The sequence below is a fragment of the Arsenophonus sp. PmNCSU2021_1 genome (assembly GCF_036919435.1).
GTDB lineage: Bacteria > Pseudomonadota > Gammaproteobacteria > Enterobacterales > Enterobacteriaceae > Arsenophonus > Arsenophonus nilaparvatae.
The window spans coordinates 1-57,671 of sequence record NZ_JAZHPL010000009.1 but is presented as its reverse complement, the minus strand read 5'-3'; the positions used below and the strand labels follow the sequence as shown (position 1 = coordinate 57,671).

46 protein-coding genes and 17 pseudogenes (1 of these 63 running past the window's edge) are annotated in these 57,671 nt (G+C 40.6%); 28 read left to right on the top strand and 35 right to left on the bottom strand.

All coding sequences use genetic code 11. The features are described from left to right. Positions 1–96, top strand: a pseudogene (locus V3224_RS19810) (pyruvate formate lyase family protein) (its annotated part extends 489 nt beyond the left edge of the window); the annotation flags it as partial. A gap of 18 nt (positions 97–114) precedes the next feature. Here the strand turns inward: V3224_RS19810 and V3224_RS30195 are convergent. The 3 pseudogenes from V3224_RS30195 to V3224_RS19800 all read right to left on the bottom strand — a co-directional run. Then, a pseudogene (locus tag V3224_RS30195) lies at positions 115–309 on the bottom strand (IS701 family transposase); the annotation flags it as partial. Positions 310–534: 225 nt separating this feature from the next. Then, a pseudogene (locus V3224_RS19805) lies at positions 535–870 on the bottom strand (transposase); the annotation flags it as partial. A 102-nt stretch (positions 871–972) separates the two neighbouring features. After that, positions 973–1,430 (bottom strand): annotated as a pseudogene (locus V3224_RS19800) (hypothetical protein); the annotation flags it as partial. Between the two features lie 74 nt (positions 1,431–1,504). Here V3224_RS19800 and V3224_RS19795 point away from each other — a divergent pair. The 5 genes and pseudogenes from V3224_RS19795 to pflA all read left to right on the top strand — a co-directional run. Beyond that, positions 1,505–2,612, top strand: a pseudogene (locus tag V3224_RS19795) (pyruvate formate lyase family protein); the annotation flags it as partial. A 72-nt stretch (positions 2,613–2,684) separates the two neighbouring features. After that, a pseudogene (locus V3224_RS19790) lies at positions 2,685–3,604 on the top strand (IS256 family transposase); the annotation flags it as partial. A gap of 196 nt (positions 3,605–3,800) precedes the next feature. Further along, positions 3,801–4,081, top strand: a pseudogene (locus V3224_RS19785) (transposase); the annotation flags it as partial. A 36-nt stretch (positions 4,082–4,117) separates the two neighbouring features. After that, positions 4,118–4,711: pseudogene (locus tag V3224_RS19780) on the top strand (glycine radical domain-containing protein); the annotation flags it as partial. A gap of 282 nt (positions 4,712–4,993) precedes the next feature. After that, a complete protein-coding gene (pflA, locus tag V3224_RS19775; RefSeq protein WP_334472368.1) occupies positions 4,994–5,734 on the top strand; it encodes a pyruvate formate lyase 1-activating protein in 741 nt (246 codons plus the stop codon). 990 nt (positions 5,735–6,724) lie between these two features. Here the strand turns inward: pflA and V3224_RS19770 are convergent. The 6 genes and pseudogenes from V3224_RS19770 to lrp all read right to left on the bottom strand — a co-directional run. After that, positions 6,725–8,755, bottom strand: a pseudogene (locus V3224_RS19770) (RHS repeat-associated core domain-containing protein); the annotation flags it as partial. A gap of 366 nt (positions 8,756–9,121) precedes the next feature. Then, positions 9,122–10,414: a serine--tRNA ligase gene (gene serS / locus V3224_RS19765; protein WP_334472367.1), complete on the bottom strand. Its 1,293-nt coding sequence runs from the start codon at positions 10,412–10,414 to the stop codon at positions 9,122–9,124. Between the two features lie 109 nt (positions 10,415–10,523). Further along, positions 10,524–11,867, bottom strand: coding sequence for a replication-associated recombination protein A (locus V3224_RS19760; protein WP_334472756.1), 1,344 nt, complete (start codon positions 11,865–11,867; stop codon positions 10,524–10,526). Position 11,868: 1 nt separating this feature from the next. Then, positions 11,869–12,486: an outer membrane lipoprotein chaperone LolA gene (gene lolA, locus V3224_RS19755; protein WP_334472366.1), complete on the bottom strand. Its 618-nt coding sequence runs from the start codon at positions 12,484–12,486 to the stop codon at positions 11,869–11,871. A gap of 55 nt (positions 12,487–12,541) precedes the next feature. Then, positions 12,542–15,622, bottom strand: coding sequence for a DNA translocase FtsK 4TM domain-containing protein (locus V3224_RS19750; protein WP_334472754.1), 3,081 nt, complete (start codon positions 15,620–15,622; stop codon positions 12,542–12,544). Between the two features lie 120 nt (positions 15,623–15,742). Further along, positions 15,743–16,237: a leucine-responsive transcriptional regulator Lrp gene (lrp, locus tag V3224_RS19745; protein WP_026822393.1), complete on the bottom strand. Its 495-nt coding sequence runs from the start codon at positions 16,235–16,237 to the stop codon at positions 15,743–15,745. Positions 16,238–16,783: 546 nt separating this feature from the next. Here lrp and trxB point away from each other — a divergent pair. From trxB to infA, 5 genes are all read left to right on the top strand, one after another. Beyond that, a complete protein-coding gene (gene trxB / locus V3224_RS19740; protein ID WP_032116320.1) occupies positions 16,784–17,749 on the top strand; it encodes a thioredoxin-disulfide reductase in 966 nt (321 codons plus the stop codon). A gap of 156 nt (positions 17,750–17,905) precedes the next feature. Further along, the gene (cydD, locus tag V3224_RS19735; protein ID WP_334472365.1) at positions 17,906–19,678 is read left to right on the top strand and encodes a heme ABC transporter permease/ATP-binding protein CydD; all 1,773 of its coding nucleotides are present in this window, start codon (positions 17,906–17,908) and stop codon (positions 19,676–19,678) included. 1 nt (position 19,679) lies between these two features. Further along, positions 19,680–21,401, top strand: a complete 1,722-nt coding sequence (gene cydC, locus V3224_RS19730; RefSeq protein WP_334472364.1) for a heme ABC transporter ATP-binding protein/permease CydC — start codon at positions 19,680–19,682, stop codon at positions 21,399–21,401. Between the two features lie 39 nt (positions 21,402–21,440). After that, on the top strand, positions 21,441–22,157 hold the full coding sequence (aat, locus tag V3224_RS19725; RefSeq protein ID WP_334472363.1) for a leucyl/phenylalanyl-tRNA--protein transferase: 717 nt from the start codon (positions 21,441–21,443) through the stop codon (positions 22,155–22,157). 329 nt (positions 22,158–22,486) lie between these two features. Then, complete coding sequence (infA, locus tag V3224_RS19715) at positions 22,487–22,705, top strand: translation initiation factor IF-1 (protein ID WP_334472362.1); 219 nt, start codon at positions 22,487–22,489, stop codon at positions 22,703–22,705. Positions 22,706–22,773: 68 nt separating this feature from the next. Here the strand turns inward: infA and clpA are convergent, their stop codons facing one another. Beyond that, on the bottom strand, positions 22,774–25,059 hold the full coding sequence (gene clpA, locus V3224_RS19710) for an ATP-dependent Clp protease ATP-binding subunit ClpA (protein WP_334472361.1): 2,286 nt from the start codon (positions 25,057–25,059) through the stop codon (positions 22,774–22,776). Positions 25,060–25,094: 35 nt separating this feature from the next. Next, positions 25,095–25,406: an ATP-dependent Clp protease adapter ClpS gene (gene clpS / locus V3224_RS19705; RefSeq protein ID WP_334472360.1), complete on the bottom strand. Its 312-nt coding sequence runs from the start codon at positions 25,404–25,406 to the stop codon at positions 25,095–25,097. Positions 25,407–25,709: 303 nt separating this feature from the next. On the opposite strand from clpS, the gene cspD reads away from it, so the two are divergent. After that, positions 25,710–25,922, top strand: a complete 213-nt coding sequence (gene cspD, locus V3224_RS19700; protein WP_334472359.1) for a cold shock domain-containing protein CspD — start codon at positions 25,710–25,712, stop codon at positions 25,920–25,922. 82 nt (positions 25,923–26,004) lie between these two features. On the opposite strand, the pseudogene macB reads toward cspD, so the two are convergent. The 3 pseudogenes from macB to V3224_RS19685 form a co-directional block, all read right to left on the bottom strand. Continuing rightward, positions 26,005–27,949 (bottom strand): annotated as a pseudogene (macB, locus tag V3224_RS19695) (macrolide ABC transporter ATP-binding protein/permease MacB). Between the two features lie 4 nt (positions 27,950–27,953). Next, positions 27,954–29,074: pseudogene (gene macA / locus V3224_RS19690) on the bottom strand (macrolide transporter subunit MacA). Between the two features lie 114 nt (positions 29,075–29,188). After that, positions 29,189–30,846: pseudogene (locus V3224_RS19685) on the bottom strand (DUF2813 domain-containing protein). Between the two features lie 176 nt (positions 30,847–31,022). Between V3224_RS19685 and V3224_RS19680 the strand changes: the two are divergent. From V3224_RS19680 to artM, 6 genes and pseudogenes are all read left to right on the top strand, one after another. Continuing rightward, positions 31,023–31,922, top strand: coding sequence for a lysine exporter LysO family protein (locus tag V3224_RS19680; protein ID WP_310508966.1), 900 nt, complete (start codon positions 31,023–31,025; stop codon positions 31,920–31,922). A gap of 52 nt (positions 31,923–31,974) precedes the next feature. Then, positions 31,975–33,388: pseudogene (locus V3224_RS19675) on the top strand (DUF2867 domain-containing protein). 150 nt (positions 33,389–33,538) lie between these two features. Next, positions 33,539–34,276: an arginine ABC transporter ATP-binding protein ArtP gene (gene artP, locus V3224_RS19670; RefSeq protein WP_334472358.1), complete on the top strand. Its 738-nt coding sequence runs from the start codon at positions 33,539–33,541 to the stop codon at positions 34,274–34,276. A 10-nt stretch (positions 34,277–34,286) separates the two neighbouring features. Beyond that, complete coding sequence (artJ, locus tag V3224_RS19665; protein WP_334472357.1) at positions 34,287–35,042, top strand: arginine ABC transporter substrate-binding protein; 756 nt, start codon at positions 34,287–34,289, stop codon at positions 35,040–35,042. Beyond that, the gene (artQ, locus tag V3224_RS19660) at positions 35,042–35,782 is read left to right on the top strand and encodes an arginine ABC transporter permease ArtQ (RefSeq protein WP_334472356.1); all 741 of its coding nucleotides are present in this window, start codon (positions 35,042–35,044) and stop codon (positions 35,780–35,782) included. The genes artJ and artQ overlap by 1 nt, the downstream gene beginning before the upstream one ends. After that, positions 35,779–36,444, top strand: a complete 666-nt coding sequence (gene artM, locus V3224_RS19655; RefSeq protein WP_334472355.1) for an arginine ABC transporter permease ArtM — start codon at positions 35,779–35,781, stop codon at positions 36,442–36,444. Before artQ ends, artM begins: the two co-directional genes overlap by 4 nt. Positions 36,445–36,770: 326 nt before the next feature. On the opposite strand, the gene V3224_RS19650 is transcribed toward artM, so the two are convergent. The 5 genes from V3224_RS19650 to V3224_RS19630 all read right to left on the bottom strand — a co-directional run bounded on the left by V3224_RS19650 (position 36,771) and on the right by V3224_RS19630 (position 38,959). Then, positions 36,771–36,986, bottom strand: a complete 216-nt coding sequence (locus V3224_RS19650) for a hypothetical protein (RefSeq protein ID WP_334472354.1) — start codon at positions 36,984–36,986, stop codon at positions 36,771–36,773. 282 nt (positions 36,987–37,268) lie between these two features. Next, positions 37,269–37,448 (bottom strand): hypothetical protein, encoded by a 180-nt coding sequence (locus V3224_RS19645; RefSeq protein WP_334472353.1) that lies wholly within the window; start codon positions 37,446–37,448, stop codon positions 37,269–37,271. A gap of 134 nt (positions 37,449–37,582) precedes the next feature. Beyond that, positions 37,583–37,798, bottom strand: a complete 216-nt coding sequence (locus tag V3224_RS19640) for a hypothetical protein (RefSeq protein WP_334472352.1) — start codon at positions 37,796–37,798, stop codon at positions 37,583–37,585. 229 nt (positions 37,799–38,027) lie between these two features. Further along, positions 38,028–38,522, bottom strand: a complete 495-nt coding sequence (locus V3224_RS19635; protein ID WP_334472351.1) for a YbjN domain-containing protein — start codon at positions 38,520–38,522, stop codon at positions 38,028–38,030. A gap of 131 nt (positions 38,523–38,653) precedes the next feature. Next, positions 38,654–38,959, bottom strand: coding sequence for a DUF1418 family protein (locus V3224_RS19630; protein ID WP_334472350.1), 306 nt, complete (start codon positions 38,957–38,959; stop codon positions 38,654–38,656). A 184-nt stretch (positions 38,960–39,143) separates the two neighbouring features. Between V3224_RS19630 and V3224_RS19625 the strand changes: the two genes are divergently transcribed. Together V3224_RS19625 and V3224_RS19620 are read left to right on the top strand one after the other, a co-directional pair. Continuing rightward, entirely contained in the window at positions 39,144–39,410 is a 267-nt protein-coding gene (locus V3224_RS19625; RefSeq protein WP_334472752.1) for a GrxA family glutaredoxin, read from the top strand. Between the two features lie 537 nt (positions 39,411–39,947). After that, positions 39,948–40,331, top strand: coding sequence for a DUF4354 family protein (locus tag V3224_RS19620; protein WP_334472349.1), 384 nt, complete (start codon positions 39,948–39,950; stop codon positions 40,329–40,331). Between the two features lie 141 nt (positions 40,332–40,472). Here the strand turns inward: V3224_RS19620 and V3224_RS19615 are convergent. Then, positions 40,473–40,762, bottom strand: a pseudogene (locus tag V3224_RS19615) (recombinase family protein); the annotation flags it as partial. A 138-nt stretch (positions 40,763–40,900) separates the two neighbouring features. Between V3224_RS19615 and V3224_RS19610 the strand changes: the two are divergent. From V3224_RS19610 to V3224_RS19580, 7 genes and pseudogenes are all read left to right on the top strand, one after another. Further along, positions 40,901–41,875, top strand: a complete 975-nt coding sequence (locus V3224_RS19610) for an IS701 family transposase (protein ID WP_334472348.1) — start codon at positions 40,901–40,903, stop codon at positions 41,873–41,875. Between the two features lie 60 nt (positions 41,876–41,935). Beyond that, positions 41,936–42,544 (top strand): undecaprenyl-diphosphate phosphatase, encoded by a 609-nt coding sequence (gene ybjG, locus V3224_RS19605; protein ID WP_334472347.1) that lies wholly within the window; start codon positions 41,936–41,938, stop codon positions 42,542–42,544. A 947-nt stretch (positions 42,545–43,491) separates the two neighbouring features. Beyond that, positions 43,492–44,802 carry a serine/threonine transporter gene (locus V3224_RS19600; protein WP_334472346.1) on the top strand — a complete coding sequence of 437 codons (1,311 nt, stop codon included), beginning with the start codon at positions 43,492–43,494 and terminating at the stop codon, positions 44,800–44,802. A gap of 75 nt (positions 44,803–44,877) precedes the next feature. Beyond that, positions 44,878–45,198: pseudogene (locus V3224_RS19595) on the top strand (IS701 family transposase); the annotation flags it as partial. A 68-nt stretch (positions 45,199–45,266) separates the two neighbouring features. Beyond that, positions 45,267–46,241 (top strand): IS701 family transposase, encoded by a 975-nt coding sequence (locus tag V3224_RS19590; RefSeq protein WP_334472344.1) that lies wholly within the window; start codon positions 45,267–45,269, stop codon positions 46,239–46,241. Positions 46,242–46,402: 161 nt separating this feature from the next. Next, positions 46,403–47,774: pseudogene (locus tag V3224_RS19585) on the top strand (L-serine ammonia-lyase). Between the two features lie 726 nt (positions 47,775–48,500). After that, positions 48,501–48,656: a hypothetical protein gene (locus V3224_RS19580; protein WP_334467759.1), complete on the top strand. Its 156-nt coding sequence runs from the start codon at positions 48,501–48,503 to the stop codon at positions 48,654–48,656. 7 nt (positions 48,657–48,663) lie between these two features. Here the strand turns inward: V3224_RS19580 and V3224_RS19575 are convergent, their stop codons facing one another. The 15 genes from V3224_RS19575 to V3224_RS19505 all read right to left on the bottom strand — a co-directional run bounded on the left by V3224_RS19575 (position 48,664) and on the right by V3224_RS19505 (position 57,206). Continuing rightward, positions 48,664–49,305, bottom strand: a complete 642-nt coding sequence (locus tag V3224_RS19575; protein WP_334468105.1) for a hypothetical protein — start codon at positions 49,303–49,305, stop codon at positions 48,664–48,666. Positions 49,306–49,411: 106 nt separating this feature from the next. Continuing rightward, entirely contained in the window at positions 49,412–49,786 is a 375-nt protein-coding gene (locus V3224_RS19570) for a Mor transcription activator family protein (RefSeq protein WP_334467755.1), read from the bottom strand. Then, complete coding sequence (locus V3224_RS19565; RefSeq protein ID WP_334467753.1) at positions 49,780–50,202, bottom strand: gp16 family protein; 423 nt, start codon at positions 50,200–50,202, stop codon at positions 49,780–49,782. Before V3224_RS19565 ends, V3224_RS19570 begins: the two co-directional genes overlap by 7 nt. 137 nt (positions 50,203–50,339) lie before the next feature. After that, positions 50,340–50,519 carry a hypothetical protein gene (locus V3224_RS19560; protein ID WP_334467751.1) on the bottom strand — a complete coding sequence of 60 codons (180 nt, stop codon included), beginning with the start codon at positions 50,517–50,519 and terminating at the stop codon, positions 50,340–50,342. A 16-nt stretch (positions 50,520–50,535) separates the two neighbouring features. After that, positions 50,536–51,165, bottom strand: coding sequence for a LysE family translocator (locus tag V3224_RS19555; protein ID WP_334467749.1), 630 nt, complete (start codon positions 51,163–51,165; stop codon positions 50,536–50,538). Next, entirely contained in the window at positions 51,162–51,404 is a 243-nt protein-coding gene (locus V3224_RS19550; protein ID WP_334467747.1) for a hypothetical protein, read from the bottom strand. The genes V3224_RS19555 and V3224_RS19550 overlap by 4 nt, the downstream gene beginning before the upstream one ends. Next, positions 51,401–51,571: a hypothetical protein gene (locus V3224_RS19545; protein WP_334467745.1), complete on the bottom strand. Its 171-nt coding sequence runs from the start codon at positions 51,569–51,571 to the stop codon at positions 51,401–51,403. Before V3224_RS19545 ends, V3224_RS19550 begins: the two co-directional genes overlap by 4 nt. Next, the gene (locus V3224_RS19540) at positions 51,568–52,098 is read right to left on the bottom strand and encodes a host-nuclease inhibitor Gam family protein (RefSeq protein ID WP_334467744.1); all 531 of its coding nucleotides are present in this window, start codon (positions 52,096–52,098) and stop codon (positions 51,568–51,570) included. Before V3224_RS19540 ends, V3224_RS19545 begins: the two co-directional genes overlap by 4 nt. 32 nt (positions 52,099–52,130) lie before the next feature. Then, the gene (locus tag V3224_RS19535; RefSeq protein WP_334467742.1) at positions 52,131–52,361 is read right to left on the bottom strand and encodes a hypothetical protein; all 231 of its coding nucleotides are present in this window, start codon (positions 52,359–52,361) and stop codon (positions 52,131–52,133) included. A gap of 2 nt (positions 52,362–52,363) precedes the next feature. After that, positions 52,364–52,666, bottom strand: coding sequence for a hypothetical protein (locus V3224_RS19530; protein ID WP_334467740.1), 303 nt, complete (start codon positions 52,664–52,666; stop codon positions 52,364–52,366). 11 nt (positions 52,667–52,677) lie between these two features. Beyond that, positions 52,678–53,832, bottom strand: coding sequence for an AAA family ATPase (locus V3224_RS19525; protein ID WP_334467739.1), 1,155 nt, complete (start codon positions 53,830–53,832; stop codon positions 52,678–52,680). 12 nt (positions 53,833–53,844) lie between these two features. Continuing rightward, positions 53,845–55,632 (bottom strand): integrase catalytic domain-containing protein, encoded by a 1,788-nt coding sequence (locus tag V3224_RS19520; RefSeq protein ID WP_334467737.1) that lies wholly within the window; start codon positions 55,630–55,632, stop codon positions 53,845–53,847. Beyond that, a complete protein-coding gene (locus V3224_RS19515; RefSeq protein WP_334469234.1) occupies positions 55,629–56,582 on the bottom strand; it encodes a DUF3102 domain-containing protein in 954 nt (317 codons plus the stop codon). Before V3224_RS19515 ends, V3224_RS19520 begins: the two co-directional genes overlap by 4 nt. Positions 56,583–56,594: 12 nt before the next feature. After that, the gene (locus V3224_RS19510; protein ID WP_334469232.1) at positions 56,595–56,915 is read right to left on the bottom strand and encodes an IclR family transcriptional regulator; all 321 of its coding nucleotides are present in this window, start codon (positions 56,913–56,915) and stop codon (positions 56,595–56,597) included. A gap of 57 nt (positions 56,916–56,972) precedes the next feature. Then, entirely contained in the window at positions 56,973–57,206 is a 234-nt protein-coding gene (locus tag V3224_RS19505; protein WP_026821883.1) for a hypothetical protein, read from the bottom strand. A 139-nt stretch (positions 57,207–57,345) separates the two neighbouring features. On the opposite strand from V3224_RS19505, the pseudogene V3224_RS19500 reads away from it, so the two are divergent. Then, positions 57,346–57,671: pseudogene (locus tag V3224_RS19500) on the top strand (hypothetical protein); the annotation flags it as partial.

Genomic DNA, 57,671 nt, shown 5'->3' with positions numbered 1-57,671 from the left:
GGTATTTTGACTGGACTGCCAGATGCCTATGGTCGTGGCCGTATAATCGGTGACTATCGTCGGGTAGCACTTTACGGTATTGATTTTTTACGTGATCACGAGTTTCGCACAAAACTAATTTGGGTACGCTAATAAAACACGGATTTGCTCAGTAATAGCACTTTTGATTACGTCCCAATTTTGTTGATAAAGGGTTATTTTTTCAGATATACGACGTTTATGTTGTTCAAACCACGCAGAAATAGCGAGAAAAATATGATTTCTTTGCGCTCGGCTCGTGCGAGCCTGACAGCGTTCAATACCACATAGATTTGAGGTATTGACGGGTGGGATTCTCTTTGTTTCACGAGTTTCGCACCAATAAAAAAACGCTCTATTTTTAAGTTTAATTCAGCATAATATATAAATAGACAAAACCTTATAAATTAAAAATAACTTATTGTAATTTAAGTAAATTTATACGTCTTAGCAAGTTACAGATTAATTATTGTTCTGAAGCCATTTCTAGAATTTTATATGCCCGTGCGAAACTCGTGTGTTTGTTACTATGTAATCAATACGGCCGTTTTTGGCTGTAAATTTGAAAACGGTTACCCAACCATATCCTCGCAAGTGTATTGACGTTCCTTCTTCTGAGATGTCTAACTTGTTCAGTTGTTTGTTATGGTTAACAATCCTATTTTTCCTCAGCGTGGTTACCCAGATCCAACCATGAGAGCGAATTGATTTCAGGTTATCCAGGCTAGAATACCAAGCATCCATCACTACCGCTTCTGGCATGATCCCTCTTTTTTTAGCAAGAGTGAGCATTTCGGAAAAGTGCGTGTTTTTTGTTTTTCCATCAGAATCTTTATCATAAATACGATAATTGACACGAGTTTCGCACCAATAAAAAAACGCTCTATTTTTAAGTTTAATTCAGCATAATATGTAAATAGATAAAACCTTATAAATTAAATATAACTTATTGTAAATTAAGTGAATTTATGCATTTCAGTAACTTGCAGATTAATCATTACTTTCAAGCCATTTCTAGAATTTTATAGGCCTGTGCGAAACTCGTGATTGATAGGAATTGATTCAACCTTCGTCAGATCATGCCAAAGCAAATTAACTAAACCTATGCCAGCAATAACATCATGTTCATTACCTGAATATTGATAATGGACCATCTCTATTTTTTTACTACGTGTTTTGGCAATCAATGTATTATCGGCAATTAGTACGCAAGGGCTTTTTTTGTCTATAGAAGGTTCAACTAATCGCCATAGGTCTTTAGGTCTAAAACATCTACTTTTTAGCCATCGGCTAACAGTGTCATGAGATAAAGGCGATGGGCTTACTTCTGATAACGCTAAACCAGAGTATCTTAAACTGCTTACTTGTAAGAATGTTTTATAGATATCTTTAATACATGGATAACCCGACAAAATATGAACACCCTGATTTTTTCTTGTTTTTAAATTTATACTTCTTTTTTGGAGATTGCGAAACTCGTGGTGATGACAAACTAGCTCAGTTCAACTCTCTGCAAAGTAAGCTAGAGCAGGGTGAAGAACTGGAAATGACCATTCAGTTACGTGAAGAGATTGCCGAGCAACACCGTGCCTTAGGTCAAATGAAAGAGATGGCGGCAAAATATGGCTATGATATTTCAGGCCCGGCAACCAATGCGAAAGAAGCGGTTCAATGGACCTATTTTGCCTATCTGGCGGCGGTTAAATCGCAAAATGGCGCCGCTATGTCTTTTGGCCGTGTTTCTACTTTCCTAGATATTTATATTGAACGCGATCTAAAAGCTGGTCTCTTAACCGAGCAACAAGCACAGGAACTTATCGACCACTTAGTCATGAAACTGCGTATGGTGCGTTTTCCTGCGTACCCCTGAATATGACGAGCTATTCTCCGGCGATCCTATTTGGGCAACCGAGTCACTGGCTGGTATGAGCGTCGATGGACGTACCTTAGTGTCGAAAAATACTTATCGTTTCCTCAATACGCTATATACGATGGGCCCTTCTCCGGAACCCAATATGACAATTCTTTGGTCAGAAAAGCTGCCACTGAATTTCAAAAAATTTGCCGCCAAAGTGTCTATTGATACTTCATCAATTCAGTATGAAAACGATGATTTGATGCGGCCAGACTTTGACAATGATGACTATGCGATTGCCTGCTGTGTCAGTCCGATGATCGTCGGTAAACAGATGCAATTTTTCGGCGCGCGCGCAAACTTAGCCAAAACATTGCTATATACCATTAATGGTGGTATCGATGAAAAATCTAAATTGCAAGTTGGGCCTAAAATGCCTGCCATTACCGATGATGTACTCAATTTTGATGTAGTAATGGACAGAATGGATCACTTCATGGATTGGCTAGCCACGCAATATGTAACTGCGTTGAATGTCATTCACTATATGCATGATAAATATAGCTACGAAGCAGCCCTGATGGCACTACATGATCGCGATGTTTATCGTACCATGGCCTGTGGTATTGCGGGTCTTTCCGTTGCCGCTGACTCATTATCAGCGATTAAATATGCCAAAGTTTCGCCTGTTCGTGATGAAGATGGTATTGCGATTGATTTTAATATTACCGGTGAATATGAGCCTGTACATAAATTTGTGTAATTGCCTGATTTTGATATGTTCAATCCAGCATCAAATGAAGGTTAATTTATGGACGAAAAACAATTGCAGGCTCTGGCTAATAAATTGGCCAAAAATCTCAAAACCCCTGACGATCTCAGCCAGTTCGATCGTCTGCTGAAGAAAATCAGCGTTGAGGCGGCTCTCAACGCCGAAATGTCCCACCATCTGGGCTACAAAATCAGCCCAAACCGGGTGCCAACTCCCGCAACGGCTATTCCACAAAGATCGTTACCACCGGCGATGGTCCTCTGGAACTACGCCCTCCGCGCGATCGTGACGGTTCTTTCGAACCGCAACTGGTGAAGAAAAACCAGACCCGGATCACCGGGATGGATAACCAGATTTTATCGTTGTACGCCAAAGGGATGACCACCCGCGAGATAGCGGCTGCGTTCAAAGAACTGTATGACGCGGATGTCTCACCGGCGCTGGTCTCGAAGGTCACCGATTCCGTGATGGAGCAGGTTACCGAATGGCAAAATCGCCCACTGGATGCAGTCTATCCTATTGTTTATCTTGACTGTATCGTCCTGAAGGTCCGGCAGGACAGTCGCGTCATCAATAAATCCGTGTTTCTGGCCCTGGGTATCAACATCGAAGGTCAGAAAGAACTGTTGGGTATGTGGCTGGCCGAAAACGAGGGCGCGAAGTTCTGGCTCAGTGTGCTGACAGAACTAAAAAACCGTGGTCTGAACGATATCCTCATCGCCTGTGTCGACGGTCTGAAAGGCTTTCCGGACGCCATCAACACCCTGTATCCGGAAGCCCGCATTCAGCTGTGCATCGTGCATATGGTGCGTAACAGCCTGCGGTTCGTCTCCTGGAAGGACTACAAAGCCGTCACTCGCGACCTGAAAGCCATCTATCAGGCTTCCACGGAAGAAGCAGGCCAGCAGGCGCTGGAAGCGTTCGCCAGCGCATGGGACAGCCGCTACCCGCAGATAAGCGGACACGAGTTTCGCACAGGCATATAAAGTTCTAGAAATGGCTTAAAAGCAATGGTTAATCTGTAAGTTACTAAAACACATAAATTTTATTAAATTACAATAATTTGTATTTAATTTATAAGGTTTTGTCTATTTATATATCATGCTGAATTAAACTTAAAAATAGCGCGTTTTTTTATTGGTGCGAAACTCGTGGCGGAGCTGGCAGACAAACTGGGCCAACCTGGCGACGTTCTTCGCTTACCCGGCAGACATCCGCAAGGTGATCTACACAACGAATGCCATAGAGTCGCTGAACAGCGTGATCCGGCATGCCAAAAGCGTAAGGTGTTCCCGACGGATGACGCAGTGAAAAAGGTGGTGTGGCTGGCAATCCAGGCGGCGTCACAGAAATGGACAATGCCGCTGAGGGACTGGCGTATGGCGATGAGCCGCTTTATTATCGAGTTCGGTGACCGCCTGGACGGTCACTACTGAGAAAAGGCATTTACACAGAATCGTGTACAGGGTCGTGAATCACAATTTGGTAATAATGATAATCGGGTCGACGATATTGCTTGCGATTTAGTCGAACGCTTCATGAAGAAGATCCAGCAATTACGGACTTACCGCAATGCGGTGCCAACACAATCAATTCTAACTATTACCTCCAATATGGTCTATGGTAAAAAAACCGGTAATACTCCTGATGGCCGCCGCGCTGGTGCACCTTTTGGCCCAGGCGCTAACCAAATGCATGGCCGTGATCAGAAAGGAGCGGTAGCCTCTCTGACTTCGGTAGCAAAATTACCCTTTGCTTATGCCAAAGACGGGATCTCTTATACTTTTTCTATTGTGCCTAACGCATTAGGTAAAGATGATGAGGTACGTAAAACCAATCTGGCTGGACTGATGGATGGCTATTTCCACCATGAAGCCAATATTGAAGGTAGTCAGCATCTAAACGTTAATGTCATGAATCGTGAAATGCTATTAGATGCGATGGAAAATCCAGAGAAATATCCTCAGCTAACTATTCGTGTTTCAGGTTATGCAGTGCGTTTTAATTCTTTGACCAAAGAACAGCAGCAAGATGTTATTACCCGTACATTTACGGAAACTATGTAACAATTTGCCGTTGGACTAAAATAGTAGTGTATAAAAGCCCCGCTTAAAATGGGGCTTTTTAACTCCCCACGAGTTTCGCACCAATAAAAAAACGCGCTATTTTTAAGTTTAATTCAGCATGATATATAAATAGACAAAACCTTATAAATTAAATACAAATTATTGTAATTTAATAAAATTTATGTGTTTTTGTAACTTGCAGATTAACCATTGCTTTTAAGCCATTTCTAGAACTTTATATGCCTGTGCGAAACTCGTGCTCCCTTCAATTTTGGAGATGTTATGTCGCTAGTTGGGCGTATTCACTCTTTTGAATCTTGTGGTACGGTAGATGGCCCGGGTATTCGATTTATCGTTTTTTTTCAGGGATGCCTGATGCGATGTCTGTACTGCCATAACCGAGATACCTGGGATACCCACGGTGGTAAAGAAATTACCGTCGAAGAATTGATGAAAGAAGTGGTTAGCTATAGCCATTTTATGAATGCTTCCGGTGGCGGAGTGACCGCTTCTGGCGGTGAAGCCATTTTGCAGGCTGAATTTGTTCGAGACTGGTTTCGCGCTTGTCAGCAACAAGGCATTCATACTTGTCTTGATACTAATGGTTTTGTCCGCCGTTATGATAAAGTGATCGATGAGTTACTGGATGTCACCGATTTAGTGATGTTAGATCTAAAACAACTGGACGATAGCATTCATAAGAATCTAGTTGGCGTTTCCAATCATCGCACCTTAGAATTTGCCCGCTATCTGGCGAAACGTGGACAGAAAACCTGGATCCGTTATGTAGTGGTACCCAGTTGGTCAGATGATGACCAATCCGCCCACTTACTAGGCCAATTTACCCGTGATATGCCCAATATCGAAAAAATAGAGCTGTTACCCTACCATGAATTAGGCAAGCATAAATGGCTAGCGATGGGGGAAGAGTATCAGCTGAGCGATATCAGACCACCATCAACGGAAACCATGGAGCGAATTAAACATATTCTGCAAGGTTATGGCCATAAAGTGGTTTATTAATTTATTCGATGGGCGATAAAAAATTTTGTGACTTAATTTTTCAGTTTTAATAAATCGGGCTTTTTTCGACTAATATTTCAGCGAAAAAAACCCGATATTTAACATCACGCGACTAATTTATCATCGCATTAAAGACGGTTTTTTAGAACCAGCAGATCATTTTGTCTGCTGATTTTCCTCTCCAAATTACCTAACAATTTATTACTTAAAACGACTACTAACCATAGACTTAAATTGGTCTTGCCGGCTACTTTTTTTAGACGCTGAATAAGCTAATAATTGAGTAGCATACGCAAAGGAGTCTGCATTGTTATAAGGCAGCTCTAGATAATCCTCAAATTTTAAATCCTTCAAACTACTTTTGCCTTTAATGAATTCATCAAAACTATAATGTAATGCACTTATATTATTAAAAGTTTTGTCAACGCCTAAAAAATAAAGCTTTTGTAGATTTTGCGAAGCGCTACCACCGGCACTTGAATAAGCAACATCAAGAGTACCTAATACTATATGAGAAAATTCGTGGATCAAAGTTATCTCTACTATATGCTCCTCTCCACGATTTTCAAATTTAAACCATGGTTGCGCAAAAACCTCTAAATATTTCTCATTCTTAAAAAAGTCAGACGCTTCTTTAAAGATTTTTGCCTTAGAAATTTGATTCTCGCCAGCGGACATGGCTTTATTATAATTTAACACTTTCTTATCAGGAAAAAAATATGCTGTTTGTGCTATTGTATTTGGATCATGCTCAGAAACAACCTGTTCAATCAAATTTTTATTAACATCGAATGATTTCATCAAATTCTGAATTGCGGTTAAATCCTGTTTCCAAGTTTCTTTAAGCTCGTCAAAAGCATGACCAAAAAAAGTACTCATTACCTGTTGAACCGCTTCACTATTACTTTGTAGTACATTTAACGCCTTATCAATCGTTTCTATTGTATGCTTTACTGTTTTTTTGATACTTTTCTGCAACGGTGTCGGTGCCATCCCTTTTTCATCAATTAAGGTGACTGGGTTATTTCTACAGAATCGATAGAGATTTAGCCCATCAACCGTGCCGGCCGGATCAGCGCTCAACCAACGCCCCACCCAGGGCTGGTAGTAGCGATAACCGTAATAATAGAGCCCGCTGGCATCCAATTCTTTGCCTGAATAACGGATAGTTTTATAATTGACTTCTAACTGACTGACGGCCAGTAATACCGAGGTACCACCATAGGGATAATACTCCTCCTGACTTATCAGTAGCCCGTTTTCATCCACCTCTAGCCGACTGCTGCCTAGCTGATCATCATAACTGTAACGCAGCTGATCGTTGTTGATCTCCGTTGGCTTACCTGTTGTCCAGTGCAGCGCTCGTACTTGCGCACGTCCTGCCTCACCCATGGTTGTTATCTCCAGCAGCTCTTGCACACCATTGCCATTGGTTTAGTACGCAGTTCAGCACCTGTCAGGTAAATCACTTGCTGTGTCTGATCGGTATTACTCTGCTGTCTGACGGTAGTTTTAACCAGTCGTTGACTACTGGCATCGTAACGATACCATTCCGTGTCTGCGGGTTGGCCATTATGCTCGACTAATGTTACCGTTAATAACTCTCCACGCGGCGTCCACGTTAGCGCTTGCCCCAATAATAATTGCTGCTGCTGTCCACCTGGGGTAAACAGCCTGTCTACCATAGCCGGATCTTCGGTTAAGCTACTTAATACCGCCCGATTAGTGCGATCAGATACGGTAATATTGACGGTATAATTATTGTTACTGGTCGGGGCACTATGGCGTATTTGCGATAAATTACCACCACTGTCGTAAGTGTAGGTTCGGCTATAATTGGCGAAGGTATTACTATCGATGGGAGATGCTGGCGGTAACTGCGTAGTTTGTTGACCAATATTGGCCATTTCTCGGCCGGTAGCTTGCACCAGCTGGTAGAGACTATCATAGCGATAGTGATTTTCCGGCACAATTTTTCTGATTACGCCAGAAGCGGGTCGCCTCAGCATCATTGGTAATACGTAACACATTACCTACCGGATCATAGTCATAACGCAGATCTTGCAGTATCTTGGCGCCTGCCATATGACCAGCCAGTCGTTCCGTTTTGATATTAAGCAGACGCTGAGTTTCTGGCTCATACCTATAGCTAGTCACTATCCCATTGCCGTGCTCCTCACGTAATTTTTGCCCATTGGCGGCATAGGTTAACGATTTGACAATGACCTGTTCACGGCCTGATTTTAGTGTCAGCCAGCTACTCATTAACATACCAGCCACGTCATAGGCCTGCCGCTGGCGATTACCGATCGCATCGGTACTCGTCAATATCGCACCAGTTGCATCACGGGTATACTGGTTAGTATAAATCACTGCCGATAACTGCGCATCCCAGTCAGATTCATCCTGTCCCTGCCAGTTAGCAACCAGATTATCTTGTAGTAAGCGACGTGAAGTGGATAACATGGCACCGCTTAAGGCGATGCTATTGATTTGTTCAAGTCCCGCCGTATCATAATGACGAATACAGGCACCGACTAAATTTAGTCTTTTCTCTGCCTGGCTATTACCAGCCCAGATAAAACGTTCACTGATCTGAGACTCTTTACCTGGCTGTTGTTCGGTGATCGACAACAATCGCCCAAGCGAGTCACTATCTTCATACTGCCAGTGACAGCGGTATGAGGTGGCATTGACCGCAAAATGGGGCCTTTGAGCAATATCTTTCATCGTCACCGTCATTCCTGCATCAACACTCTCTACCGACAATACTTCACCACTAAGCGATGTTATGTAGCTGAAATTTGGTGTAACGGTATTATCGGTTTGCCGCTGTTGATATAAACGAGGATCTATGCTGTGGGCCAAAAAGTCCAGCGCATTATTTTGATATCGCGTGATTAACGTCTCGGTATTCTCAGGTGTATCCGGATGGCGATTATATTGAATTTGTCTGATGGCCAGCCCACGATTATCTTGTACTAAGATGGTGGGGGTACTTTTAAATGATGCTGTGTCCATACTGCCTCCTTGGTTTTTGAGTGTTAGGTTAACTCAGTAGTAAGGGAAACGTATTTCTTAAACATATTCAATTGATATTTTTTTATTAACTAAAGCATAAATAGCAATAAACTTAATTTAAGCGATTAGTAAGAAAAAATTATCTTATTTGGCTCAGGAAATAAATAGAAAATTCACCAGCAAGATTAAAATATGATATCTACTCAGCACTTTTGTCATGGCCGGTCTGCAGCAATAAATAAAGCTACTTTTAAACAGTAGCTTTATATTATGTCTGCTTACATTTGGCTGATATTCGCTGAATATTACCGACAAGTTTATTTGTTGATCACAAGCATCGCTATTTCAATAACATCACTCCTTGCGTTAACCAATATACTCTAACCCCTTCATGTAAGGACGTAAAACTTCAGGCACTTCAATTCGTCCATCAGCTTGCTGATAATTTTCCATTACCGCCACCAAGGTACGACCAACAGCCAAACCAGAGCCATTTAAGGTATGCACTAACTGTGGTTTTTTATCCTCTTTATGACGGAAACGTGCTTGCATGCGACGTGCCTGGAAGTCCCAAGTATTTGAACAAGAAGAGATTTCGCGGTAGGTATTTTGGGCCGGTAGCCAGACTTCCAGATCGTAGGTTTTACAAGCTGCAAAACCCATATCGCCAGTACATAAAACAATTTTACGGTAAGGCAATTTTAACAATTGCAATACTTTTTCTACATGGCCGGTTAATTCTTCCAGTGCTACCATCGATTTTTCTGGCTCTACTATCTGCACTAATTCAACTTTATCAAATTGGTGCATACGGATCAGGCCGCGCGTATCGCGGCCATAAGAGCCCGCTTCAGAACGAAAACAGGGAGTATGCGCTGTCAGGCGGAGAGGTAAACTTTCTGCCGCTAAAATTTCATCCCGAACTAGATTAGTCACCGGCACTTCAGCGGTTGGGATCAACGCATATTGCTGATTTGATGCCTGTTCTTCCAATCGTTTGGTATGAAAAAGATCTTCACTGAATTTGGGTAGCTGGCCGGTGCCATAAAGGGTGGCATGATTAACTAAATAGGGAACATAAGTTTCCGTATAACCATGTTGTTCGGTGTGTAAATCTAACATGAATTGCGCCAATGCCCGATGCAAGCGCGCAATTTGGCCTTTCATGACCACAAAACGGGAACCAGTAATTTTTACCGCAGCCGAAAAATCCAAACCATCAGTTAATTCACCTAATGCCACATGATCCTTAATGGTAAAATCATATTGACGCGGCTCACCCCAACGACTTATTTCGACATTGTCGGTTTCATCGTTGCCGTCTGGTACACTGTCATCAGGTAAGTTGGGTAAACTTAAAGCAATATTACGAATGTCATCCTGTATTTGCGTTAGTTTACTTTTAGCACTATCCAGCTCTTCACCTAACTGGTTAACTTGCTTACGTAAAGCTTCAACATCTTCACCGCGCGCTTTTGCTGCACCGATGGTCTTCGAGCGGGAATTTCGTTCTGCCTGCAAGCTTTCTGTTGTAATTTGTAAATCTTTGCGTTCTTGCTCTAGTTTACGCAACATATCTACATCGAGAATAAATCCCCTACGAGCCAGTTTTTCAGCAACTACCTCTAGCTCATTACGCAGTAAATTTGGATCAAGCATGCTTAACCTGTAAAATTATTATGGTTCAAAAATAAAAACAACCTGCCAGTCTTCTCTGACACTTAACACTTTTTTAGCCTGATCTGGCTACATTACCCCATTGAGATTTTTAACGATAGCGTTTTGTTAAGCTATTTTGATCCAATTCAGTCAGCCAGGATAATTTTTCGCCAATTTTTCCTTCTAAACCACGATTTGATGGAAAATAATAACGTGTTTCTTGCATCTCGGCGGGAAAGTAATTTTCACCAGCAGCATAAGCATTGAGCTCATCGTGAGCATAGCGATATTCTTGACCTAAGCCCATCTCTTTCATTAACTTAGTCGGTGCATTACGTAAATGAGGAGGGACATCATAATCTGGCTGTTGCTTTGCGTCTGTTATGGCGGCCTGAAAAGCCTTATAAACGGCATTACTTTTAGCAGCACAAGCTAAATAGACAATTGCTTGGGCAATGGCTCGCTCTCCTTCCGCTGGGCCAACACGGGTGAAACAATCCCACGCCGCTATCGCAACTTGCATTGCTCTCGGATCAGCATTGCCTATATCTTCAGAGGCAATAGCCAGCAGTCGACGAGCAACATATAAAGGGTCACCGCCAGCAGTGATAATTCGGGCATACCAATAAAGCGCTGCATCGGGGGCAGAGCCACGGACAGATTTATGTAGTGCGGAAATGAGATCATAATAACGATCGCCTTTATTATCAAAACGAACGCTTCTTTCACCACTAACTTCTTTTAATAAATTTACGGCTAATATTCGCTGATCTTTATCATTGATCTCAGCCATATCGACCATCATTTCCAGTAAATTTAATGCTCGTCTGGCATCACCATTGGCTAATTGGGCTATCATGTCACAGGTGTCATCGGGCAAAATAATTTTCTGGCCACCATAACCACGTTCTCTATCCTCCATTGCTTGCTGCAAAACCATGACAATTTCTTCATTAGAAAGCAGTTTCAGTAGATAAACCCGCGCGCGTGAAAGTAAGGCTGAGTTGAGCTCAAAAGAAGGATTTTCTGTTGTGGCGCCAATAAACGTTACCGTACCATCTTCTATATGAGGTAAAAAGGCATCTTGTTGACTTTTATTGAAGCGATGAACTTCATCAACAAATAAAATCGTTCTTCGCCCTAATTGCCGATTTTGGCGAGCAATTTCAATCGCCTCGCGGATCTCTTTGATACCTGAGGTTACCGCTGAGATCTTTTCAATGGCGGCATCCGCATAGTGACCGATAATTTCAGCCAGGGTCGTTTTTCCGGTACCTGGCGGCCCCCACAAAATCATGGAATGCAGTTGGCCTGCACCAATAGCACGCGCAAGTGGCTTGTCCTTAGCTAATAAATGGAGCTGGCCAATATATTGCTCTAAGTTGATTGGCCGCATTTTTGCGGCCAATGGTTGAAATTCATTAGATGAAAAATCAAGTGGCAAATTAGTCACCTCACCTCCTTGACCTTTGATCATCAACAGTTACACCTTGTGGTGGATCAAATTTAAATTTGTTGTCATCAACATGGCTATTTTGCTGGCCTTTGAGCTGATATGAACTCATTTGGCCATCTTGCTCTACCGCCGTAAATTGTTGAATAGTGCCATCAGGCTGAACAGTAATGGAAAAATGTTTCAAATTTCCCTTATTTTGGGTAGCTGTTAGCAGAAAATCATTATCATTTTGACTAATCTGATAACGTTTCCAATCCTGCGGAGCATTACGGGTTATCAACATAAACGGTGTATCCGTCGTTGCCTGACTCAATAAAGTTACCGTAACTTGCTCAACAAAAGGATTATAAAACCAAAGATTAGTACCATCAGAAACTAACCAACTTTCATCTGGTGCTACCATATGCCAGTTAAATAAATTTGGCCGTTTGATCCATAGCTGGCCTTCACCTTGCTGAATTAAATCACCATCAGCACTGGTCACCTTTTGTGTAAAATTGGCATGAAAACTATTTATTTTATTTAGGCGCATTTGCAGTTCAGAAGCGGCATCTGCCCATACCTGGCTAATATGAAAAGTTATCGCTAACAAGCCTAGCATTATCAATTTTTTCATTAAGTAATGACCTTTTTATCCATCATATTTATTGGTTTTAAGATAATATGTTAAATCAATGTCCTGTCGGTGGTGGAGTTAAGACTTCGCGATTACCATTGTGGCCTGGTTCACTAACGATCCCTTGCGCTTCCATCTGTTCAACAATCCTCGCGGCACGATTATAACCAATGCGGAATTGTCGTTGAACGCCAGATATTGAGACGCGTTGCTTTTCCGTCACAAATTCAACCGCTTGATCAAATAGTGGATCAAGCTCTTCATCACCATCATAACCACTATCACCCTCATCGCTAGCCTTAGTAATGTTATCAATATACTCGGGCTTACCTCTAGCTTTCCAATCTTTAACCACATCATGCACTTCCTGATCGCGAACAAACGCGCCATGGACACGAATTGGAATAGAGGAGTTAGGCGGTAAGTAAAGCATATCGCCCATGCCTAATAAAGATTCAGCGCCACCTTGATCAAGGATGGTGCGAGAATCTATCTTGCTTGATACAGTAAACGCAATCCGAGTCGGTATATTCGCCTTAATTAAACCGGTAATAATATCAACCGATGGCCTTTGCGTCGCCAAAACAAGGTGAATACCGGCTGCCCGCGCTTTTTGTGCCAAACGCGCAATTAGCTCTTCAACTTTCTTGCCAGCGGTCATCATGAGATCGGCAAATTCATCAACCATAACAACAATATAAGGCTCTTTTTTTAGTACCGGGTGACTACTATCCATGTTATCACCTGGCTTCCAAAATGGATCAGGTATCGGGCGCCCCATACGTTCAGCAGCATTAATTTTATCGTTATAGCCCACTAAATTTCTTACCCCTAAAGCAGACATTAGCTTATAGCGACGTTCCATTTCATTAACACACCAACGCAGTGCATTAGCTGCATCTTTCATGTCGGTGACAACCTCGGTCAGCAAATGAGGAATGCCCTCATAAATGGAGAGTTCCAACATCTTAGGATCGATCATGATAAAACGAACATCCTCAGGCTTTGCTTTATACAAAATACTGAGGATCATGGAGTTAACCCCAACCGATTTACCCGAACCAGTGGTACCGGCAACCAACAAATGGGGCATTTTTTCTAAATCGGCGATAACCGGTTCACCTTCAATATCTTTACCTAATACAATGGTTAATGTTGAGGGGTTGCGCCGAAATTTATCACAATCAAGCACTTCGCGTAGATAAACCGTCTGACGCTTTCTATTGGGCAATTCTAATCCTACATAAGGTTTACCCGGTATCACCTCAACAATACGTACGGCAGTTGCTGATAAGGAACGGGCTAAGTCCCTTGATAAATTAGAAATACGTGCCGCCTTCACGCCAGGAGCTAACTCCAATTCAAAGCGGGTAATAACCGGCCCTGGAGAAAAACCAACGACTTCCGCTTTTACCCGATAATCGCTTAAACGCACTTCAATTAAACGGGATGTTTGCTCCAGTGCAAACATATCAACCGGCTCATTTTGGGCGGGTGGACTGGCAAGTAGATCTAATGATGGCATCGGTGTCGTGGGTTTTGGTAATGGTTGATCACTACGTACCAGAAAAGGATGAAAAAGACTTCCCTGCTCGGGTAATGTTTGTTCGACGTTTTGCTTTTTATCCTTAGTAGATAGCGGTATTTCGCTGACCTCTTTTGCTAGTTGCTCCTGCGATACCTCTCTATCTTCTGCCAATGGCCATTTATGCTCTATATGCGGCTGGCTTTCAACTGATGTATTTAATTCTGCCTCATCTGATGTAATCGGTTTGTCTTTGTCATCGATTCTATCTGTTGGCGGATTAAGATTGTTAGTTATATCAGTGTCATAACGTTTATTTTGCTGCTGCAAAAACTGTTCACGTAATTTATCTTCATTCCAATCATCAATACTAAACTCAGCACCATCCGGTTGCGTTACTGAATTTTGATAAGCGTTTTGTTCAGCAGCCAATTCCTGCTCTTTTTGTGTCGTTAGACGATTGCCGTAAAGTTCACGTCGCGTTGGTAAACGAACAGGATTAGGACGTGGAAATTCTGGGCCAATTCCCTTTTTAATTTGCGATTTCACTGGCGTGAAAGCAGTACTAGGGTCAACCTCGGCATCTATTTTTGTTACCGATGATATTAATGTTTCACTTAAATTTGCGGTTTTATCTTGCTCGCTAACTTGAGTAACGGTATTAGCATCTATCGATTTATTTAGATTAACATCATTATCCATTGGAACAGGTATATCTGAAGGTTTGCTAAAGATATCTTCATCATATTTGTCCAGCGTTGCTGATTGAATATCAAAACCAACTTCAGTTTCATCAGGCATCAGAGTGGATCCCTTTTCACCATGCAATTCATGGTTTTTATTATTGCTCAATTCCTCTTTCGCTAGCTGACTAATTGGCGAAGCTGAAAAAAGTACATCATCGGGATCGATATAATCTACATTGGTGCCATCGTACAATTTAGCCGGATGAGGTGAAACATAAGCTTCTGTTGTCTGACGCTTGTTATTTCTACGAGTACGATTAGTGATTAGTGACATGGTTGCTAAAACTAGTGCGCCAATCTTTTCCGCAATCATCAACCATGACCAACCGGTAAATAAGGTGAAACTAACTGCCCATATACAAAGTAACGCTAAGGTTGTTCCTAAAATATTAAACCAAGGCAAGATGGCATTACTAAAAACACTACCAATAATTCCGCCAGAGGAAAAATTAGGTAAATCATCAATATTAAGTGATGCAAGAGCACACGATGTAATTATTAGCGCCAACCCACCGATCAGACGTAAGGAAAGGACAAAAAAATTCAGACAATTCTGGTTATCAATATCTTTAAATACATTCCAACATCCTAACAACATAACTAATGGTATAGCATAGGCTAAAATGCCAAAAACAGAGAAAAGAATATCCGCTGACCAAGCACCAATACCACCAGCTAAATTTTTAATCGGTTCATTCCAGGTGGTCTGCGACCAGCTAGGATCGGAAGGATGAAAACTTATCAGGGCCACCACTAAAAAAATCGCCCAGATAGTAATTATAAGTAAAATAATCTCTGTCAGTATCTTGCCATTACTGATCTTTTTTAACTTAATATTTTTGTCTTCTGTATATTCCTGGCCCAAAACTAACACTCCAGGTTTTTCCTGTTGATTGAAAGGAACAACGCTGAGTAATGCTCAGCGTTGAAACTGTATGCATAAACAGGAGTGTACCTAACTTTTTCCAGTTTTGCATCTATTTGATTAGCGTGTCTTAATGACCAAACGATTACTCTGTTTTACCTCTTCCATTACTACATAAGTACGGGTGTCATTGACACCTGGAAGACGAAGTAAAGTCTCTCCTAACAATTTACGATAAGCAGACATATCAGGAACACGTGTTTTAAGTAAATAATCAAAATCCCCAGAGACTAAATGACATTCCTGAATTCCCTCCAGTTTTTGCACAACGGCATTAAACTGTTCAAAAACATCCGCAGCACCACGGTTCAAGGTAATCTCAACAAAAACCAACAAAGATGCATCGAGATAGTGTGGATTTAATAAAGCAGTATAACCTGAAATAAAACCTTGACGTTCCAACCGGCGCACGCGTTCCAAACAAGGTGTTGGTGATAACCCTACTCTCTTAGAAAGCTCTACATTAGAAATACGACCATCCTTTTGTAATTCATTCAGTATGTTCCTATCTATACGATCAAGATCTTTTCCTGGACGCTTTTTGTTATCAATCATTTCGTTATCTCTCTTTTATCTATTTTTTTATACCCATTACATTCCCTATTTTCTTTTCTTATGATTGAATTGGAAAAGATGCAATAAGGTTAAACTCCGCCTGACCATTAGTATTTAGTAGTATAATTCATCTTGTAGATAAATCATCTGGTTAGTTTTCAATTTGATAATGAAAAGTAGGATATTTATCTATTTGTTTAAATGATGTTCAATTTCAATTAATCAAATGAGGTAATTAATCCTACAAGATGTTTTCTCAAATACACAACCGATTGTCAAAGATTATGAATAAAAATCAGAACATCATATGGAAACGAATGTATTATTAACTAATTGTCAATAAGACATAAGGAAAATTCTCAATTTAAAACGTTATTTCACGAAAAATAATCTTTTTTCATGACTTGCTGCCTTAATAAAATGTTAAAGACAAGCTAATAAAAATGACTATTACTTATCATCTTTTAATTCAATTTACTTTTTTTAATTTTTCTAATCTCCTACAATCGCCACATTGAATAAATATTCTTAAAAAATGGAGCATCTATGAACACCACCAATCATAGTAAAGTTGTTATTCTAGGATCTGGCCCAGCTGGCTATACAGCAGCAATTTATGCCGCCCGAGCAAACTTAAGTCCGGTATTAATCACCGGCGTTCAACCAGGCGGACAATTAACCACAACCACCGAAGTTGAAAATTGGCCTGGGGATCATTCCGAATTAATGGGGCCAGTGTTGATGGAACGCATGCTGCAACATACTAAAAAATTTGCGGCAGAAGAAAACATTATTAATGATCACATTCATAAGGTTGATCTGCAGCAACGGCCGTTCCAACTGACTGGCGATAACGGAATATATAGCTGCGATGCACTTATTATCGCTACCGGCGCCTCAGCTCGCTATCTGGGTTTACCTTCTGAAGAAGCCTTTAAAGGTCGTGGTGTTTCAGCCTGTGCCACCTGTGATGGTTTTTTCTATCGCAAACAAAAAGTTGCTGTTGTGGGGGGTGGAAATACCGCTATTGAAGAAGCTCTTTACCTATCAAATATCGCTTCAGAAGTCCATGTTATTCATCGACGTGAAACATTTCGAGCCGAAAAAATCCTTATTCAGCGGATGATGGAAAAAGTAAAAACTGGCAATATTGTATTACATACCAATTTTACTCTCGATGAAGTATTAGGTGACAATAGTGGTGTCACTGGAATCAATTTACGTTCAACCCAAAATGACAACATAGAGATGCTTTCCGTGACTGGCGTATTTATCGCTATTGGCCATACGCCCAATACAAGTATCTTTGCCGATCAGTTAGTGTTAGAAAATGGCTATATTCAAGTGCAATCTGGGACTAAAGGCAATGCGACCCAAACCTCAGTTGAAGGTGTTTTCGCTGCCGGTGATGTTATGGATCATATCTATCGTCAAGCGATTACCTCAGCAGGTACTGGTTGTATGGCCGCCCTTGACGCCGAACGTTATTTAGATGCGTTATACCGCAAATAAATGTTACAAATTATAATAATTTAATAAAGTTCTTTAGCAGGCGCTGTCGAAATAGCGCTTTTTTAGCTGTAACATACCTCTAAAGTTGATATTAGATAAAATTAACATCAACCCGTTGTAATAATTAACTTAACGCCGGTATATAAAATCATCACTATGGATAAACAAAAACAAACTGAACTGGTCAAATGGTTGAAACAACAATCAGCACCAGCAAAACACTGGCTACGCTTATCCATGTTACTGGGAATTATTAGTGGCCTACTTATCGTTACCCAAGCCTGGCTTTTAGCCACCATTTTACAAGCATTAATTATAGACAATGTACCGAGAGAACAACTACTTGTTCAATTTTCATTACTCATTTGTGTATTTATTGTAAGAGCAATAATTAATTTTATACGAGAAAGTGTTGGATTTATTTGTGGCAAAATTGTTCGCCAGCAGATCCGTAGCATGGTACTAAATAAACTTAACCAATTAGGACCTATTTGGGTTAAAAATAAACCCGCTGGTAGTTGGGCTACTATCATCTTAGAACAAATTGAGGACATACAGGATTATTACGCTCGCTATTTACCTCAAATGTATTTAGCCGCTATGATCCCGATTATCATTCTGATTGCAATTTTCCCCCTTAACTGGGCCGCTGGCTTAATTTTATTTATCACCGCACCTTTAATCCCCTTATTTATGATATTAGTTGGGATGGGCGCCGCTGATGTTAATCGACGAAATTTTGTTGCTTTAGCCCGATTAAGCGGCAGATTTCTCGATCGTTTACGTGGACTGGATACCTTACGACTTTTTTTCCGTGCCAACAAAGAAATAAAAGATATTGAACAAGCAACCGAAGAGTTTCGTAAAAGAACCATGGAAGTCTTACGGATGGCATTTCTCTCTTCGGCAGTGTTAGAATTCTTCGCGTCAATCTCCATCGCCATTGTCGCGGTTTATTTTGGTTTCTCTTATTTAGGCGAATTGCATTTTGGTAATTATGGCATACCGGTTACCCTTTTTGCTGGTTTTTTAGCTTTGATACTCGCCCCGGAATTTTTTCAGCCACTACGTGATTTAGGCACTTATTACCATGCTAAAGCACAAGCAGTAGGCGCAGCAGAATCTCTATTTACATTATTAGCCAGCATAGAACAACCATCGCCACTATCGCAAAACAATCAGCTAATGACGCCGGCTCAACCATTAACTATTACAGCACAGCAACTAGAAATTTTTTCTCATGACAATGTACGCCTGGCTGGCCCGTTAAATTTCACCCTATTGCCAAACCAACGCATCGCGTTAGTCGGCCAAAGCGGAGCTGGCAAAAGTTCACTATTAAATGCATTACTGGGTTTTCTACCCTATCGTGGATCGCTAACGGTTAATGGAATCGAACTTAGGGATCTCGATATGGCTGATTGGCGCAAACAACTTAGCTGGGTTGGCCAAAATCCCCATTTACCGGCACAAACCATCATTGACAATATACGTCTCTATTCAGCCGAAGCTTCTGCAGCCGCAGTCAATATTGCAATGGAAAATGCTTATGTAACCGAGTTTATTAAGCATCTACCCACGGGGGTTGATACCCAAATTGGCGAAAATGGCGCTCGCTTATCCGTTGGACAAGCACAACGAATTGCTGTCGCCCGTGCGTTATTAAACCCCTGTCTTTTGCTTTTATTGGATGAGCCTGCAGCAAGTCTTGATATGCAAAGTGAGCAACGGGTGATGACAGCACTTAATGCGGCTTCGACTAAACAAACAACCTTGCTGGTTACACATTTATTAGCAGAAGCTGCCGCATATGATCAAATATGGGTGATGGAAAATGGTTTAATTATTGAACAAGGCACATACAGCAAGCTAAGCCAGACTAAAAGAGCTTTTAGCCGCCTGCTAACTTATCGCGCAGAGGAGATATAATATGCGTGTACTACTCCCTTTTCTTGCGCTATATCGTCGTCATTGGTTACTACTTAATCTTGGCATTATATTAACCATTATTGCGGTACTGGCGAGTATTAGTCTACTAACTTTATCAGGTTGGTTTTTAGCCGGAACGGCACTTGCAGGCGCTGCCGGACTGTATACCTTTAATTATATGCTACCAGCAGCAGGCGTTCGTGGCTCAGCAATTATCCGAACTGCCAGCAGTTACGCCGAACGGTTGGTTAACCATGATGCAACTTTTCGTATCTTAGCACATTTAAGGATATTTACATTTCAAAAACTATTCCCGCTTTCACCTGGCGGTATCGCACACTATCGCCAAGGAGATATTCTTAATCATCTGGTAGCTGATGTCGAAAGCCTTGATCATTTGTATCTACGGGTGCTTTCTCCCATTTTTGCTGCTTTGGTTATTACTATTTTACTCACTTTGGCATTAAGCACATTAGACTCATTTCTTGCCCTTACTCTGGGCACAATTATGCTGTGTTTGCTGATTACCTTACCCTGGTTTTTTTATCAGGCGGGAAAATCTATTGGACACGATCTCACTATATTTCGCAGCCAATATCGAGCTTGTTTAATCAATATTATTCAGGCACAAGCGGAACTAACTGTTTTTGGGGCATTACCTCGTTTTCGGCAAGTATTGACCGATCTAGAAACCAACTGGCTAAAACGCCAACAACAGCAATCTAACTTAACCGCGCTATCACAATCTATTATGATTTTTATCTCCGGCCTTACCGCAACCCTATTAATGTGGATGGCAGCAACTGGTGTTGGTGAACAGCATAAACCCGGTGCGCTTATTGCTCTGTTCGTCTTTTATACCTTAGCTGCGTTTGAAGTTCTTGGGCCGGTGGCGGTTGCATTTCAATATTTAGGGCAAGTGGTTACTTCAGCAAATCGCTTAATGGAGTTAATTAATCAGGAGCCAGCCGTGACATTTCCCGCTTCAGATATAACAACGAATAATCAGGTTGACATCAAATTGCAAAAAGTGCACTTCAGTTATCCCCAACAACCGCAACCGACATTAAAAAATATCTCTTTAACACTCAATGCCGGTGAACATGTTGCGCTACTAGGTAAGACAGGTTGTGGTAAATCTACGCTGTTACAATTATTAACCCGTGCATGGGATGTCAGCTCAGGCCAGATCTTGATAAATGGCCACCCAATTAATCACTATAATGAGAAAACATTACGTAAATTAATGGCGGTAGTTCCACAGCGAACACATATTTTTAGTGATACTTTACGTAATAATCTGCTAATAGCGAAAGATGATGCAAGTGATACCTTACTGACAAAAGTAATAAAACAAGTCGGTTTAGACAGCCTGATTAAAAATCAAGGGCTCGATAGTTGGATCGGTGAAGGTGGCCGACAACTTTCAGGTGGCGAACAACGGCGATTAGGTATCGCAAGAGCCCTACTTTATGATGCGCCAATAATTTTATTAGATGAGCCGACTGAAGGATTAGATGTAAAAACTGAAAAACAGATACTAATTCAGTTGCAACAGCACTGCCAGGACAAAACCTTGTTAGTTATTACCCATCGCTTACAGGGTCTGGAAAAAATGGATCAAATATATGTGATGGATGATGGAAAAATTATTGAGCAAGCGACCCATGCAGAATTATTACAATTGAAAGGGGCTATTTTCAATATTATCAAGCTCAAATAGTACTAGCATAATTACAAAATTAGTTAATAGGACGGTTATATGTTTCAGCTTGATGATGGATCTTATATCTTTCCAGCGCCCGAATATGCTCTACATGAACCCAATGGTTTACTAGCCATCGGCGGTGATCTGGCTGTTGGTAGATTACAATCTGCCTATTATGAAGGGATTTTCCCTTGGTTTAATCCAACGGAAATTCGATTATGGTGGTCGCCAGATCCACGTGCAGTTCTCTTGCCAGCAGAAATACACATTAGCCGAACAACTAAAAAAAGAATGAGAAAAACCGCTTATGCCATTACGCTAAATCATGACTTTGAACAGGTTATTGCCGCCTGCGCACAACGGCAAGAAGGAACCTGGATCACCCACCAAATAATAGAAGCCTATACTGCTTTGCATCAACTGGGCGTTGCTCATTCCGTTGAAGTTTGGTACAACCCAAAATTAATTGGTGGACTATATGGCGTTAATGTTGGTAAAATTTTTTGTGGTGAATCGATGTTTAGCCGTGTTAGTGACGGTTCTAAATATGCACTTATTGCTTTTTATCACCATTTCCTGCGTTTCGGTGGAAAACTGTTTGATTGTCAAATAATTAATGCATATAACGCCTCTTTAGGTGTGAAAGAGATCCCGCGAGTACAGTTTTTAAATTATCTCTATCAATATCGCGATCAACCTATCGATAAAGCATGTTGGCTAAAGCAAACCATAAGTTTACCCAGTGTAGAAGAAATTAATCATTTTGAATGATTAACTGGAAAATATTTTTCTACCTAAACAAAGACAACAGATAGCTGATTTAGCATCAATTTGAAGATATAAGTGACAGAATCATTCATGCTATTGCAAACTAAGTTAGATAGTTTGCTATGATATTATTACATTTTATTTTTTTATCGTTCGCGTTGTTCAAACCGTATACTTGTTGTATATTTTTGTACTATTAAGCTTTAATGCTGTAATTTTCGTATCTTGATAAAAAGAAAAAGTGACTTTAAACTCGACACTCCTTTACATAAGGAGGGTTTTTCGGCATTATCTTGCCCGTAAAAAACTTGGTGATTAACTCAGAGGATTAGATGGCCAAAGAAGACAATATTGAAATGCAAGGTACAGTACTAGATACTCTGCCCAATACCATGTTCCGTATTGAACTAGAAAATGGATACGTAGTTACTGCGCATATTTCTGGCAAAATGCGTAAAAATTATATACGTATTCTGACGGGCGACAAAGTGACTGTCGAGTTAACACCTTATGATCTGAGTAAAGGCAGAATCATCTTTCGTAGCCGTTGATCGCCTCTTCTCTCAGGCTCTTGCCATAGACGATTGGAATATCGTCTATGGTTATAAACCATCTGTAATTAAATTATTGCATTCTCTGGTTTAGTTTTATGCATACCTTCAAAATGATAAGTTAATTTTTGCGTCTTCTTATTCAGATCGATCTTAACAGCACCACCGTGACTCAACTGCCCAAATAAAAGTTCATTAGCTAAAGGTTTCTTTAGATTATCCTGGATCACTCTTGCCATCGGCCTGGCTCCCATCGCCTTATCATAGACTTTAGCACAAAGCCATTGACGTGCCGCATTACTGATTTCAATTGATACACCTTTTTCATCAAGTTGCGCTTGTAACTCAACAATAAACTTATCAACAACTTGGGCAATAACTTCTGGTGTTAAACCATTAAACCAAATTATGCCATCCAATCGATTACGAAACTCAGGCGCGAAAATTCGTTTTATCTCTGATAATGCATCGGTACTATTATCCTGCTCAGTAAAACCAATCGATTTACGTTGTGTTTCTTGCACACCCGCATTAGTGGTCATTACCAAGACAACATTACGAAAATCAGCCTTACGGCCATTATTATCGGTTAAAGTACCATTATCCATCACTTGTAATAAAAGATTGAATACATCAGAATGTGCCTTTTCTATTTCATCTAATAAAACGACCGAATAAGAATGTTTTATAACCGCATCTATCAATAAACCACCTTGATCAAAGCCTACATATCCTGGTGGGGCACCAATTAGCCGACTAACTGTATGACGTTCCATATATTCTGACATGTCAAAACGCAACAATTTAATATCTAATGCCTTTGCCAGTTGCACAGTGACTTCTGTCTTACCGACACCCGTTGGCCCAGCAAATAAAAATGCACCAATAGGTCTGTGGCTACTACCTAACCCCGCTCGATTCATTTTAATCGCTTCGCTGAGGGTTTGAATAGCTTGCTCTTGGCCAAATACTAGCAATTTCAATCTATTATCTAAATTTTTCAATCGCTCTTTATCGCTAGAAGAAACTGTTTTTTCAGGAATCCGGGCAATGAGGGAAATAACTGATTCTATCTCCTGTACCCCAATTGTTTTTTTACGTCGGTTTTGTGGCATCAAACGCGTTCTTGCACCCGCTTCATCAATAACATCGATTGCTTTATCCGGTAAATGGCGATCTGTAATATATTTTACTGATAAATCAACCGCTGCTTTAATCGCTTTGGGACTATAACGAACATTATGGTGAGCTTCATACTTAGCTCGTAATCCATTAATAATCTGTACCGTTTCGTCAGCAGAAGGTTCGACGATATCAATTTTTTGGAATCGTCTTGCCAGCGCACGATCTTTCTCAAATATATGACTAAATTCTTGGTAGGTAGTTGAACCCATCACCCGGATCCGGCCACTCGATAGTAATGGCTTAATCAGATTAGCCGCATCAACTTGTCCGCCAGATGCCGCACCAGCACCAATAATCGTATGGATTTCATCAATAAAGAGAATACTTTTTTCATCTTTTTCTAACACATTTAATAATGCTTTAAAGCGCTTTTCGAAATCACCACGATACTTAGTCCCCGCCAGTAGTGAACCGATATCCAGGGCATAAATAGTGCAATCTTTCATTACTTCCGGGATATCATTTTGTATGATACGCCATGCTAGCCCTTCCCCAATCGCTGTTTTACCTACCCCAGATTCACCCACTAATAGAGGATTATTCTTTCGCCGCCGACAAAGAACCTGGATCGTTCTCTCCAGTTCCAGCTGACGCCCAATTAAAGGATCAACTTTGCCGGCTTTTGATAATAGGTTAAGGTTGGTAGTAAAGCTATCCATCCGTTTTTCAACGCCAATAGCTTCTTCATTCTGATAAGCGGCATTAATAGAATCAGAATGGCTATTATCAGCCTCACTACCTTTGACCATACCATGAGAAATAAAATTAACAACATCAAGCCGACTTACATCGTGTTTACGCAATAAATAGGCTGCCTGAGACTCTTGTTCGCTAAATATAGCAACCAGCACATTAGCACCAGTAACTTCATTACGCCCAGATGACTGCACATGAAACACTGCACGCTGCAATACTCGCTGAAAACTTAACGTAGGTTGAGTATCCCGACTATCATCCTCAGGCAATAATGGCGTTGTTTGTGAAATAAAATGCTCCAATTCCTGTCGCAATACCACAAGGTCAACTTTGCAAGCATCTAAGGCTTCCCTGGCCGATGTATTACTGAGCAACGCCAGCAATAGATGCTCAACCGTAATAAATTCATGCCTGCTATCTCTTGCCTTGGCAAAAGCTACATTAAGACTAAGTTCAAGTTCTTGGTTAAGCATAATCACCTCCCTATAAATTAGTCTAATCAGACTTCTTATATCGTGCAAAGTAATGGATATTCATGTTCTCTTGCATAAATATTAACTTGCGCGGCCTTTGTTTCTGCAACCTCAGCAGTATAAACCCCACAAATCCCTTTCCCGTGAAAATGAACATCCAACATGATTTGTGTGGCTTGCTCTTCATCAAATGAAAAGTATTTTTTTAACACTTGTATTACAAAATCCATTGGCGTGAAATCATCATTATTCAAAATAACCTTATACATTGAAGGTGGTTGTAAAGCATGTTCCACTTGTTCCTTGAGCCTGACATCCGTCTGATAATCTGATTGGCACTCACTCATTATGTAAAAATCCAGTTAAATATTTTAATTATACATTTTTCTTAATTATTCTTAGTTTATCACTTTGATCCCATTTGTGACCAATCATCCTTAAAAAAGTAATAATAAAAAAACAGTGACCTATAGCGTTATCTAAATCAAATTTTAGCAACTGAACCAGTTTCTACGAATAGAGTACACTTGACGCCATATATCTTTTTAATACAGTATATTTTATGAACAAGCAATTTTTAGTTAGCTGCAATATGAAATGAGCTGTTCACAGGCACTTGTTTGATAAAACCCCATTATGAAGGATGATGTATGGAGACAGGTACAGTTAAGTGGTTTAATAATGCTAAAGGTTTTGGCTTCATCTGCCCCGAAAATGGTGGCGAAGATATCTTAGCACACTATTCCAGTATCCAGATGGAAGGGTATCGTACATTGAAAGCTGGACAAAAGGTCAATTTTAGTTCAACTAAAGGGCCTAAGGGTAACCATGCCAGCCTTATTATTCCTGTAGAAAATGGATAGGTTGGTTTTCATTGCCTTTAATCATTTGCTATTTTAATTATTGCTCCCAAGCTTCTTTTGGGAGCATATAAATATTTATTACTCATTCCCTTGCCAAAGCATCTACCGGTTTCAACTTTGCCGCGTTGCGGGCGGGTAAAAAACCAAAAATGAGGCCAATGATGGTTGAGCAAACTAAAGCGCCAAACAGTGGCATTAGGCTAAAAGCAAACTGCCAATCCGGTAATAGTAAGCGCGCAATAAGCGCCACGATATAAGAGAGTAAAATCCCTAAAAAACCACCAAACAAACAAATAAAAATTGCCTCTATCAAAAATTGTTGCATAATATCGCTATTTCGAGCACCGATTGCTATGCGAATACCAATTTCTTTCGTCCGTTCGTTACTGAAACCAGCATGATATTCATCACACCGATACCACCGACTAGCAAGGAAATAACCGCCACTAATGTTAAAAAAAACTGTAGCGTATTGGTCGTTTTTTCTATCGTTTTAATCAATGTATCGAAGTTATAGGTAAAAATATCCTTTTTACCATGCAATACCGTTAACAATCGCGTCAATTGTTGTTCTGCTTCTAACGAGCTATACCCCTGTTTGATCCTAATATAAAGATTATCAAAATAAGAGCGATTCATCAGACGACTACTCATCGTAGTATAAGGCATCCAGATCTGTAGCATATTGCTATTGCCATAAACTGACTTCTGCTCAGCCGCCACCCCAACAATAGTAACAGGCATATTGCCGACTAATATTATTTCACCAACAACCTGTTTCTGCTTAGGAAAAAACATATCCTTGGTATTTTGATCAATAACAATCACCTGTCCATGGTGCTTAACCATATCGCTGGTCAAAATTATACCTTCGCTCATTGACATGGCATAAACATCGAAATATGACTCTCCAACGCCAAATGCACTGGCTGCTGAATTCCGATTACCATAACGTAAGCGAACATCAGTACTCATTTTACCTGATATAGCAAAAACATATGGCTGCTTTTGTAGCGCATCCACATCGCTTATGGTCAGCGCCCGCCTATCTTCTGGGCTGACGTCGCTAAATCCTTTACCAGGAAAAACTGTGATAGTATTTGTCGCAATTGACTGAATATCGGCTAATACCGACCTTTTGGCCGCATTACCAATAACAAGAATACTAACGACCGAGGCAATACCAATAATGATGCCAAGCATAGTGAGTAATGTGCGCATTTTGTTAATTAATATTGCTCTCCATGCCATTAGTAACGGTTCTCTAAACTGATTAAGTCGTTGCGTTATTGAAATTTGCTGCTTTTTAGCAGAGAAAATCGGCGGTAATATTTTTGTTGGCTCGCGTTGCACGGAATGATGGATAATTTCGCCATTTTTAATTTCAATTATCCGCTCTGCCTGCGCTGCGATCTGCATATTATGGGTAACCAGAATAACAGTATATCCCTGTTGGCATAGCTGTTTAAGAATAGCAATACTTCATCACCAGAATGGCTATCCAATGCCCCCGTTGGCTCATCAGCTAAAATAATTTGCCCACCATTGATCAATGCCCGAGCAATGCTGACCCTCTGCTGTTGGCCACCAGATAATTGCGTCGGATAATATTTAATTCGGTCACTCAAACAAAGGCGTGCTAATAATCCAATTGCTCGTTTACGGCGCTCTTGCTGGCATGTACCGGCATAAATAGCCGGAATTTCAACATTCTGTTCGGCAGTCAAATAAGGTAACAAATGATAACGTTGGAATATAAAGCCAAAATATTTGCGGCGTAAAACAGAAAGCTGCTCGTCATCCAGTTGAGCTATATTTTGACCAGCCAGATAGTATTCACCATAACTTGGTTTATCTAAGCAACCAAGAATATTCATTAAAGTTGATTTGCCAGAGCCTGAAACGCCAACAATCGCTACCATTTCCCCTGCGTTTATGGTCAAAGAAATATTTTCTAGTACCTTTACCTGTTGTTCACCTGTTCGATAATTACGACCGATATTACTCAATTCAAGTAATGCACTCATTCCTTCATCCTTTTGCTATCTCAGAGTTAGTAATTACTAAGTCACCTTCAGCAAGACCGGAAACAATTTCTGCATCAATATAATTTTGAGTAGCAACTTCGACTCTCCTTTCCACTTGTTGCCCATTTTGTAGTAGTACAATAATATATTGATTATTAGCAATATTTTCTCTCAAGGCAGATAGTGGTAAAAGTAATACATTTTTATGTAATGTAAGTTGAATTTTAATTTGTGCAGTCATTTGTAGTTTTAAAATATGATGCGGATTGGGTACTTCAAAGCGTGCATAATAAAAAATTGCATCATTAACTTCTTCCGGCGTAGGTAAAATATCTTTCAAAACTCCAGCAAAAGTTCTATCCGGTGCACCAAGAATAGTAAAAGAAGCTTTTTGCCCCGGTTTAAGATTAATAATGTCAGCTTCAGAAACTGGTGCTTTTCTAACATTGTATCCAAATCAGCTAATGTGATGATAGTTGGCGCTTCTTGAGAAGCGATTACCGTTTGTCCCTGCAACGTTTTAATGTTAGTAACAATCCCACTTAATGGCGCAGTAAGATAGGTATATTTCAAATTAGTTTTAGCTGTATTTAACGAGGCTTGATTACGATTAATTTGGGCAATATAAATTTTTACCCGTGCTTTTTTAACCTCCACATCAGTTTTAACTCGATCAAACTCCTGCCGCGAAATAGCCTGATGCTTTGCCAAATCGACATAGCGCTGATAAGTCATTTCGGCTAACTTCAATTCAGCCTGCGCTAAGGCTAAATTAGCTTGATGTTCACGCAGCGTCGTATCCTCTGATTCTTTAACAACATTTTGCGCTTTTTGCGGATCGATTACCGCTAACAAATCCCCTTTTTTTACCATATCCCCCTCTTTTACATAAAGGGTCTGTAACTGGCCACTAACCTGAGCGCCAACATCTACCTTACTCAACGCGTCCAGCTTACCCGTGGCAAGTACATGTTTTTCGATATTTCCTCTGATAACGGGTACAGTCTGATAATTTATTTTTTTGGGTAAATTGATTATATAAAGCATCACAGCGGTGATGATAATAATTAATATCAACATCAGAAAAATTAATAAACGCTTTTTTTGATTGGGAAGAAATTTCATACTAAAAATACCTTTTTTTAATATGGAATAGGTTAAAAACCGTATAAGAGCCACGGCTGCCTCGACTAAAACCAGCAGACAAATACTACAATATTTTTATTGCTTACCTGTTTACTAAGATTGCCCTCTGGCTAGCCATGCAAAACGTGAAAACATATGGCGCAGCAAAGGAGGAATTGAATTAACGCCTTTTTCTGCCGCTCTATTGGCGACTTCAATTGCTAAATCAGGTTTAGAAGTTCGATGAATTGCTTTAATAATGACACGACGCGGTGATATTTTACCATTATCAGGAATAGCGGCAATCTGATGATAAATATCGCTGAAACCTTCACGGTAAAAAAAATGCTCCATATCTGACGCAGGTAATGTAGTTAGTCTATCTCGAGGAGTATCATTGATTCTTTCAGCATAAGCAATTGCTGAATCAGCATACTGTTTCCATGCATTATCGCCATCAACCAAAGTATGCCACTCGATCCCCATACTATTAGCAAACTTTAATAATGGCTTAAGACCGCATTGCGCAAACTCAATCACTTTAACACCTTCTGACTCAAAATGATAATTACATTGGCGTGCTAATTCATTAACCAGATTTCAGTCTCACCTTCAACCAATAACCAGCAGCGTGCAAATAGTGCTGATGGGCGATTAATGCGTATGTGAAATGAAAGACGACGCATATCCTCCAGTGATAACCTGTTCGTCTTTAACCGATAAGCAACCACTTGATTTGAATTACGTACTAAGCGGCATATATTTTCCAGTGGAACTTGTGAAAGCAATTCGCCTGAATTAGTTGAATTAATACGCTGCAATGAAAAAAGATTTAATAGTCGCCAAGCAACCGAAAGCATAATAGGATGTAAACGAGTTTCTGGATCTTCGATAATCAGGATAGGCCGAGTATCGCTATTTAGTTGAAAATCGCCCTGTAATTGTAAAAATGATGAAAAAAGCTGCCAAATAATTAACCGAATAGAATGCTGTTCCGGTTTACCGACTATACGATTGATATCTTCCAGCACTCGCCAGCCTCTTCTATTAGGTGAGTGATAGGCAATATTTGACTTATGTGGTCGATTAAATAAGCGCATATTTTGTTCGGCAAAATAATAACCGAGCAACTGTTGCATTGCCACAAAGCCATCTTCAATCTCTTCATGAGACAATTTTGGTGATGCTTTTATTAATGCCTGGGTCAATTGTTGTAATTGGCTGGCAAATTTAACAGAGGTTTTTTTATAGTCAGCATCATAAGATTCAGCCGCTGTAGGGCGTGAAAAGCGGGCGTCTCTTAGACGTAGTACGGGATATAGTCGAATAATCTGCTGGATATATTTGCTATTATCATTTAAAACCAGCTTATTGCCGTCCTTATCTAAAAAACATCTTTCGGTAGCCACAATATTATTTTGTCGTTCAGCACTCACACGATAATAAATATGTTTATATTTATCATTTCCTTCAATCCATAATGCAGATAAGGACTTAAATCGATTAGCGTTGTCACTATTTGACTGGTTTTCACAAAAAACTAAAATAATTTGTAGATTATTGACTTGTTCATCTGTATCTACCAAGTGATGGAAATCATGTTGGCTAAATTGATATAACGGCTGCTTAGGTGATAATAAAATAGTCAGCACATCTAACAAACTTGACTTACCCCAGGTATTTTCACCAATTAACACAGTATTATGATCTAAGGTCAATGAAAGCCGATTGATGCCGCGAAAACCAGAAATCTCCACTTGTTGCAAATACATGGTTAACCTCTTTTTATGCCTATCAGTAATAGTTACTGGATTATCCTGTGAGCAAATGAATTACATTTAAATATTATTCTATGATATTGCGCCTAGTTTGAGTCTGTTATAAAATATTTCACGTTATTTCCACAAAATCATCGCCATAAAAGCGTTAATTGTAATAAGGATGGACTATGTATTCAGGACTACTTATCATTCTTTTACCGTTAACTCTAGGCTATCTGTTTCGCTTCAAGAATAAGAAGATTTTAGCGCTTACTCATCGCCTATTAGGTGTGATGGTTTACATTATTTTATTTTTAATGGGCATCACTTTGGCGTTATTGGATAATATTAGTACTCATCTTACTGCAATTTTTATCTATACCATGGTTTTCTTTTGCTGCACCTTTGCCGCTAACCTGATTGCTTTATTATTATTGGATAAACTTTTTCCGTGGAAAATTGCGAAACGGGAAACCAATAAACCACTCTCTCGGTTAAAAATGATTTTAAGTTCACTACCACTGTGTGGCGTGTTAATACTAGGTTTTCTGTTAGGATTAACAAAATGGCCATTTTTATCCTATGCCAAACATGGTACTGAAATTACCCTTATCTGTTTATTATTATTGGTGGGTTGCCATCTTCGTAATAGTGGGATGTATCTTCGGCAAATTTTAATCAATTTCAGAGGCGCAACGATTGCGGTAATTGTTGCCACCAGCGCGCTACTTGGTGGTATTTTGGCGGCATTTTTATTAGGGCTACCTACTAAAGTAGGTTTAGCGATTGCAGCCGGATACGGTTGGTATTCGCTAACCGGTATACTGCTTACCGACGCTTACGGGCCAGTCATTGGTAGTACCGCTTTCTTTAACGATCTAATGCGCGAATTAGCGGCTATTATGCTTATTCCAATTATTATCAATCAATTTCGTTCTACTGCATTGGGGATTTGTGGCTCAACATCGATGGACTTTACGCTACCCATATTACAACGTAGCGGGGGAGTGTCTATTGTACCTGCTGCCATTGTCCACGGTTTTGTACTAAGTCTATTGACGCCATTACTGATTGCCTTCTTCACCTAATAGATAACTAAATTTTCTGCCAACTACGCTGGTGCTAAATAGGTAACCAAATATGGGTAAAAAACGGATTTTAGTACTTGGTGCTAACGGTTATATTGGTCAAAATCTGATCCCCGCGTTAATCAAACAAGGACATATGATCACCGCAGCAACACGTCAACTTGATTGGGCTAGAGCACAAAATTGGCCAAATACTCAATGTTGTTATGTTGATTTACTCACAGCCAAAACCTTAAACAATATTATGACAAATATTGATATCGTTTACTTTCTTGTTCACAGTATGGCAGCTAATAATAATCTTATTGAACAAGAATGCCTGGCTGCTCTTAATGTTAAAAATGTACTCAAGCACTCTCAAGTAAAACAAGTTATCTATTTAAGCGCACTACAAAACCATTGCTGTCATTCACAACACCTGATTGCACGTAAACTGACCGGAGAAATTTTACGTGAAAGTAAAATTCCGCTGACAGAAATTCGGGCACCAATTATTATTGGTGCGGGCTCCGCGCCTTATGAAATAATTCGGGATATGACTTACAACTTATTCATTCTCACTCCCCCACGTTGGGTAAGGTCAAAATCTTGTCCTATTGCTTTAGAAAACATGCTGTACTATCTGACGCAATTGATAGCCCATCCAACTAATGAACATCGTATACTTGATGCTGGTGGACCGGAATATATTGATTATCAAACACTCTTCAAGCGCTTTATGCAGACAAGCGGTAAGTATCGACCGCTTATCCCGCTACCTATCCCAATTAGATTAATTTCCATTCAATTCATTAGCCTAATAACTTCAGTTTCTCCCTCTATTACCAAAAGGTTAATTCAAGGGCTACAGCACAATCTGCCAGCTAATGATCAAGCGTTAAAACAGCTTATCCACAAAAATTGCTTAGCGTTGATGAAGCAATCACACAAGCGTTTATTCACTCGCCTAATGCCATTAATAAAGCGGATTGGGGCTCAGATCCAATCCTAAAGACAAAATGGTGTGACAAATATAGTTATTATCCGAAAGATACCGGTTTTACGCTAACAACCCGTGCTACAAGCCAGACTATTTGGCAAATCGTGCAACAAATTGGTGGCAAAAAAGATATTTCTACGCCAATATTTTATGGCAATTACGCGCCTTGATTGATGATTTAATGCTCAACAAAGTAAAATATGGCCGCCCTATACGTGAGGAATTATATTTAGGCGACATGATCGATAGCTGGAAAGTGATTAATATCAAACCCGGACATCAATTAACTCTATTATTTGGTATGAAAGCACCGGGACTAGGGCGTTTAACTTTTACCATCAAGGATTGTGGCAAATATCGAACGTTAAATGTCAGAGCATGGTGGCATGCTGCCGGTTTTTCAGGACTAATGTATTGGCTAATCATGAGCCCAATTCATCGTTTTATATTTAAGGGCATAGCTAAAAAATTAATAAAATTGCATTAATAATGTATAAAAAACAATAAAAATTAGCTTAATAAAGCCAAAGTTCCTTATAAAACATCAATATTAGTCTATTTGCAGAAATTACATATTGCATAACTATTCCATTAAGATTATCATTGTTCAACTTGTTTATTTATTCATATTTTTAGCATGAGTATTCAATTAAAACAAATTAATTGCTTTTATGGTGAAGACCAAGCCCTACACAATATCAATTTGACATGTGAAACGGGTGAAACGATGGTATTACTTGGCCCAAGCGGTGCTGGCAAAAGCTCATTATTACGTGTCTTCAATTTACTAGAGATGCCCCGTTCGGGCCAACTGAACATCGCTGGGTACCATTTTGATTTTTCACGCCAAACCAAAAAAAATGAAATCAGAGCGTTAAGACAAAAAGTGGGGATGGTATTTCAACAATATAACTTATGGCCACATTTGACCGTAATGGAAAATCTGATTGAAGCGCCTTGTTTAGTATTAGGTTTAACTAAGGCAGCAGCTAAAGAAAAAGCAGCAAATTTATTGCACCGTTTACGGTTAACCGAATGTGCTAATCGTTTCCCATTGCATCTTTCTGGAGGTCAGCAACAGCGAGTGGCAATTGCCAGAGCATTAATGATGGAACCTGAAATTCTGTTATTTGATGAGCCAACAGCCGCTCTCGATCCTGAAATTACAACCCAAGTGGTTAATATTATACAGGAATTATCAAGAACGGGCATCACCCAACTGATAGTGACTCATGAAATTGATTTTGCCCGTAAAACAGCAAGCAAGATAGTTTATATGGAAAAAGGGGTAATTGTGGAGCAAGGCGATATTGATCGTTTCACTAGACCACAAACTCAAGGCTTGGAAAATTATCTATCCCATTCATCTCATTGAGAATAACGTAATGAAAAAATCACTGTTAACTATTATCTTATGCAGCCTATCCATATCAGTATTAGCCTCACCAAAAGAGACGATACGCTTTGCAACTGAAGCAACATATGCCCCATTCGAATCAATTGATGCCAATAATAACATTGTCGGTTTTGATATTGATCTGGCCAATACTATATGTAAAAAACTCAATGCCAACTGTACATTTACTCATCAATCTTTTGATAGCTTAATCCCCAGTTTGAAAATGCGTCGATTTGATGCTTTGATGGCTGGAATTGATATTACCCCAGAGCGGCAAAAACAAGTTGATTTTACTGATAGTTATTATAATAACTCAGCAACATTTATCGCAGTAAAAAATAAAATTAATAAAATATCATTATTAAAAGGTAAAAAAGTTGGCGTGCAAAATGGAACCACCCATCAAAAATATATCAGCCAACAGCATAAAGAGATGCAAGCTGTCCCGTATGATAATTACCAAACTGCTATCCTCGATTTACAAAATGGCCGTATAGATGCTGTGTTTGGAGATACCGCTGTTACAACGGAATGGTTAAAAACAAAAGGTAACGAAAACCTTGCCGCCGTGGGTGAAAAAATAACAGATGCTAATTATTTTGGTGTGGGTCTGGGTATTGCGGTACGCAAAGGAAACAAAGCGCTGCTAGATAAATTAAATAAAGCAATAGCACAATTAAAACAAGATGGCACCTATGATGCTATCTATCAAAAATGGTTGCAAAATAGTCGATTATCGTGATGAATAATCTGTTGTTTCTAATAAATGCCGCCGGTTTGACGATTACTCTTGCTGGTATCGCTTTGATACTAGGGCTATTATTAGCCCTGTTATTTACTGCTTGGGAATCTGCTCGCTGGCGGCCTGTAGCCTTGCTTGGTTCTTGCTGGGTGACTCTAATTCGCGGATTACCTGAATTATTAGTTGTGCTGTTCGTTTACTATGGCACATTACAATTTATTATGTTGTTAGGTGACGGCATTAATATTAATTTCATTTTCTGGCAAACAACCTGGCAAGTTGATCCTGAATGGTTCTTCCCACAAAATAGTGAATTCGATTTTATCCCTTTTTTATGTGGTGTTGTTGCTCTTGCTCTACTCTATGCCGCCTATGCATCGCAAACCTTAAGAGGCGCCCTAAAAGCGATACCATCCTGCCAATGGGAATCAGCTCATGCATTGGGTCTCAATCGAAATATTGCTTTCCTACGGCTTATTATGCCCCAAATGTGGCGTCATGCATTACCTGGCTTAGGCAATCAATGGCTGGTATTGCTAAAAGATACTGCATTGGTTTCACTGATTAGCGTAAATGACTTGATGTTGCAAACCAAAACGATTGTCAATCGTACTCAGGAACCTTTTACTTGGTACTTAATTGTAGCATTAATCTACCTGGTTATCACCCTGGTAAGTCAATTTATTTTACGTCGCATTGAATTACGCACAACTCAGTTTGAACGGGGAGTCGCAAAATGATCGATTTAATCATGTCATTGCTGCCAGGCTTACCAACCAGTCTATCATTAACATTATGCGCGTTACTGATTGCCTTTTTGTTAGCACTATTTTTGACTATTATTTTATCGTTAAAAACAGCGATTTTTTCAGCTATTATTCAAGGCTATATTACGCTATTTACCGGCACTCCTTTGCTGGTTCAATTTTTTTTGATTTACTATGGACCCGGTCAATTTCCCGCACTAAAAGAGTACCCTGCATTATGGGCATTGATTTCTACTCCATGGGTTTGTACCCTGTTAGCGTTAGCGCTTAATAGCGCCGCCTATTCCACCTTATTATTTCATGGTGCAGTAAAAGCAATTCCTAAAGCTAGCTGGCAATCTTGTCAGGCGTTAGGTATGTCAAATTACCAAACCCTAAGAATTATTTTGCCTTACGCGCTTAAACGTGCACTTTCATCCTATTCTAATGAGGTGATCCTTATCTTTAAAAGCACTTCACTAGCAAGTACCATAACGCTATTAGAAATTATGGGATATAGCCAACAAATTTTTGGCCAAACTTATAATGTCGATGTTTTTATTGCAGCGGGAATTATCTATTTATGCGTGAATGGCATTTTGACTTTATTAATGCGTTGGCTTGAACAATACACTTTATCTTTTGAAAAAATTTAACCAAATAAATCTAGCCTTCTAATAAAGAAAACTATATTTATGGTAATTTTTTAACTAATTACGCAAAGACTTGATGTGTTCAATGTGTGCTAATCTTTAACGTCTAAAATCTATAATATGTAAGATATCAATAACACTGAACACCACTTGATAAATGTTTTTTTGTTTAATCCAATATAACCATCAAGAGACTGAGAGTTTTTACAATTAAAATAATCACTCCATTTTGTAAGATAGCAAACTACCCTAGCTATTAAGAATAAATGGCGGGCTAAATATATTGCCTTATTCGTTTATGTAAATCAGCTGAAGAGATTATTTTTATACTATATCTCTTTTGTATATTTTGTTTGTATTGAACATATTTCAGCCATTGTTTTTCCTTGCGCTAATTTACCGTCTAAATTAATTGGATCTGGCAAAAACTCAGGAAAAATTTTTGTTTTAATACCTTTGCCAGCCGCTTCTTCTAATTCACTTAGAGTAACACTGCCACCACCAAACGATAAAAAACATCCATTTTTACTTGCAGCGTATACCATACACGAGTTTCACACCAATAAAAAAACGCTCTATTTTTAAGTTTAATTCAGCATAATATATAAATAGAAAAAATCTCATAAATTAAAAATAACTTATTGTAATTTAAGTAAATTTATACGTCTTAGTAAGTTACAGATTAATTATTATTCTGAAGCCATTTCTAGAATTTTATATGCCCGTGCGAAACTCGTGCCATATAAGAATCACCAGAATCATCCAAAACTTTCCAGCTGTTATCTGGATCCTTTATTTGCATAACACTCTCACAATTTTTTGATAGGCTATTCGTTGAAGCTTGTTGTGAAACAATGCCAAAAGTGCTTACCCCTTTTAGCAATATCATAGACACAGCCAATACCTTCAGGAGTCGCGCCGGCAACAATAAGTAAATTATGAATCCCATGCTCATCAATATTTTGTTTTATCTCTTTTGTTATATAGTCTTGTAATTTTTCTGTCACGAGTTTCGCACAGGCGTATAAAATACTAGAAATGGCTTAAAATCGATGATTAATCTTCAAGTTACTAAAATACATAAATTTTATTAAATTACAATAAGTTGCTTTTGATTTATAAGATTCTGTCTATTTATATATTATGCTGGATTAAACTTAAAAATAGAGCGTTTTTTTATTGGTGCGAAACTCGTGTCTGTATTTTCATATCCCATGCCAGAAAATCCACTAAAAACCAATACAAATTTATTGTCGATTTTTTTATCGATTTCTACTTTTATCGGATCAAAATTAGGACTGGAAGCAACGGAAGATTCAATATTATTGACACTAGCAGATTGCGATGAACTGATCATATTCTAATTCCTTTTAGAAAGCGGTTATTATTCGAATATTATTTGGTAGATAAAATGCAAACGAAGCGGTTAACAGGAATAAAAAGAATCTAGCAAAATAGCCGGACCTTTTAAAGTAATAAATAGTCTGAGATTTATTGTTATTCTTTTAATCTTCATAAATGTAAAATAGATAATCCATTATCCATCCACATGAATGGCAGATGCCGATTGCATCTATTTTTATAACTTAATGTAGCAGAAAGCGGGCAGGTAAAGGTGGCTCTGATAGCTCTTCATCGTCAATATCTTCTTGACCGCTATACAGTAGATCATTGTTATAAACTTCGAAAATAATAGCCGCCATCTGCTCTTCTGCTTGCTGAAGGAAACTGGAGAATTGATTACAAGTCATGCCAGCCAATAACGAAAAAGATTGACTAACCACTAGTTTAGGCAAATTTTCATCATTAATTTCCATAAATGCTTTTGCCGTTAATGAGCTGGCATTAATTTGGCTTAAATTTGCTAATAGGGTAATAATCGATGTCGGTTTGAGTTCAGCCAAAATAGAGAAAACTAATATGTTTTCAACAATATCAACTTTAGCATCGAAAATACCATCAATATTTTGCATATGTGGCAAATGCAATGCCTGGCAATTATCACATTCAAAATATGAAGTTTTGAGTTGAACAAGCCACTCTCGCAATTTAGCTATGTCAGGGAAACAAATCGAATCCATTAATTAACCTTATTTTACACAAAATACTAACAATTCTACCTAAGAAAATTCGCTATCTATCATCTTAAACCAAAAACAGACCATATTTTATCATGTTAAATCATATTTAACGAGCCATTCCTACTCATAATTTAATCCATCTTGCGATGATTACACTGTTTAGCTTTTAGCTTGCGTTGGGGATGTTTCGAACTATTTTTTTGTTGGTCAATGCCGAAAAAACTAAGCTTAGGCAGCGCCCGCCAAACAATATGAACGATGGCCGGTATCATACAACCAATTGCTAGCATAATCATAGCAAGCAAAACACCTTTTTTCATAAATAAAGCAGCTAATTCAATATAGTTATTTATCACTAAATAGACCAATAACAGTAATAATAAACCAATAACTTCGAGTATTATCACAAATTTAGGCATATCACCGAAAGAACGCATAGCGGATAATTTTTTTTGCTCATAACAATCTATGTTTCCTGTTAAAAAACACTATCCTGTTATATTAGGTAATTGTTAACATTTCAAATAGCAATAAATATAAATTGTGCTTTTTTTTGACGCTAACTATAGGCATAGTAATTGAACTGTAGATAATAAATAAAATTTAGTTGAAGGAGATATGATGTTTACTGTCATTTTTGGTCGCTCTAGTTGCCCCTATTGCGTCCGAGCAAAAGAATTAGCAGAAAAATTAAAACATGAACGTGATGATTTTGATTATAATTATGTTGACATACAAGCGGAGGGAATCACTAAAGCTGACTTAGCTAAAAAAGCGGGTAAACCTGTTGAGACTGTTCCGCAAATTTTTATTGATGAGCAACATATTGGTGGTTGTACAGACTTTGAAGCCTACGCAAAAAAAACATCTACTATCTTAATTAACTGATTTTATTAAAATTATTTTCTGTTTTAATTTTATATGTTAAGTTTCAGGCACAAATGATAAAAGCATTTTTTGATCAAAAAATGCTTTTTTTCTTCTTTAAGAACTTTATGAATAATAAATAGTCTTAACTTATGCCACTGCTTTTCTTTGAATGTCCCCAAATTATTGAGAAATACGATAGTTTAAATTATGTCCTATTTAAACTATCGGTTTTTTATTCATACTATCTAATCGACCTCGCAAGGTTACAATAATTTGACGTTCACCACCGTGATTACCAATATGGATACAAATTGCCGCAAATTAGGTAAAAAAATTATAACCGCGTAGTAAGTATTAAATAATATCCATTAAGTCAGGATTTAAGTTTTACCTCAAATCTGATTGCCAAATAAATGACTAGTTGTTCATGAAGAAGGAAGTTAATGAAAAACGTAGCTACAGTTCTTCTTTCCTCGCTTGTTTTACTCTTATTTACCCCGTAATCTGGCTGCCGAATAAATGACTAATTGTTCATGTTCATAAAGGAGGTTGTCAATGAAAACGGTATATAAGGTCCTTCTTTCTTCACTTGTTCTACTCTCATTTTCTTCCATAGCAGCAAAAGATTTACATAATAAACTGATCATCCAAGCTATTCCCTCCTCAGAAGGTACGGTGGTGATTGAAGGGCAGCCGAAGTATGAAAAAACGTTTAATGTTGTTGTATATAGTGTAATTGATCAGCCAATTGAATTAACCGGTGATGTCGGCTGCTACAAAGCGTTCAATGAAAAAGGCAAAGAGTTTGATGGACGGCTGGTGCAGGCTGAGCTACTGGGAATATTGAAAGACAGCCCAAAAGCGGGAGAAGCCACCTTCGTCAGCGACGATGAATCTGTCTATAACGCCAAATTCGTAAAATGCTCTTCGCAATGCTAATCTCCGACTAAGCGCATACAAAAAGGGTATCATTTGCAAGGGCTATATGATATATAAAATCTTTTACTATCATATTGTTATTATGTAAATGTGGGCCGCTCTAGCGGCCTTTTCGTATTTCACAATTTTATAAACCGTAGATCAGGCAACATTGAGCTGACGGGCAATTTCTGTTGGCCAGTACCTTTCTGATGAAGGGCCAACACAATGTTGCTATCGATGGTACGCCTGCGGCCAAAACGATACTTTTAAACTTCCCCTCCTGTCTATCTTGATTCGTGCGCGCCAGTATTCTCCGTCGTTAAATTTGAGCCACGGTACAGAGAGTGGTGCCGACTATTTTTCCCATTTCACCATCAGCTGCTTGTCCCGTCATCAAAAAACCGGACGCCCACGCCCTGAGCATCGAATTCTTTTAATAAATGAATAAGTTTTATAAAAATATTACCAAACTTACTTTACCCTATGTAAAAGACATTTTACCCTTGGCTATCTAATATCACGAGTTTCGCAATCTCCAAAAAAGAAGTATAAATTTAAAAACAAGAAAAAATCAGGGTGTTCATATTTTGTCGGGTTATCCATGTATTAAAGATATCTATAAAACATTCTTACAAGTAAGCAGTTTAAGATACTCTGGTTTAGCGTTATCAGAAGTAAGCCCATCGCCTTTATCTCATGACACTGTTAGCCGATGGCTAAAAAGTAGATGTTTTAGACCTAAAGACCTATGGCGATTAGTTGAACCTTCTATAGACAAAAAAAGCCCTTGCGTGCTAATTGCCGATGATACATTGATTGCCAAAACACGTAGTAAAAAAATAGAGATGGTCCATTATCAATATTCAGGTAATGAACATGAGGTTATTGCTGGCATAGGTTTAGTTAATTTGCTTTGGCATGATCTGACGAAGGTTGAATCAATTCCTATCAATTATCTTATTTATGATAAAGATTCTGATGGAAAAACAAAAAACACGCACTTTTCCGAAATGCTCACTCTTGCTAAAAAAAGAGGGATCATGCCAGAAGCCGTAGTGATGGATGCTTGGTATTCTAGCCTGGATAACCTGAAATCAATTCGCTCTCATGGTTGGATCTGGGTAACCACGCTGAGGAAAAATAGGATTGTTAACCATAACAAACAACTGAACAAGTTAGACATCTCAGAAGAAGGAACGTCAATACACTTGCGAGGATATGGTTGGGTAACCGTTTTCAAATTTACAGCCAAAAACGGCCGTATTGATTACATAGTAACAAACAAAGAGAATCACACCCGTCAATATCTCAAATCTATCATGGATGCCCGTTGGGCTGTTGAAGTTTATCATCGAGAAGTTAAACAAAACTGTGGTATTGAACGCTGTCAGGCTCGCACGAGCCGAGCGCAAAGAAATCATATTTTTCTCGCTATTTCTGCGTGGTTTGAACAACATAAACGTCGTATATCTGAAAAAATAACCCTTTATCAACAAAATTGGGACGTAATCAAAAGTGCTATTACTGAGCAAATCCGTGTTTTATTAGCGTACCCAAATTAGTTTTGTGCGAAACTCGTGTAATATAAATAATCAGGATACATATTCAATGAGGGCTCTACCTTGCTAAACGATATTAACTTAAGTTTGTTTAGTTTTATTAATGCCACCCCAATTACATCCATTGGTACATTAACACTGGCAATTTTTTTGGCTAAACGACTCATTCTTATATTTCCCTTAATTACCATTGCTTGCTGGCCTTGGGGATCATCGAAAAATTTAGTTCGCCAAAGAGTGTTTGTCTGTAAAACCGCTCTCGCAGTTATTATCGGTTTAGCTATTTCTGGTTTTATTGGCGTAATTTTCCCACAAGAACGACCTTTTATGTTGGGGATAGGCCAACATTTTCTTGCTCATGCCCCAACACCATCATTTCCCAGTAATCATGCTACTATTGCTTTTACCTTCGCTTTTGGCTTTTTATTCTGGTTAAGAAATTGGATTGGGCTGTTATTATTTATACCGGCGTTCACAATTGCGTGGGCTAGAATTTTTCTCGGTGTACATTGGCCTTTAGATATGGCAGGCGCATTTTTGGTTGCGATTATAGCTTGTGGAGTTAGTCAAACAATCTGGAAAATTGGTGGCGATAAATTACTACCATATATAATAAAAGCTTATCAAATCTTATTTTCGCCTTTAATTAAAAAAGGTTGGATTAGAGGTTGAATACTAAGATAATTTAAATATATACATAAGTAGCCTCTGTTAATTCAATAAGTTATCAATTTTAACGAGGCTATTTTATCACTCAACATTTTTAATAAGTTAAATAAGCAGATAATTATTTATGATAAGCGTTACCTAAATAAAATAACATTATCTGATTTTACTAAAATAGAATTAAACATTGCTAGATTTAATATTTATGCCATTTATCATTTAAATTTAGGCTATTAATTTATAACGGTTATATCTTAGAATGAAATCATTTTACTATGAAATCTAAATGGCAAGTTAATAAAAATAAAGTATTTTTCGTACAAAAGTAAAAAAACAATAATATGATGTTTAAAATGGAAACAGCCAATAACCAACAATAAATCAATTAATGATTATAACTAAGTGAAAGCGGCAAATATTATCAGTAAATTCCCCGTTTATTTATATACATTATAAAAATTAATAAAAATATTTTTATCAAAAATTGAGCTTATTAACTGAATGATTAATCATATTTATTAAAACAACTTTTAAGTAAATATTAACTAAGAATAGCTAAATTTAACAAAATATAAACAAAAAAATTATACTAATTAACAAAAAGCTATAGATGATTATACTTTTGTGATGCTGATCACGGAACTTTATACCGATAAATAATATGATTTGCGTCTGAGAAACTAAAATATAATTTTGACATATAAAAAAACAAATAAAATTGATTCTAAACAGTATTGTGATAATGACACTAAACCATAATGTGGTATAGTATCGCAATTAACCTTTACTAGAATAATCAGTTACTTTATTTACATAAATTTTAACTATATATTTTGTTTATGTAGATAAAGAATATTGTATAAATATACCTGCAATCATAATTATATTGAGCGGTTTTCATACATTAAAAATTTACTATTTTTTGTTTCTCGTTTTATATTTTGGAGATTACCATGGATACAACTCGAGTTGATTCCATCACTTCCTCATATGCACACCAGGACGTAAAAGTTTGGCGTAAAAATGATACAGTTTGGATGTTAGGTTTATACGGCACTGCAATCGGTGCTGGTGTACTCTTTTTACCCATTAACGCAGGTATGAGTGGCCTATTACCCGTCATTCTAATGACGTTACTCGCATTTCCAATGGCCTTTTTTTCCCATCGCGGTTTAACCCGTTTTGTATTATCCGGCTCAAAACCTAATGGCGATATTACTGAGGTTGTAGAAGAACATTTTGGCCGTTCTTCCGGTAATTGGATCACACTGCTCTATTTTTTTGCTATTTATCCTATCTTATTGGTATATGGCGTATCAATTACCAATAATGTCGAGAATTTCATCGTTGAACTCCTCGGTTTTAATGCTCCACCGCGCTGGCTATTAGCACTTATTCTTGTCGGTGGTATCATGGCTATTGTTAGCCTGGGTGAGAAATATATAGTCAAAATAATGAGTATGCTAGTATTTCCGTTTATTGCGGTTTTGGTGATATTTTCACTCTATATGATCCCTCACTGGCATGGCGCTGCATTAGAAACACTTTCATTCTCCAATATTAATATGGATAGTACCGAAAATAACCAGAGTATGTTGGTTACGATTTGGTTAACTATCCCTGTTATGGTCTTTGCATTTAACCATTCACCTATTATTTCTGCATTTGCCGTTGCTAACCGTAAAGAATATGGCGAGCATGCGGATCAAAAAGCTTCTCGAATTTTAGCTTCAGCACATATTTTAATGGTTATAACCGTAATGTTTTTCGTTTTTAGCTGTGTATTTACTTTATCTCCTGCTGATTTGGTAAAAGCAAAAGCGGCAAACATCAGTATCCTCGACTATTTATCTGGCTATTCCGATAAACCTTTTATTAAATTTGCCGCTTCACTAATTGCCTTCGTCGCAATTATAAAATCGTTCCTAGGACATTATCTCGGTGCGCGTGAGGGTTTTAATGGTTTGGTTGAACGTGCTTATCGGGCAAAAGGTAAAACAATCAATATCCAAAAACTAAATAAAGCAACTGCGATTTTTATGTTAGTCACTACCTGGTTAGTTGCTACTTTAAATCCAAGTATTCTGAGCATTATTGAAAGTTTAGGTGGACCTGTTATTGCAATTTTATTATTCATGATGCCAATGTACGCAATTAGTAGAATACCCGCTATGCGTAAGTATTCTGGTCATATTAGTAATATTTTTGTAGTCATTGTCGGTATTATCGCTATTTCAGCTGCAGTATATAAATTATTTCTTTAACGTTTACACGAGTTTCGCAATCTCCAAAAAAGAAGTATAAATTTAAAAACAAGAAAAAATCAGGGTGTTCATATTTTGTCGGGTTATCCATGTATTAAAGATATCTATAAAACATTCTTACAAGTAAGCAGTTTAAGATACTCTGGTTTAGCGTTATCAGAAGTAAGCCCATCGCCTTTATCTCATGACACTATTAGCCGATGGCTAAAAAGTAGATGTTTTAGACCTAAAGACCTATGGCGATTAGTTGAACCTTCTATAGACAAAAAAAGCCCTTGCGTACTAATTGCCGATGATACATTGATTGCCAAAACACGTAGTAAAAAAATAGTGATGGTCCATTATCAATATTCAGGTAATGAACATGAGGTTATTGCTGGCATAGGTTTAGTTAACACGAGTTTCGCAATCTCCAAAAAAGAAGTATAAATTTAAAAACAAGAAAAAATCAGGGTGTTCATATTTTGTCGGGTTATCCATGTATTAAAGATATCTATAAAACATTCTTACAAGTAAGCAGTTTAAGATACTCTGGTTTAGCGTTATCAGAAGTAAGCCCATCGCCTTTATCTCATGACACTGTTAGCCGATGGCTAAAAAGTAGATGTTTTAGACCTAAAGACCTATGGCGATTAGTTGAACCTTCTATAGACAAAAAAAGCCCTTGCGTACTAATTGCCGATGATACATTGATTGCCAAAACACGTAGTAAAAAAATAGTGATGGTCCATTATCAATATTCAGGTAATGAACATGAGGTTATTGCTGGCATAGGTTTAGTTAATTTGCTTTGGCATGATCTGACGAAGGTTGAATCAATTCCTATCAATTATCGTATTTATGATAAAGATTCTGATGGAAAAACAAAAAACACGCACTTTTCCGAAATGCTCACTCTTGCTAAAAAAAGAGGGATCATGCCAGAAGCCGTAGTGATAGATGCTTGGTATTCTAGCCTGGATAACCTGAAATCAATTCGCTCTCATGGTTGGATCTGGGTAACCACGCTGAGGAAAAATAGGATTGTTAACCATAACAAACAACTGAACAAGTTAGACATCTCAGAAGAAGGAACGTCAATACACTTGCGAGGATATGGTTGGGTAACCGTTTTCAAATTTACAGCCAAAAACGGCCGTATTGATTACATAGTAACAAACAAAGAGAATCCCACCCGTCAATACCTCAAATCTATCATGGATGCCCGTTGGTCTGTTGAAGTTTATCATCGAGAAGTTAAACAAAACTGTGGTATTGAACGCTGTCAGGCTCGCACGAGCCGAGCGCAAAGAAATCATATTTTTCTCGCTATTTCTGCGTGGTTTGAACAACATAAACGTCGTATATCTGAAAAAATAACCCTTTATCAACAAAATTGGGACGTAATCAAAAGTGCTATTACTGAGCAAATCCGTGTTTTATTAGCGTACCCAAATTAGTTTTGTGCTAAACTCGTGGTTTAATGATTTTGGGATGGCTTTAATTTATTGGAATAAATGAATTAGTTTTCCCAAATATCGTAAAGCCGCAATATTAACTTCAACTCTTCGGCCAGCTTATTACTAAAAATTAGCGCCTTTAACAAGGAGGCGAATAAAATATGAGTAGTGTTTTTGATATTTTTAAAATTGGCATTGGCCCATCCAGTTCTCATACTGTCGGACCAATGAAAGCCGGGAAACAATTTGTTGATGATCTAATTGAAAAAGAGATTCTGACTTCTGTAAAGCGTATTAGCGTTGATGTTTATGGTTCATTATCTTTAACCGGTAAAGGACATGCCACTGATATTGCCATTATTATGGGATTAGCCGGTAATCTACCCGATACGGTAGCTATCGATTCTATCTCCACTTTTGTTAAAAATGTTGAACAAACTCAGCGCTTATTACTTGCCAATGGACAACATGTAGTGGATTTTCCTACACAAGGTGGTATGAATTTTCATACCACCAATCTACCACTGCATGAAAATGGTATGGTAATTACCGCTTTCGCAGCTGAAGATAAACTGTATAGTAATACCTATTATTCTATTGGCGGTGGTTTTATCGTTGATGAACAGCATTTTGGTCAAGAAAGTGGATCGCCGGTTAAAGTGCCTTATCCATACCAGTCAGCAGCTGATCTACAACGGCACTGTAAAGATACCGGCCTTTCACTTTCTGCACTGGTGATGCAAAATGAATTAGCGCTGCGGAGTAAAGAAGAAATCCAAACTCATTTCGATGCAGTTTGGCAGGTTATGCAGCAAGCTATCGAACGAGGTGTTAATACCGAAGGCCTATTACCAGGCCCACTTCGGGTACCACGCCGTGCAGCAGCATTAAGAAGAATGCTAGTCACCTCCGATAATACGACAACGGATCCGATGGCGGTTGTTGATTGGATCAATATGTTCGCCTTGGCAGTCAATGAAGAAAATGCAGCCGGTGGACGAGTGGTTACCGCACCGACCAATGGTGCTTGTGGTATTATTCCAGCCGTACTTTCTTATTATGATAAATTTATTCGCCCCATTAACGAAAATTCCTATACCCGCTTCTTTTTGGTTGCTGGCGTTATCGGCACCCTTTATAAAATGAATGCTTCAATTTCTGGTGCTGAAGTTGGCTGTCAAGGTGAAGTTGGTGTGGCCTGTTCTATAGCCGCAGCTGCGCTAACCGAATTAATGGGAGGTAGGTAGTCCTGCCCAAGTCTGTATCGCAGCAGAAATTGGTATGGAACATCATCTTGGGCTTACTTGTGATCCGGTTGGCGGTCAAGTCCAGGTTCCCTGTATTGAGCGTAATGCGATTGCAGCAGTTCAGGCGGTTAATGCTGCCCGAATGGCTTTACGTCGGGTTAGTGATCCGCGTGTTTGTCTGGATAAAGTAATTGAAACCATGTATGAAACCGGCAAAGATATGAATGCCAAATATCGTGAAACTTCACAAGGTGGGTTAGCGATTAAAATTACATATTGCGATTAAACTATTTAATAAACTGTCACAACAATTAAATAATAAGCCAGTTTTAACAACTGGCTTATTTAATGTTAATAAATTATTTTATTCGTTATTAAATAAGGACACGAGTTTCGCACCAATAAAAAAACGCTCTATTTTTAAGTTTAATTCAGCATAATATGTAAATAGATAAAACCTTATAAATTAAATATAACTTATTGTAAATTAAGTGAATTTATGCATTTCAGTAACTTGCAGATTAATCATTACTTTCAAGCCATTTCTAGAATTTTATAGGCCTGTGCGAAACTCGTGAAGGATATATATTAAATAGCCTGCGGTATATATAGAGTTGGTTTTTGACTGAATTCAGGTACTATATTACATTCAGTATAACCAAATTCTTCATCTTTTTTAAATGCCGACATCATGTTGTACAACCTGATAGGACGTGAGATATTTAAACGGGAAACGTGCGATAAATGTGGATCTACCTGGGACAAACTGGATCTATCTGGGACAAGTCAGAGGGATTAAGTTGCACATAGTGAAACAGAAATCATGTTTTAAAACCCATTAATTGAAACCATCCTCTTTACTGAACTATACTCAATAAACTTCAAGATGCAGGGAAAGGAAGCTTAACGGCCTTACTACCCGTGCTTTTTGCTGAATAGTCGCCTGCATCTTGAAGTATGTTGAGTATAGAATCGAATCTACTACGATTGATTTCATTTAGAGGAAGTTTCCATGACGACCAAGAACAACAATCATGATAGTTCCGACTTTACAGAGAATCCCAAAAATGACCGAGTAGTCACGTTTGAAAAAGATGCCAGCAAGGAGAATAAACCCACCCCATCGCAACAGTCAAATAACCCGCCTGGTATCCGTCCTAAAAAATGAGTGATAGCTAAACCTTAGGAGGCGTGGATGCAGTTTTAATCTTGTTCCTCCTAATTTCCACCCTAGCTATTTGCTCTGCAGGAATGTAGGTCGCCAGCGCCCCCCAGGAGTCATCGATCACACCAGCAAACTCGCGCCATTCATCACTATCTGGTGCGCTATGGTGTGTTACATAAAGAATGACGTCTCCCGTATTGCCCAGCGCAAACGGCCCATTAGGGAGCCCTTCAAAACGAGCCAGAGGCCGCGATAATAACCCGCTGCCATCCTTGAGAATAACAAACACTTCAGTGGCTCGGTACTCAATCTGCCCGAACAGCTGCTGCCACGCGGAATGGGTGCCATCAGACCATGAGATGTTTAAGGCGCGCATGAGCTTGTACATCCATCTACGCCCGTATTTACGCCATACGGCTCCTGTTATTATTGCGGTAACCAGCGCTACAAGGGTTGACCAGTAAACCGCATATACGGTGACGGATTCATAAGCGGTTGCAGATATAAGACCAAAAACTAATGTCGAAAACGTTATGTCAACGGTTTTGTGGTGCTCTTTCAGACCAACATTGGCAATAAAGTATCCAACATAGCCAGAAGCCAGCGTCACCAATGTTGCCCAGGGCAGATTTAGCAGTGATGAATCGAGCATATGAAATATCCTTCTATTGTTTGGTTAGCATTAAACCAATGCTCACTATCTGGTGTATAGGTTATATTTTTCTCTCCGACGTTTCACTATGTGAAACGAGAAACAGTCATCGAGACGGCTTATCTTCATCTTCAAACAGATTGCCCTGGATGCGAGCAATTTCTTCTTTTTTAACCCGTTTTATCACGGAATAAATCCACTGTAGCGAGACTTCGTACTTGCGTGCCAGGGCGCGGTGGTTATGGCCATTGAAGTCGGCAAATATCTCCCGGTCGCGCTGGTTTATTTTCCACATCAGCCCCATCGGGAAATAGACATTTTGCCCGCCCCATACCGCCATCATTTGACTGGCGACGGCATCGCCTATCTGGCTGGCAACAGCGGGGTCAACATCGATAATCTGTCTGACGATCTGCGCCGTGTGGTCGGCCAGCTCAACCAGTAACTCCGGCCCTTTACTGCGAAAGGTATGCTCTAGCATGAGGTTGTCCTTGCCACGCGTTTTTGCCACTGCTTGAGTTTCTCGATAACCTGGCTGGCCTGTTGGCTATCTAGCCAGTAAGGCGAATCACCGCCGGTTTCCCGTTTAACAAAGTGGGCCAGGGCTGTTGCTGACGCATCCCGGACAATGCCCTCATCGGCCATTGCCTGCCACAGGGCCTGCATTTTCTGGATTTGCGGACGGTCGGTCTGCTTTTTCGTCGTGGGTTGAGTCGGCTGGATACGAAAACCTTTGGCTTTTAGGGCGTTTAACACTTGCGCCAGTTGACCGATATTCAGGGCTTTTGCTGATGTTTTCCTCGTTAGCCTGTGCAGCATCTGGCGGTAAGTCGTGTCATCCAGTTTGAGGTGGTGGGCGGCAATATGGATTAACTGCAGGTATTTTTGTCGGGTCATCGGAGGCGTCCTTTATCGTTGTGGTCGGGGTCAGGATTCCTTATGCCATGAATAAAAAAATAATCCTTCGGGTTTTGAAGGATTATAAAATGAATATCGTTATTATACAATTGAATGCAGTAAACGCCGCTTTTCCGCTATGACTTCTTCACGCAAATCGCCTTGGCATCCATATCCTTGAAGGTTTCAAATTTTTCTGCGAACTGTTTGGCGGCCTGTTGACAGGCGGTTGCCGTGTCAAACGCCTGTGTATGCAGCGTGGAAAAAGCATTACCGGCATAGGGACTGGCGTATAGGGCTAAAATTAATATCCACATGATAATTTATCCTCTTTCACTGAATTAAGGTCGGATGTTCAATAAAACAAAGGCTGACCGCAATGAACACCAAGAAACCGGCAAACAGGCGGTTTTGTTGTTTGCGGGTTTCGGGCGATTGAAAATAAGGCCGCAAGCGGGCGGCAATGAGCGCGTAAAGCGTCATCATCAGCGCATCGACCATTACCATCGTCAGAGTCATAAGGGTAATTTGTGGCCCTAACGATTGGGACGGATTAAGAAAGACCGGTAGTGTGGCAAGTAGGAAGGCGAGCGCTTTGGCGTTGGTGATATCGGTCAGAAAACCCCAGCAGAACCGTTGCGCACAGCGGGTCAATGTCACGACATCGTAAGCATCCATGATGACTGGTGCGCGCCAGGTTCGGTAGGCGGCAAACAGTAGCCAGAGTACGCTAATGCCTTTCAGTAACAGCCAGGCTGTCGCTGAAGCGCGCAACGCTTCCGTGCCTAGTGCCACAATGGGTACCATCAAGCCTAATGCGGTCGCCTGACCGGCAATAAGCGGTAGCGTCTTGCACCATCCCCGCTGGAAGGCATGGTTAAGCGTGAGGATAGCGCCAGCGCCGGGTAATACGGCACTGAGCAAGGCACCGCCTAAAAAAACTAACCAAAGGTCAAGGTTCATGGTTTATTTACCTCGTGCGTTTGATGATGGGGTGGTGTTGATGGCGACTTTGCCGTGATACCTTTTAGCGGCACGACATCCCAATTAAGTACCCAGGCGCTATACCGCTGTCCGCAGTGTGGACAGGTCAGTAACAGGTCAATCCCCCACTCGCCGCTTTCCGGTTGTTGGATGATCTCGGCCTGGGTAGGATTCAGGCGTCGCGTTGCCTGATGGCAGCTGATGCAGGTAATGGTCATAACGTGTTTTCCTTATCTAAGGCGACGATGAGTTCGGCCAATATCTCGAAGGCATTTTGAAATTCACAATACGCGGCGGCAGAATGGTCTGCCTGCAGGTGATGCATGGCGCGGTTTATGTGCCTTTCAATTTGGCGGCGCAGAGGTTTTATTTCCTGATAGCTCATGAGGTCACCTCCTGCTCGAAGGGCGTAATAATGAAATCCTCAAGCTGATTGCGAAACGTAATGCCGGGAATATTCAGTCGCTGGATAGTGTCCTGATTTTTGAGCAGGGCATTTTTATCAAGCTGTGCTTTGCGAATAATGCAGTCGGTCTGTCCGTTTTCTTCCAGCGCCTGAATGATATCATCCACCCCTTTTACCGAAACGGACGGTGGGCGGTTACGCCATGACACCTCGCCGGTTATCAGGTTGGCGGTTTTGGTTTTGCCGTTTTGGGTAAGCGCCTCACGGTTGGCCTCGCACCAGGTCTGGATACCTCTTTGCAACAGGGTGATGCGGGCTTTCCTGGCTTCAATATCAGCCGCATGTTGATGGGTTAACCGCGCAATTTCATCATTAATCTCTGTCTCCAGTCGGGTCATTTCCCGCTGGATATCGCCCAGATTTTTAATATCGTTTATTACCTGCTCACGGGTTTGCGGCGTGCAGGCACCCGCCGCGGCTTTAAGCCGCGTTATTTTCTTTGCCATCTTTTTTACCTTTTCATTAACAACGTCGGGAATTAAACGCGCTCGAAAATAATGTCTTCCAGGGCGTCACTGTGTTGAATATGCTCAAATAAATTCATGTTGTATCGGGTCGCGATTTCACCAAGACGCTGGTCTTGTTCATCAAAATCACGGCAGTTCTCGCAAATCGACAAATAGGTTTCATCGTCCTGTTCCGGCATATCGACGGTCTTTGCCAAATAAACCGATTGGCGAGCGGTAATACGGACAGGGCGTGTTGTCATGATTAACGTACCTCCCAGGTGATTCGGCAGTTATCTTGCAGGAACTGGTATTTTTCCCAGCGGCCCTGACGGTCAGTACCCAGGGCATAGCGAACGGCATGGCCGTTTTTATATAACGCATCACACCGTCGGTCATGCAGCAGGGTAAGGGTCGGACGGCTATAGCCATCAACGGTAAACTGACTGACGATAAAACCTTCCTGGCTGAGTTTATCCATCACCGACAGGCATTGCCTGAACTGCTGCTGGATGGCCTGGTAGGTCATCGCTGACGGGTTTTTAATGGTCACGGCGGGGTTCAGCATAAAAGCCTCCTTTAATGCACACTGTGAATAATATTGGCGTCGATAACCGGGATGGCGTTTTGCGCGGCCAGGTTCATGGCGGCGGTCAGCAGGTTGCCGATAGCCAAGGGGTAAAGCAGGCTGACCGGCGTGTCTTTTTTCGGGCGCAGCCAGCTTAGGCGTTGACGCAGTGCCGGTATCGCATCCGGGCCAAGGACTTTGCTAAGGTCGCCGCCGACGCGTTTAAACTTGAAATCAAGAAAGTCGTTCAAGTGTTCATCTAGCGGCGGCAGGTCAATTACCTCGCAGCGCTGTACCACTTCCCTGACCGCTAACAGGCGCTCGGATAACTTGTCGCCCAGTTCGGGTTGTCCCAGCAGGACGATGGACAGCAGTTTTTTAAAGCCGTCTTCCAGCTCAAAGAAGCGTTTAAGGTGCTTTAAGGTCGGGATGGGCAGGCAATGGGCTTCTTCAATCACCAGTACATGGCTGTACCCGGCGCGGCTGCTCTCTTTTAATAGTCGGTGTAGCTGACGAAAGCGGGCCTCCGGCGAGCGTTTGAGTTTTTCCAGTGGGGCCAGGGTATGGACAATAGCCTCGGCGAGACTGGCGGCTTTCAGGGTTTTGCCCTGATGGTCGTTGTCTTCCATCGCCAGCACGTAGGGTTCAATCACCACCACCGGGGCGTTTTCCCGATAGATGCGGTCAGTCAGGTCACGTCGCAGCGTGCTTTTACCCGAGCCGGATTCACCGATAACCGCGATAAAGCCGCCATAGCTGGCGGTCTGGTACAACGCCTCGCGCACATAACGACTTTCAGGGGTTAAAAACACATCTTCATGACCTTGTACCGCGTTGTCGTCAAATGGGGCACGAAACAGCCCAAAATGCTTTTTGGTGGCAGTCAGTAATACCTGTTTTTTCAGTAACATGGTGTCTTCCTCGTTGCTAGGTGGTGTGTGCTTTTCCTTGCTGCTGGATGTGACCCCGTCAAAGCAGTCGTCCGCCGCGATGCCCTGGTCACTTAGCCAGCCACGGATGCGGTGTTTTAGTGCGTCGGTATCCTGTTTCGGCCACTGATGGTGATTGACTATTTGCGCCAGCGTCGCCTCGGAAAGGTCAAGCGCACGGGCCAGTGCTGCCTGGGTCAGGTTGTGGTGTTGTAACAGGGTTTTGAGTTTCAGCATGATGGCCTCCCGTTAACCGTGACTGGCCAGACTGACCACCACCTCGGTGGACTGGGCCATCAGCTCATCACCCAGCGCGTCGACCTGGTCAGCGGGTATGCCGTCCGGGAAGCGTTGGGTTAGCGTGGTGTAAAATTCACTGCGCCAGGTCTTGCCCGCCGCCTGGAAACGCGCGCGCAACTGTTGAACCACCACGACCGGGTTTAAACGTTCTTCAAAACGTGGCGCGCAAACCGTGGAAGCCTGGCCCTGTTTGGGCAGGTAAATGGGTGGGGTATCGCGTTCATTGTCCAGATAAGGGTTAAAGCGACCGCCCAGTGGCAGCGCTTTGGCTTTTTGCGCGGCAGCGGTTTCGGTGGGACAGGTGGTGCCATACATCGCCTGCTCGACTTCCGCCAGATGGTGTTGCGCCGGGGTGTGGGGTAATGCCTTGAAGGATTCGCCTAATGTTGGGGCATTGAGGGGAAAACCGTACTCGTCTTTCACCACTTCCGGTACCCGGTAAAAGACTTCCATGCCGTCCTCATTGATTATCACCACCTGTGCTTCACTGTCGCGCCAAGGGTTACGGACTATCTGTAGCCAATCGTTGTTACAAACACCCGGCACACCCCTAACGTCATATTCTTTGCTCCCAAATGACACGCGAAGATAGTCATTGACCTTACGGTTTTCCGGCAGACTCACCGCCAGTTCGCGGCACACTTCAACGGGTGGTGCCTTGATTAACTGCTGCGGAGTGATCCGTAGCCAGCTGTCGGTACGGGTCATGCCGGTACGGCGATGCAGCGCGGTACGGTTATACTTTTTACGCCATAACCCGACCCGGTGGTTCAGTTCATCAATATTATCGACTTGCACAAACCGCAGGCCGGATTCAAAACTACACTCCAGAATATCGCGCGCCTTTTCCACTGAGCCGGTGGCGCGGGCATTACGGGCTTTATGGGCGATAAGTTGAATACCGAGGGTTTTGCACAGGTTGCGCATCGTGGCTGAGACCAGCGCGCAGCCGGGGTCGGTATAAAGGATACGCGGTACACCATGTAATACGTCGGCCCCACTGCGCTCCTGCATGGCATTAATCAGCACATCGGTAAAGTTTTGTGCCGTTTCGCCGCCGAAGCGGTACTCGGCGTAAATCCAGCCGCTGGTGTGGTCGGTCAGTTCAAATGACCAGACGCGGTCATTGACAATACGGGCCAGATTTTTGGGCTTGTTCTTGTTAAACTCGGCCTCACTCATCATGCGCAGGCCGCTATCGCGCGTGGTGCGCCCTTTGGCGGGATTTTTCAGGTAATAGAGCACACACAGCGACGCATCCAGCTGCCAGACATGATTGGGATGCCCGGTTTTTAATTGAACGCACGGGGCAGGTACCCGTAACTGGTTGGGATGCAGGCGATAATGGTACAGTGCCCGGCTGATGGCATCGACCGACAGCGGAAACCACTCGCCAGTTTCATTATCAATATACCCGGCATCAATCAGGTTGTTCGCCCGCAGGTCATTAACCGTTTGCTGTAGACTGTAGAGGCGTTTACCATTATTGCGTTCAGATTCCATGATGACGCCGGATATCAGCAGGGCTTCGTCGCGTGTCAGGGCGCTGGTACCATAATCCACCCGCTGCTTGCGCGGCGGTTTATAACTGACCTGTTTGATTTTTCGCAGCAGCGTGGCTTTGGAAATACCGAGTGCCTGACAGCCTGTCTGATACACCGCGTCTTTGCCGCCATGCCCGGCTCTTTCAGCAGTCTGGGCAATGGTTAACAGACGTTCGGTCAGGATGGGGTTCATTGCACCACCTCCTCGACATTATCCTGTCCGGTGCCGCGCAGGTGTTCCGGTAACTGAAAATCCGCATCGTCGGCATCCGCATCGGCTTTTGTCCAGTCAGGCACCAACGCTGATACTGCGTGGTGGGGTAACGAAAAATCACTACGTAACACATTGATTTCAAACTCAATATCATTAAGCAAGCCCGCTAAATAGTCGGCGTGGGATGTGATATCACCACTGTGGCTGCTCAGTTTTTCCAGCCCTTCCCGAAAGCGCCCCATTAATATGGCTTTAACATCAAAGCCCACCAGGCCAATTTCTTCACGGAGCTGGCGTATGCCTTCTTCCCCTAACGGGCGATGCTGATTAAGCAGGCGTTTTTCGCTCAGTTCATTGATCTTTTGATCTTTCTCATTGGCCAGACGGCGGCTGGCTTCAAGTGACTTTTCCGTTTTACGCAGTTTTGCTTTTAGTTCCCGCACCGACATGCGATCAACTTCGTCTAGCGTCAAGCCCGCAATGGTGCCGCCTTCGGCCAATTCCGCCAGATCATCGTCGTCTTCCAGCATGAGTTCATAGAGTTTTGAACGGCCTAAACCTGAAAACGTATTCACCTTTGACTCAAGTGTCGGTGAAAGATATTTCAATGCTGCTTGTGCCATTTTTCGTGCTATTCGATATTCAAGACCTAACTGCTCTTGTACTATCTTCATGAATGTTCCATGTGGCTCATTCTCCTTAAGAATAATCAGCCGTTTCCCCGCCTCCAGCATGGCTTCGGCACTTTGTGCCATATAGAAGCGCGCTTCATGCACAATGCGCTCGCGTTCATAGGGCAACCCCTCGCCGTACTTATCCATAATGGCCTGCTGATGTTCAGCCAGGGCATTAAGGTTGTTCATTAAATCCGGTGCCAAAGGCTGTTCGGGGGCAATTTCAGCCGTTATCGGTAACGCTTTTCTACCCATTATTTTTTCCTCTTACGGTTTTGACGCTGATGCTACGCAGCGGCCATGCCTTTCTGCCATCTTGATTTGCGCCCGTTCGGTTTCATCAAAAAAGGCCAGGGCAATCTGTATCAATTCCTCACCGAGGCCGTAATTCCCATTGAAGCGCTTCTCAATCATTCCTTCTTCCACTAAAAATGGCAGGGTGCGACTGATATTGGCCGCAGAGTCATTGATTAGCGCCGCCAGGGCTTTATTGGACAGGCCATCGCGGTAATGCCCTTTCATGGCTTTCAAAATACGCAGCGCCCGTCGTGTGCGTGAAGAAGGGTGCAGTAATAAGGTGTTTTTCATCGGATGCCTCTTTTTCATTAATGGAAATTGTGTTACCGTCAGTGAAACGGGCGAATGTTATTTTTTATGGCGCTTTTTTCCCGATGGCATGGGAGAACCCATTATCTGTTCAATCGCCTGTTTGATTTTGCGGGCTTCCCCGCGCCAGCCCTGGCAGGAGCCATCAAGCAACATATAAACCTGATAGGGTTTGAAGCCGGATTGGCGTGCCCACGCCGCCACCGTCGGGTAGTTCTGATAGACACGATCATAAAAATTGCGCTTAAAGTCGGCGGGGTGTTGCAGTGACATGGTGTTACCTCCGTCATAAAAAGTTAAAAATAAATATACAATGGCATTCAAAATAATGTAAAGTCTTTTTTGTTTGTTTTTGTATGTTCTTTATTGCCGTAAAAAACCACTGGCTGTTATCGGCCTAAAGGAGACCTGTATGGCAAAGAAAAAAGCGGCAACCAGCCTGTCTGTAACTACGGCGGACAATATCACGATTGCGGGGGGGGGGGGGGCAATTGCATACCCTGAAAAAAATGCAGAAAACAGCGCCCAACAGGAAGTAATGGCACGTTTTGGGGATGGGCTACCCTATGAACGGGAAAGGATTGTGCATGAAGCCCGCTTCTATATGGCGCAAAGTGCCGAAGCCATGCTGGAGGCGGGGAAACGGCTGATTATTCTTAAGGAGAATGAGCCACATGGAACATTCATGAAGATAGTACAAGAGCAGTTAGGTCTTGAATATCGAATAGCACGAAAAAT

Excerpts from the sequence above, each read along its gene's own strand:
- V3224_RS19580 (WP_334467759.1), top strand. The coding sequence starts at position 48,501 with ATGACGACCAAGAACAACAATCATGATAGTTCCGACTTTACAGAGAAT.
- cspD (WP_334472359.1), top strand. The coding sequence starts at position 25,710 with ATGGAGACAGGTACAGTTAAGTGGTTTAATAATGCTAAAGGTTTTGGC.
- lolA (WP_334472366.1), bottom strand. The coding sequence starts at position 12,486 with ATGAAAAAATTGATAATGCTAGGCTTGTTAGCGATAACTTTTCATATT.
- trxB (WP_032116320.1), top strand. The coding sequence starts at position 16,784 with ATGAACACCACCAATCATAGTAAAGTTGTTATTCTAGGATCTGGCCCA.
- artM (WP_334472355.1), top strand. The coding sequence starts at position 35,779 with ATGATCGATTTAATCATGTCATTGCTGCCAGGCTTACCAACCAGTCTA.
- V3224_RS19565 (WP_334467753.1), bottom strand. The coding sequence starts at position 50,202 with ATGACCCGACAAAAATACCTGCAGTTAATCCATATTGCCGCCCACCAC.
- clpA (WP_334472361.1), bottom strand. The coding sequence starts at position 25,059 with ATGCTTAACCAAGAACTTGAACTTAGTCTTAATGTAGCTTTTGCCAAG.
- clpS (WP_334472360.1), bottom strand. The coding sequence starts at position 25,406 with ATGAGTGAGTGCCAATCAGATTATCAGACGGATGTCAGGCTCAAGGAA.
- V3224_RS19535 (WP_334467742.1), bottom strand. The coding sequence starts at position 52,361 with ATGACAACACGCCCTGTCCGTATTACCGCTCGCCAATCGGTTTATTTG.
- artJ (WP_334472357.1), top strand. The coding sequence starts at position 34,287 with ATGAAAAAATCACTGTTAACTATTATCTTATGCAGCCTATCCATATCA.
- V3224_RS19520 (WP_334467737.1), bottom strand. The coding sequence starts at position 55,632 with ATGAACCCCATCCTGACCGAACGTCTGTTAACCATTGCCCAGACTGCT.
- artQ (WP_334472356.1), top strand. The coding sequence starts at position 35,042 with ATGAATAATCTGTTGTTTCTAATAAATGCCGCCGGTTTGACGATTACT.
- V3224_RS19640 (WP_334472352.1), bottom strand. The coding sequence starts at position 37,798 with ATGATCAGTTCATCGCAATCTGCTAGTGTCAATAATATTGAATCTTCC.
- V3224_RS19560 (WP_334467751.1), bottom strand. The coding sequence starts at position 50,519 with ATGTGGATATTAATTTTAGCCCTATACGCCAGTCCCTATGCCGGTAAT.
- pflA (WP_334472368.1), top strand. The coding sequence starts at position 4,994 with ATGTCGCTAGTTGGGCGTATTCACTCTTTTGAATCTTGTGGTACGGTA.
- V3224_RS19600 (WP_334472346.1), top strand. The coding sequence starts at position 43,492 with ATGGATACAACTCGAGTTGATTCCATCACTTCCTCATATGCACACCAG.
- V3224_RS19515 (WP_334469234.1), bottom strand. The coding sequence starts at position 56,582 with ATGGGTAGAAAAGCGTTACCGATAACGGCTGAAATTGCCCCCGAACAG.
- V3224_RS19630 (WP_334472350.1), bottom strand. The coding sequence starts at position 38,959 with ATGCGTTCTTTCGGTGATATGCCTAAATTTGTGATAATACTCGAAGTT.
- V3224_RS19620 (WP_334472349.1), top strand. The coding sequence starts at position 39,948 with ATGAAAACGGTATATAAGGTCCTTCTTTCTTCACTTGTTCTACTCTCA.
- V3224_RS19635 (WP_334472351.1), bottom strand. The coding sequence starts at position 38,522 with ATGGATTCGATTTGTTTCCCTGACATAGCTAAATTGCGAGAGTGGCTT.
- cydC (WP_334472364.1), top strand. The coding sequence starts at position 19,680 with ATGCGTGTACTACTCCCTTTTCTTGCGCTATATCGTCGTCATTGGTTA.
- cydD (WP_334472365.1), top strand. The coding sequence starts at position 17,906 with ATGGATAAACAAAAACAAACTGAACTGGTCAAATGGTTGAAACAACAA.
- V3224_RS19555 (WP_334467749.1), bottom strand. The coding sequence starts at position 51,165 with ATGAACCTTGACCTTTGGTTAGTTTTTTTAGGCGGTGCCTTGCTCAGT.
- V3224_RS19575 (WP_334468105.1), bottom strand. The coding sequence starts at position 49,305 with ATGCTCGATTCATCACTGCTAAATCTGCCCTGGGCAACATTGGTGACG.
- serS (WP_334472367.1), bottom strand. The coding sequence starts at position 10,414 with ATGCTTGATCCAAATTTACTGCGTAATGAGCTAGAGGTAGTTGCTGAA.
- lrp (WP_026822393.1), bottom strand. The coding sequence starts at position 16,237 with ATGATTGATAACAAAAAGCGTCCAGGAAAAGATCTTGATCGTATAGAT.
- V3224_RS19505 (WP_026821883.1), bottom strand. The coding sequence starts at position 57,206 with ATGTCACTGCAACACCCCGCCGACTTTAAGCGCAATTTTTATGATCGT.
- V3224_RS19570 (WP_334467755.1), bottom strand. The coding sequence starts at position 49,786 with ATGCTAGAGCATACCTTTCGCAGTAAAGGGCCGGAGTTACTGGTTGAG.
- V3224_RS19545 (WP_334467745.1), bottom strand. The coding sequence starts at position 51,571 with ATGAGCTATCAGGAAATAAAACCTCTGCGCCGCCAAATTGAAAGGCAC.
- V3224_RS19550 (WP_334467747.1), bottom strand. The coding sequence starts at position 51,404 with ATGACCATTACCTGCATCAGCTGCCATCAGGCAACGCGACGCCTGAAT.
- V3224_RS19625 (WP_334472752.1), top strand. The coding sequence starts at position 39,144 with ATGTTTACTGTCATTTTTGGTCGCTCTAGTTGCCCCTATTGCGTCCGA.
- V3224_RS19510 (WP_334469232.1), bottom strand. The coding sequence starts at position 56,915 with ATGAAAAACACCTTATTACTGCACCCTTCTTCACGCACACGACGGGCG.
- V3224_RS19540 (WP_334467744.1), bottom strand. The coding sequence starts at position 52,098 with ATGGCAAAGAAAATAACGCGGCTTAAAGCCGCGGCGGGTGCCTGCACG.
- V3224_RS19650 (WP_334472354.1), bottom strand. The coding sequence starts at position 36,986 with ATGGTATACGCTGCAAGTAAAAATGGATGTTTTTTATCGTTTGGTGGT.
- infA (WP_334472362.1), top strand. The coding sequence starts at position 22,487 with ATGGCCAAAGAAGACAATATTGAAATGCAAGGTACAGTACTAGATACT.
- V3224_RS19530 (WP_334467740.1), bottom strand. The coding sequence starts at position 52,666 with ATGCTGAACCCCGCCGTGACCATTAAAAACCCGTCAGCGATGACCTAC.
- aat (WP_334472363.1), top strand. The coding sequence starts at position 21,441 with ATGTTTCAGCTTGATGATGGATCTTATATCTTTCCAGCGCCCGAATAT.
- V3224_RS19680 (WP_310508966.1), top strand. The coding sequence starts at position 31,023 with ATGTATTCAGGACTACTTATCATTCTTTTACCGTTAACTCTAGGCTAT.
- artP (WP_334472358.1), top strand. The coding sequence starts at position 33,539 with ATGAGTATTCAATTAAAACAAATTAATTGCTTTTATGGTGAAGACCAA.
- V3224_RS19525 (WP_334467739.1), bottom strand. The coding sequence starts at position 53,832 with ATGCTGAAACTCAAAACCCTGTTACAACACCACAACCTGACCCAGGCA.